The 57,300-nt window shown below is 43.8% G+C and carries 59 protein-coding genes, 2 rRNA genes, 1 pseudogene and 1 riboswitch; of the genes and pseudogenes, 33 read left to right on the top strand and 29 right to left on the bottom strand.

Annotated features, from left to right (window positions below; translation table 11 throughout):
• Together C232_RS0108015 and rrf are read left to right on the top strand one after the other, a co-directional pair.
• Nucleotides 1–262 (top strand): 23S ribosomal RNA (locus tag C232_RS0108015); the annotation flags it as partial.
• Between the two features lie 78 nt (nt 263–340).
• A 5S ribosomal RNA gene (gene rrf, locus C232_RS0108020) occupies nt 341–456 on the top strand.
• A 172-nt stretch (nt 457–628) separates the two neighbouring features.
• On the opposite strand, the gene C232_RS0108030 is transcribed toward rrf, so the two are convergent.
• Genes C232_RS0108030 through C232_RS20245 form a run of 3 tightly spaced genes read right to left on the bottom strand, consistent with a single transcriptional unit; the run spans nt 629 to nt 2,500 of the window.
• Complete coding sequence (locus C232_RS0108030) at nt 629–1,258, bottom strand: TetR/AcrR family transcriptional regulator (RefSeq protein WP_018663131.1); 630 nt, start codon at nt 1,256–1,258, stop codon at nt 629–631.
• The gene (locus C232_RS18495; RefSeq protein WP_235801531.1) at nt 1,227–2,204 is read right to left on the bottom strand and encodes an MFS transporter; all 978 of its coding nucleotides are present in this window, start codon (nt 2,202–2,204) and stop codon (nt 1,227–1,229) included. The genes C232_RS0108030 and C232_RS18495 overlap by 32 nt, the downstream gene beginning before the upstream one ends.
• Nucleotides 2,205–2,236: 32 nt before the next feature.
• On the bottom strand, nt 2,237–2,500 hold the full coding sequence (locus C232_RS20245; RefSeq protein ID WP_235801532.1) for an MFS transporter: 264 nt from the start codon (nt 2,498–2,500) through the stop codon (nt 2,237–2,239).
• Nucleotides 2,501–2,653: 153 nt separating this feature from the next.
• On the opposite strand from C232_RS20245, the gene C232_RS0108040 reads away from it, so the two are divergent.
• The 14 genes from C232_RS0108040 (at nt 2,654) to C232_RS0108115 (ending at nt 18,213) form a co-directional block, all read left to right on the top strand.
• Nucleotides 2,654–3,310 carry an MOSC domain-containing protein gene (locus C232_RS0108040; protein ID WP_018663134.1) on the top strand — a complete coding sequence of 219 codons (657 nt, stop codon included), beginning with the start codon at nt 2,654–2,656 and terminating at the stop codon, nt 3,308–3,310.
• A gap of 258 nt (nt 3,311–3,568) precedes the next feature.
• Nucleotides 3,569–4,468 (top strand): ABC transporter ATP-binding protein, encoded by a 900-nt coding sequence (locus C232_RS0108050; protein ID WP_018663138.1) that lies wholly within the window; start codon nt 3,569–3,571, stop codon nt 4,466–4,468.
• Complete coding sequence (locus C232_RS0108055; RefSeq protein WP_018663141.1) at nt 4,465–5,268, top strand: ABC transporter permease subunit; 804 nt, start codon at nt 4,465–4,467, stop codon at nt 5,266–5,268. Before C232_RS0108050 ends, C232_RS0108055 begins: the two co-directional genes overlap by 4 nt.
• Nucleotides 5,269–5,886, top strand: a complete 618-nt coding sequence (locus tag C232_RS0108060; protein ID WP_018663143.1) for a TetR/AcrR family transcriptional regulator — start codon at nt 5,269–5,271, stop codon at nt 5,884–5,886.
• A gap of 161 nt (nt 5,887–6,047) precedes the next feature.
• Nucleotides 6,048–6,668, top strand: coding sequence for a hypothetical protein (locus C232_RS0108065; protein ID WP_018663145.1), 621 nt, complete (start codon nt 6,048–6,050; stop codon nt 6,666–6,668).
• A 185-nt stretch (nt 6,669–6,853) separates the two neighbouring features.
• Nucleotides 6,854–7,939 carry an NAD(P)H-dependent flavin oxidoreductase gene (locus tag C232_RS0108075; protein ID WP_018663149.1) on the top strand — a complete coding sequence of 362 codons (1,086 nt, stop codon included), beginning with the start codon at nt 6,854–6,856 and terminating at the stop codon, nt 7,937–7,939.
• Between the two features lie 41 nt (nt 7,940–7,980).
• Nucleotides 7,981–8,541, top strand: coding sequence for a GNAT family N-acetyltransferase (locus C232_RS0108080; RefSeq protein WP_018663151.1), 561 nt, complete (start codon nt 7,981–7,983; stop codon nt 8,539–8,541).
• Nucleotides 8,542–8,589: 48 nt separating this feature from the next.
• Nucleotides 8,590–9,966, top strand: a complete 1,377-nt coding sequence (locus tag C232_RS0108085; RefSeq protein ID WP_018663153.1) for a dipeptidase — start codon at nt 8,590–8,592, stop codon at nt 9,964–9,966.
• 189 nt (nt 9,967–10,155) lie between these two features.
• Nucleotides 10,156–11,148, top strand: a complete 993-nt coding sequence (locus C232_RS0108090; RefSeq protein WP_018663155.1) for a thiamine pyrophosphate-dependent dehydrogenase E1 component subunit alpha — start codon at nt 10,156–10,158, stop codon at nt 11,146–11,148.
• 45 nt (nt 11,149–11,193) lie between these two features.
• Entirely contained in the window at nt 11,194–12,222 is a 1,029-nt protein-coding gene (locus C232_RS0108095; RefSeq protein WP_018663157.1) for an alpha-ketoacid dehydrogenase subunit beta, read from the top strand.
• 33 nt (nt 12,223–12,255) lie between these two features.
• A complete protein-coding gene (locus C232_RS0108100) occupies nt 12,256–13,470 on the top strand; it encodes a dihydrolipoamide acetyltransferase family protein (protein ID WP_018663159.1) in 1,215 nt (404 codons plus the stop codon).
• Between the two features lie 16 nt (nt 13,471–13,486).
• Nucleotides 13,487–14,866 (top strand): dihydrolipoyl dehydrogenase, encoded by a 1,380-nt coding sequence (gene lpdA, locus C232_RS0108105; protein ID WP_018663161.1) that lies wholly within the window; start codon nt 13,487–13,489, stop codon nt 14,864–14,866.
• 245 nt (nt 14,867–15,111) lie between these two features.
• On the top strand, nt 15,112–16,971 hold the full coding sequence (locus C232_RS0108110) for a sigma-54-dependent Fis family transcriptional regulator (RefSeq protein WP_018663163.1): 1,860 nt from the start codon (nt 15,112–15,114) through the stop codon (nt 16,969–16,971).
• A gap of 195 nt (nt 16,972–17,166) precedes the next feature.
• Nucleotides 17,167–18,213, top strand: a complete 1,047-nt coding sequence (locus tag C232_RS0108115; RefSeq protein ID WP_018663165.1) for a mechanosensitive ion channel family protein — start codon at nt 17,167–17,169, stop codon at nt 18,211–18,213.
• Nucleotides 18,214–18,251: 38 nt separating this feature from the next.
• Here the strand turns inward: C232_RS0108115 and C232_RS0108120 are convergent, their stop codons facing one another.
• Nucleotides 18,252–18,767 (bottom strand): O-acetyl-ADP-ribose deacetylase, encoded by a 516-nt coding sequence (locus C232_RS0108120; RefSeq protein ID WP_018663166.1) that lies wholly within the window; start codon nt 18,765–18,767, stop codon nt 18,252–18,254.
• A gap of 224 nt (nt 18,768–18,991) precedes the next feature.
• Here C232_RS0108120 and C232_RS0108125 point away from each other — a divergent pair, with 224 nt between their 5' ends.
• A complete protein-coding gene (locus C232_RS0108125; protein WP_018663168.1) occupies nt 18,992–19,747 on the top strand; it encodes a 3-hydroxyacyl-CoA dehydrogenase in 756 nt (251 codons plus the stop codon).
• Nucleotides 19,748–20,271: 524 nt separating this feature from the next.
• Nucleotides 20,272–20,646 carry a replication termination protein gene (locus C232_RS0108130; protein WP_018663170.1) on the top strand — a complete coding sequence of 125 codons (375 nt, stop codon included), beginning with the start codon at nt 20,272–20,274 and terminating at the stop codon, nt 20,644–20,646.
• A gap of 45 nt (nt 20,647–20,691) precedes the next feature.
• Here C232_RS0108130 and C232_RS0108135 read toward each other — a convergent pair whose 3' ends face one another.
• Complete coding sequence (locus C232_RS0108135) at nt 20,692–21,480, bottom strand: Cof-type HAD-IIB family hydrolase (protein WP_018663172.1); 789 nt, start codon at nt 21,478–21,480, stop codon at nt 20,692–20,694.
• A gap of 159 nt (nt 21,481–21,639) precedes the next feature.
• On the opposite strand from C232_RS0108135, the gene C232_RS0108140 reads away from it, so the two are divergent.
• From C232_RS0108140 to C232_RS0108165, 5 genes are all read left to right on the top strand, one after another.
• Complete coding sequence (locus C232_RS0108140; protein WP_018663174.1) at nt 21,640–21,954, top strand: DUF3219 family protein; 315 nt, start codon at nt 21,640–21,642, stop codon at nt 21,952–21,954.
• Nucleotides 21,955–21,976: 22 nt separating this feature from the next.
• Nucleotides 21,977–22,537, top strand: a complete 561-nt coding sequence (locus C232_RS0108145; protein ID WP_018663176.1) for a DUF420 domain-containing protein — start codon at nt 21,977–21,979, stop codon at nt 22,535–22,537.
• Between the two features lie 209 nt (nt 22,538–22,746).
• The gene (locus tag C232_RS0108150) at nt 22,747–23,130 is read left to right on the top strand and encodes a hypothetical protein (RefSeq protein ID WP_018663179.1); all 384 of its coding nucleotides are present in this window, start codon (nt 22,747–22,749) and stop codon (nt 23,128–23,130) included.
• Entirely contained in the window at nt 23,117–23,605 is a 489-nt protein-coding gene (locus tag C232_RS0108155) for a hypothetical protein (protein ID WP_018663181.1), read from the top strand. Before C232_RS0108150 ends, C232_RS0108155 begins: the two co-directional genes overlap by 14 nt.
• A gap of 371 nt (nt 23,606–23,976) precedes the next feature.
• Nucleotides 23,977–24,960 carry an L-lactate dehydrogenase gene (locus C232_RS0108165; protein ID WP_018663185.1) on the top strand — a complete coding sequence of 328 codons (984 nt, stop codon included), beginning with the start codon at nt 23,977–23,979 and terminating at the stop codon, nt 24,958–24,960.
• A 342-nt stretch (nt 24,961–25,302) separates the two neighbouring features.
• Here C232_RS0108165 and C232_RS0108175 read toward each other — a convergent pair whose 3' ends face one another.
• A complete protein-coding gene (locus C232_RS0108175) occupies nt 25,303–25,521 on the bottom strand; it encodes a hypothetical protein (protein ID WP_018663189.1) in 219 nt (72 codons plus the stop codon).
• A 190-nt stretch (nt 25,522–25,711) separates the two neighbouring features.
• Between C232_RS0108175 and C232_RS0108180 the strand changes: the two genes are divergently transcribed.
• The 3 genes from C232_RS0108180 to C232_RS0108190 all read left to right on the top strand — a co-directional run bounded on the left by C232_RS0108180 (nt 25,712) and on the right by C232_RS0108190 (nt 28,152).
• Nucleotides 25,712–26,233: a P-loop NTPase family protein gene (locus tag C232_RS0108180; protein WP_018663191.1), complete on the top strand. Its 522-nt coding sequence runs from the start codon at nt 25,712–25,714 to the stop codon at nt 26,231–26,233.
• A 15-nt stretch (nt 26,234–26,248) separates the two neighbouring features.
• Complete coding sequence (locus tag C232_RS0108185; protein ID WP_018663193.1) at nt 26,249–26,812, top strand: 5' nucleotidase, NT5C type; 564 nt, start codon at nt 26,249–26,251, stop codon at nt 26,810–26,812.
• Nucleotides 26,813–27,405: 593 nt separating this feature from the next.
• Nucleotides 27,406–28,152, top strand: a complete 747-nt coding sequence (locus C232_RS0108190; protein ID WP_018663195.1) for an SDR family NAD(P)-dependent oxidoreductase — start codon at nt 27,406–27,408, stop codon at nt 28,150–28,152.
• Nucleotides 28,153–28,225: 73 nt separating this feature from the next.
• Here C232_RS0108190 and C232_RS0108195 read toward each other — a convergent pair whose 3' ends face one another.
• A complete protein-coding gene (locus C232_RS0108195; protein ID WP_018663197.1) occupies nt 28,226–28,654 on the bottom strand; it encodes a cell wall hydrolase in 429 nt (142 codons plus the stop codon).
• Nucleotides 28,655–28,987: 333 nt separating this feature from the next.
• Here C232_RS0108195 and ade point away from each other — a divergent pair, with 333 nt between their 5' ends.
• The gene (gene ade, locus C232_RS0108205) at nt 28,988–30,724 is read left to right on the top strand and encodes an adenine deaminase (RefSeq protein ID WP_018663201.1); all 1,737 of its coding nucleotides are present in this window, start codon (nt 28,988–28,990) and stop codon (nt 30,722–30,724) included.
• A gap of 66 nt (nt 30,725–30,790) precedes the next feature.
• Here the strand turns inward: ade and C232_RS0108210 are convergent, their stop codons facing one another.
• The 8 genes from C232_RS0108210 to C232_RS0108250 form a co-directional block, all read right to left on the bottom strand.
• Nucleotides 30,791–31,546, bottom strand: a complete 756-nt coding sequence (locus tag C232_RS0108210; RefSeq protein WP_018663203.1) for an exodeoxyribonuclease III — start codon at nt 31,544–31,546, stop codon at nt 30,791–30,793.
• A gap of 5 nt (nt 31,547–31,551) precedes the next feature.
• Entirely contained in the window at nt 31,552–32,073 is a 522-nt protein-coding gene (locus C232_RS0108215; protein ID WP_018663206.1) for a mismatch-specific DNA-glycosylase, read from the bottom strand.
• A gap of 22 nt (nt 32,074–32,095) precedes the next feature.
• Nucleotides 32,096–32,965, bottom strand: a complete 870-nt coding sequence (locus C232_RS0108220) for an NAD(P)-dependent oxidoreductase (RefSeq protein ID WP_018663208.1) — start codon at nt 32,963–32,965, stop codon at nt 32,096–32,098.
• A gap of 359 nt (nt 32,966–33,324) precedes the next feature.
• The gene (gene glgA, locus C232_RS0108230; RefSeq protein WP_018663211.1) at nt 33,325–34,755 is read right to left on the bottom strand and encodes a glycogen synthase GlgA; all 1,431 of its coding nucleotides are present in this window, start codon (nt 34,753–34,755) and stop codon (nt 33,325–33,327) included.
• Between the two features lie 16 nt (nt 34,756–34,771).
• Nucleotides 34,772–35,881, bottom strand: a complete 1,110-nt coding sequence (gene glgD / locus C232_RS0108235) for a glucose-1-phosphate adenylyltransferase subunit GlgD (protein ID WP_018663213.1) — start codon at nt 35,879–35,881, stop codon at nt 34,772–34,774.
• 17 nt (nt 35,882–35,898) lie between these two features.
• Nucleotides 35,899–37,056, bottom strand: a complete 1,158-nt coding sequence (locus C232_RS0108240) for a glucose-1-phosphate adenylyltransferase (protein ID WP_018663215.1) — start codon at nt 37,054–37,056, stop codon at nt 35,899–35,901.
• Nucleotides 37,056–38,996, bottom strand: a complete 1,941-nt coding sequence (glgB, locus tag C232_RS0108245; protein ID WP_026314532.1) for a 1,4-alpha-glucan branching protein GlgB — start codon at nt 38,994–38,996, stop codon at nt 37,056–37,058. Before glgB ends, C232_RS0108240 begins: the two co-directional genes overlap by 1 nt.
• Nucleotides 38,997–39,336: 340 nt before the next feature.
• Nucleotides 39,337–40,332 (bottom strand): glycoside hydrolase family 15 protein, encoded by a 996-nt coding sequence (locus C232_RS0108250; RefSeq protein ID WP_018663219.1) that lies wholly within the window; start codon nt 40,330–40,332, stop codon nt 39,337–39,339.
• Between the two features lie 667 nt (nt 40,333–40,999).
• On the opposite strand from C232_RS0108250, the gene C232_RS19360 reads away from it, so the two are divergent.
• Nucleotides 41,000–41,152 carry a YpzG family protein gene (locus tag C232_RS19360; RefSeq protein WP_081622742.1) on the top strand — a complete coding sequence of 51 codons (153 nt, stop codon included), beginning with the start codon at nt 41,000–41,002 and terminating at the stop codon, nt 41,150–41,152.
• A 260-nt stretch (nt 41,153–41,412) separates the two neighbouring features.
• Here C232_RS19360 and C232_RS0108260 read toward each other — a convergent pair whose 3' ends face one another.
• The 3 genes from C232_RS0108260 to C232_RS0108270 form a co-directional block, all read right to left on the bottom strand.
• Entirely contained in the window at nt 41,413–42,078 is a 666-nt protein-coding gene (locus tag C232_RS0108260; RefSeq protein WP_018663222.1) for a DsbA family oxidoreductase, read from the bottom strand.
• 48 nt (nt 42,079–42,126) lie between these two features.
• Nucleotides 42,127–42,633 (bottom strand): GNAT family N-acetyltransferase, encoded by a 507-nt coding sequence (locus C232_RS0108265; RefSeq protein ID WP_018663224.1) that lies wholly within the window; start codon nt 42,631–42,633, stop codon nt 42,127–42,129.
• A gap of 246 nt (nt 42,634–42,879) precedes the next feature.
• Nucleotides 42,880–43,503, bottom strand: coding sequence for an NUDIX hydrolase (locus C232_RS0108270; protein ID WP_018663226.1), 624 nt, complete (start codon nt 43,501–43,503; stop codon nt 42,880–42,882).
• 377 nt (nt 43,504–43,880) lie between these two features.
• Between C232_RS0108270 and C232_RS0108275 the strand changes: the two genes are divergently transcribed.
• Nucleotides 43,881–45,173, top strand: coding sequence for an Nramp family divalent metal transporter (locus tag C232_RS0108275; protein WP_018663229.1), 1,293 nt, complete (start codon nt 43,881–43,883; stop codon nt 45,171–45,173).
• 168 nt (nt 45,174–45,341) lie between these two features.
• Here C232_RS0108275 and C232_RS19365 read toward each other — a convergent pair whose 3' ends face one another.
• On the bottom strand, nt 45,342–45,440 hold the full coding sequence (locus tag C232_RS19365) for a YjcZ family sporulation protein (RefSeq protein ID WP_018663231.1): 99 nt from the start codon (nt 45,438–45,440) through the stop codon (nt 45,342–45,344).
• A 295-nt stretch (nt 45,441–45,735) separates the two neighbouring features.
• A riboswitch (purine riboswitch) is annotated at nt 45,736–45,837 on the top strand.
• A gap of 237 nt (nt 45,838–46,074) precedes the next feature.
• Between C232_RS19365 and C232_RS0108285 the strand changes: the two genes are divergently transcribed.
• A complete protein-coding gene (locus C232_RS0108285; RefSeq protein WP_018663233.1) occupies nt 46,075–47,370 on the top strand; it encodes an NCS2 family permease in 1,296 nt (431 codons plus the stop codon).
• A gap of 58 nt (nt 47,371–47,428) precedes the next feature.
• On the opposite strand, the gene C232_RS0108290 is transcribed toward C232_RS0108285, so the two are convergent.
• From C232_RS0108290 to C232_RS0108310, 5 genes are all read right to left on the bottom strand, one after another.
• Nucleotides 47,429–47,911 (bottom strand): NUDIX hydrolase, encoded by a 483-nt coding sequence (locus tag C232_RS0108290; RefSeq protein ID WP_018663235.1) that lies wholly within the window; start codon nt 47,909–47,911, stop codon nt 47,429–47,431.
• Between the two features lie 120 nt (nt 47,912–48,031).
• A complete protein-coding gene (locus C232_RS0108295) occupies nt 48,032–48,481 on the bottom strand; it encodes a Dps family protein (RefSeq protein WP_018663237.1) in 450 nt (149 codons plus the stop codon).
• A 105-nt stretch (nt 48,482–48,586) separates the two neighbouring features.
• Nucleotides 48,587–49,057 (bottom strand): VanZ family protein, encoded by a 471-nt coding sequence (locus C232_RS0108300; RefSeq protein WP_018663240.1) that lies wholly within the window; start codon nt 49,055–49,057, stop codon nt 48,587–48,589.
• A 213-nt stretch (nt 49,058–49,270) separates the two neighbouring features.
• Complete coding sequence (locus C232_RS0108305; protein ID WP_018663242.1) at nt 49,271–50,218, bottom strand: ABC transporter permease; 948 nt, start codon at nt 50,216–50,218, stop codon at nt 49,271–49,273.
• Nucleotides 50,215–51,153 (bottom strand): ABC transporter ATP-binding protein, encoded by a 939-nt coding sequence (locus tag C232_RS0108310; protein ID WP_018663244.1) that lies wholly within the window; start codon nt 51,151–51,153, stop codon nt 50,215–50,217. Before C232_RS0108310 ends, C232_RS0108305 begins: the two co-directional genes overlap by 4 nt.
• Before the next feature lie 204 nt (nt 51,154–51,357).
• Between C232_RS0108310 and C232_RS0108315 the strand changes: the two genes are divergently transcribed.
• Nucleotides 51,358–51,696 (top strand): hypothetical protein, encoded by a 339-nt coding sequence (locus C232_RS0108315; RefSeq protein ID WP_018663246.1) that lies wholly within the window; start codon nt 51,358–51,360, stop codon nt 51,694–51,696.
• Between the two features lie 164 nt (nt 51,697–51,860).
• Here the strand turns inward: C232_RS0108315 and murB are convergent, their stop codons facing one another.
• The 3 genes from murB to C232_RS0108330 form a co-directional block, all read right to left on the bottom strand.
• Entirely contained in the window at nt 51,861–52,790 is a 930-nt protein-coding gene (murB, locus tag C232_RS0108320) for a UDP-N-acetylmuramate dehydrogenase (RefSeq protein ID WP_018663248.1), read from the bottom strand.
• The gene (locus C232_RS0108325; RefSeq protein ID WP_018663249.1) at nt 52,783–53,322 is read right to left on the bottom strand and encodes a DUF1189 family protein; all 540 of its coding nucleotides are present in this window, start codon (nt 53,320–53,322) and stop codon (nt 52,783–52,785) included. The genes murB and C232_RS0108325 overlap by 8 nt, the downstream gene beginning before the upstream one ends.
• A gap of 76 nt (nt 53,323–53,398) precedes the next feature.
• Nucleotides 53,399–53,647, bottom strand: a complete 249-nt coding sequence (locus C232_RS0108330) for a YuzB family protein (protein ID WP_018663251.1) — start codon at nt 53,645–53,647, stop codon at nt 53,399–53,401.
• Nucleotides 53,648–53,909: 262 nt separating this feature from the next.
• Between C232_RS0108330 and gndA the strand changes: the two genes are divergently transcribed.
• Nucleotides 53,910–55,319, top strand: a complete 1,410-nt coding sequence (gndA, locus tag C232_RS0108340) for an NADP-dependent phosphogluconate dehydrogenase (RefSeq protein WP_018663255.1) — start codon at nt 53,910–53,912, stop codon at nt 55,317–55,319.
• 99 nt (nt 55,320–55,418) lie between these two features.
• On the opposite strand, the gene C232_RS0108345 is transcribed toward gndA, so the two are convergent.
• Nucleotides 55,419–56,138 carry a metallophosphoesterase family protein gene (locus C232_RS0108345; protein WP_018663257.1) on the bottom strand — a complete coding sequence of 240 codons (720 nt, stop codon included), beginning with the start codon at nt 56,136–56,138 and terminating at the stop codon, nt 55,419–55,421.
• Between the two features lie 307 nt (nt 56,139–56,445).
• Here C232_RS0108345 and C232_RS0108350 point away from each other — a divergent pair, with 307 nt between their 5' ends.
• Nucleotides 56,446–56,988 (top strand): hypothetical protein, encoded by a 543-nt coding sequence (locus C232_RS0108350; protein WP_018663259.1) that lies wholly within the window; start codon nt 56,446–56,448, stop codon nt 56,986–56,988.
• A gap of 122 nt (nt 56,989–57,110) precedes the next feature.
• Here the strand turns inward: C232_RS0108350 and C232_RS19370 are convergent.
• Nucleotides 57,111–57,300, bottom strand: a pseudogene (locus C232_RS19370) (group II intron reverse transcriptase/maturase); the annotation flags it as partial.

The following is a 57,300-nucleotide window of genomic DNA, read 5'->3' on the forward strand; positions in this document are numbered from 1 at the left end:
TGAGAGGAGCTGTCCTTAGTACGAGAGGACCGGGATGGACGCACCGCTGGTGTACCAGTTGTCTTGCCAAAGGCATCGCTGGGTAGCTATGTGCGGAAGGGATAAGTGCTGAAAGCATCTAAGCATGAAGCCCCCCTCAAGATGAGATTTCCCCTAGTTTAACTAGTAAGATCCCTGAAAGATGATCAGGTTGATAGGTTCGAGGTGGAAGCGCGGCAACGCGTGCAGCTGACGAATACTAATCGGTCGAGGACTTGACCTAATTTTTGGCTGATTCAAGGTTTACTTGTTTTTCTCCTATCCAGTTTTGAAGGAATACATCCTTTACAACTCAATACGGTCCGGCAATAATGGCGAGAAGGCCACACCCGTTTCCATCCCGAACACGGAAGTTAAGCTTCTCAGCGCCGATGGTAGTTGGGGGTTTCCCCCTGCGAGAGTAGGACGTTGCCGGGCAAATGAAAAAGCCAGCTGTTTGATGCAGCTGGCTTTTTCATTTGTTTTTAAAATTACAAAAGTCTATTCAAAAAGCTGTTGCATCCTGTGCTGGGTGATTAAATGGAAATGATGAGATTTGATTCATAAATTTTAAAAAAAGGCGGGTCATAGTTATGGGAGGGAACCCGCTTTAGTTTAAGCGCCATTCAACTTCTTCACGAGGGCGCAAAGCCTGTTTCAAGTACAAGTTCAATGCTTCAAGCTGCCCGGCAACCGCTGCACTTTTCATCCCTTCAATGTGGGCCATTAAGATCAGGCCGTCCCATACATTGACCATAAAACGAACAATTGTTTCAAGCGGCTGGATCGGATCAAATTCACCGTGCTCTACACCTTTTTTAAGAAGCATAAGAAAATCTTCCATTGCAATTTTACCCCGCTTTTGAAAAAATTGCTTCCGGTCGGCGTTACGCCAACTGATCACGGAATATTCGTACATTACCATCCCGAAATTTCCGGTCACATCCTCTAAAACTTCACGCTGGTATGCCTGGATTGCATCCCAAATTTTCTCATGGCCGTTTATTAAATCATGGATATAAGCAAAAAATGATTGATCACTTTTCTTGATGACTGCACGCATGATTTCTTCTGTGTTTGAAAAATACTGATACAAATTCCCTCTGCTGATGCCGGCTTCCTTAACAATATCCTGCATCGTGACCGGCTCATATCCTTTGCGTTCAAAAACACGCTTTGCCGCATCCAATATATGATTTCTTCTTTGATTAAGATGTTCTTTCGATACCCTCGGTGACATCCGGATTCTTCCTTTCTATTTTTCTTATTGCAATCAAGGTGATCAATGCCAGCAGGCAGGATGCGCCGCCGGAAATTTGAAACGTAATCCCGACTCCGAGCCATTCAGACAAACCGCCGCCGGCTAAAATTCCTGTAAGAACAGCAAGTGTTGAGGCGCTGTTTATGGCACCGAAGACTCTGCCGGTATGCGTTTCCGGCGTTTTTTTCTGGACCATTACATCAAACGGGATGATGGCCATCGTGAAAGAAAAGCCCATCAGGAAAAAGATGCATGGGAAAACGATTTTTATAATACCGGTTGGCCAGCCGGTGCCAATGCTCACGGCAATAAAACCTGCGCCCAGTATTGCAGGGCTGAATATTAGTGCCGTTAATTTTTCTCCTATTTTGATCTTTGTAAAAATAGCAGAAGCCGCCAGCATGCCGATCCCGCTTGCAGCAATGCACCAGCCTGCAAAGTTAATCGTTGCATGTTTGATTTCCTTTAATAATATCATGACCTGAGAATCGGAAATTTGCAATGCAAGCATCATTGAACATAAAACAATCAGGCCGATTTTCAGGACTGGAAAGCGCATAATATAGCGGAGTCCTTCTGTAATAGAAGGACTTTCTGAACTTCCGGTTTCTGCCCTTGCTTCTAATTTTGGAACTTTTATGCCCGTTAACAAAAGGGCGGAGTGCAGAAAGGAAAGGACATCAAGATAGAAGGCGCCTTTAATCCCGATAAAGCTTATAAGTGCACCGCCAGCTGCCGGTCCAATGATTTTTGCACTGTTATTGATCATCTCACTGGTGCTGACTGCGGCCTGGATTTGATTTTCGGTTATGATTTGGCGCAAAACCCCGCTTTTAGCAGGGTAAAAAATTGCCGAAAATGTGCCTAGAAGCAGCAGGAACAAGTAAACTTGCCATAGCGAAGCAGCAAAAGCAATCCCCAGCACACACCCGCTTCGGACCAAATCGGCAGCAATTATCAGTACTTTTCGACTGTATCGGCAGCAATTATCAGTACTTTTCGACTGTATCGGTCAGCGATGATTCCGGCTGGTGAGCCAAGTAGGATGGAAGGCAGTACCATGCAGAGGGTGATGCCGGACATGGCGAGCGGACCTGCATCCCATTTGAAGGCGGTAAGTGCAAAAAGTGCTAAAATATGGAGCCAGTCTCCGAAATTGGAAATCGTTTGTGCACTAAGTAAAAGCAGCAACGGGTGGTTTTTGGAAAGCAGCGTAAACATATATTGTTCTCCTCCTTTAAATGACGCATGTGTCGTTTTATTTATTATAACGACAAACGTGTCATTTTACAAATATTTTTTCAAGGATTTACTAGCCGAATCCATATTGTGGTAAAATTTAGACAAACCAGTTTGAATGAAGGAGTGGGCAGGATGGCAAGTGGTGTTGTTGTTTCGCTGAATATTGGAAAACCAAAGGAACTTCCTTATAAGCAGAAAGTGGTACAGAGCGGCATTTTTAAAACACCGCAGGAAGGGCCGGTTTTTTTAGCAAAAGAAAATTTTGATGGGGACGGGCAAGCGGATCTCGTCCATCACGGTGGGGAAGATAAAGCAGTTTGTGTCTATGTTTCCGATCATTTTCCGGAATGGGGAAAGAAATTTAACCGTACTTTTGAGCCTGGGGCTTTTGGTGAAAATATCACGCTTGCAGGACTTACGGAAGCAGATATCCATATCGGCGATGTTTTTCAGATGGGGGACGCGGTTGTACAGGTATCCCAGCCGCGCCAGCCTTGCTTCAAAATTGCCGCCAGATATGGATTGGACAGTTTTCCGGCTGACATCATGGAAACCGGCTGGTCCGGTTTTTATATGCGTGTCCTGAAAGAAGGCTATGTCCGGAAAAGAGACCGGCTTATCCTCCTGGAAAAAGGGGAAAAACAGCTGTCCATCCTTCATGTTAATAAAGTGAGATATCATGACAAAACGAATGTTGCCGCGATAGAAGAAATTTTAAGCGTCGAAGCACTGGCCGAAGCCTGGCGGAAACCGTTCCGGAAATTATTGCTGCAGGAAGGAAATGGATAAAAGAAAGGATTAGGATCTTGAAGGCAGAAAATAAATTGATACACACCGATCATGCCATTCGCTACACGTATATAAAAACAGGATCTGATCAAGTGCCTGTCATATCAGCGAACCAAACCTTAAAACATACAGGTGGGGTATCGGCTTTTAACAAAAATAATTCCTATCTTTATCTTTTTATATTGACCAGGTGGTCGGTACGTGTTATATTGACACTGATCGACCACCTGGTCAATTTACAAAGAAAGGGTGTTGAAAATGCCCGTGATTGAATTAGATCATGTCAGCAAATCCTTTGGTAAGTTTATAGCGGTGAAGGATTTGTCATTGCAGGTTGAAAAGGGAGCGTTTTTTGGTTTTATCGGACCGAATGGGGCGGGAAAATCCACTACGATTCATATGCTGCTCGATTTCATCAAGCGCGACGGCGGCAGCATCAGACTGCTTGGGATGGAGATGCCTTCCGCTAATGTGGAAGTAAAAAAAAGAATTGGTTATGTACCGGGTGATGTCCGCTTCTACCCGCAACTCCGTGTGGAAGACATCATCCAGTGCAGTCTTGATTTTCATGGCCTGAAAGAAAACCAAACAGAAACTGCTGGATTATGCGAGATATTTCAGGTAGACCGCAGGAAAAAGTTTGGAGATCTTTCACTCGGCAATAAGAAAAAAGTGGCGATTGTCTGTGCGCTGCTCCACAATCCGGAATTGCTGATCCTGGACGAACCGACAAACGGGCTTGATCCACTGATGCACGCAAGACTTTTCCGATTGCTGAAAGAAAAACAGGGCCAGGGTGCCACTGTCTTTTTATCGAGCCATAATCTGAAAGAAGTAGAGGATTACTGCTCAAAAGCGGCTTTTATTAAAGATGGACGCCTGATCGGTGTGGAGGATTTGACGAAAGTAAATAAAAAATTTAAAGTCATTATCTTAAAAGGGCCGTCACTGCCGGTTGATCGAATGGCTGCGATCGGGGCCAAATGTATATTTGAAAAAGAAGGTGAAGCCCGTTTTCTTTATGAAAAAGATCTGGCAAAGTTGTTTTCTGTTTTGTCGGAAATGACACATGAGTTTGAAGATGTGGCCATTACAAACCGGGACCTTGAAGAACAGTTTATGTCAATGTATGAAAATCAGGAGGGGAACAGGCTATGACCTTATTTAAATTGGAATGCAAAACCAATTTTAAAAGTTCGCTCATTTGGATGGTTGTTGTTGCGGTTTTAACATTCGGGCTGATGTCTTTGTTTCCGTCTATGAAAGATACGATGAAATCTTTTGATATGAGCATCATGCCAAAAAAGATGTTTGAGGCATTTAATATTTCCGATTTGGCGTCACTGTCGACGGTAGAAGGATTTTACGGGTATTATTTTCAATATATTATGATTGCAACCGGGATATTTGCGGCGATGTCAGGGGCAGGTGCGTTAGCGAAAGAAGAAGGGGACGGGACAATTGCTTATCTGTATGCGCAGCCGGTATCGCGTTCCTCTATTGTTGCTTCGAAAATGTTTGCCGGCGTTGTGCTTTACAGTTTATACTGGGTCATTACAGTTGCTGTGTCTTATTTCATCTGCCTGTTTTTTCAAGGCACAGGAAACCAGGCAGCCGGTTTACTAACGAATTTTGCGTGTTTTTTGGTGGCCGGATGGGTTATGGGGCTGACTTTTCTTAGTGCCGGTTTTCTGATTTCGTCACTGTTATCTTCAAGTAAGCCTGTCACATCTTTGTCACTGGGCATTGTATTTTTAAGCTATATTCTTGGGGTGGTTGGAAAACTGCAAACGGATTTCAAAACGCTTCTCTATTTTTCGCCATTAGAAGCAGCCCTTCCAAGCAATGTATTCAAAAACGGCATCGAAGGGAATTATATGGTGACAGATATCACAGTGATCGTGGTCTGCGTCCTATCGACGTTTTGGATTTATAATCGGAAGGATTTGAAAGCATAGATGCCTGAATCGAAGGAGCAAGCGATTTTAGAGGCGGCCATCCATGAATTTGCGGCAAAAGGATATGAACAAGCATCTACGAATCAAATTGCAAAGCAGGCAGAAACATCCAAAGGGCTGGTATTCCACTATTTTGAGTCAAAAGAAAAGCTGTATGACGCATGTATTCGGTATGCCATCCATTTTACAATGAAGGAACTTGATTATGAAAACTGGCCGCGCACAAACCGGATGATTGACGACTTGAAGGATTATTGCAAGCGGGAACTGTTGTTTTTGAAAAAATATCCGGATATTTATCCATTGCTGGCAAGGGCAATCGCCAATCCGCCTGATAAGCTCGCGGGCAAGATGGGTGAATTGTTCGGGCGCATGACCGCATTGAGCCAGCAGTATTTTGCAGATATGATTGACAGACTGAATTTAAAAGAAGATGTAGACCGCAGTGTCCTTCAGGCAGTTGTCCAGTCGCATTTGGAATATTATAATAACCGCGTCATGGGTTATTTAAAACTTCATCCGGATGCCATGTTCGAGGAAATGATGCCGTTTTTCGAGCAGTTGATTGAAATGCTCAAACTTAGCTTGCAAGGATTGTTGAAAGATGATGGGAAATAAGTTAGCATCCTCATGCCAAAGATGCTGACATGTGTTGTCAAACATACCATTGAATGATTACCAAAACGGGATTATATGAAGCCCATTCTTTTTTTCTTTACCATTCTGAGCCGGCTGGGACATACTGTAGGATAGAATATGTAAATAAAGGATGAGACATGATGCTGGATACCCAATTAAAAAAATATATGAAGGAATTTAGTAAAAAGCAAGGAAGCAAAACTGTAATTTTATTATGTAAACAAGAACTCGACTATACCAACCGCCATCCAGCTTTTTTCAAGGATGAAAGAGAAAGTCTAAAACTGATTGAAGCGGACAACAGTACCCGCTTTGCCAATGCTTATATTGAGCGGGCCGATAAACAAACCGATGAGACGCTGGCAGTGGAATCCCCGGAATTTTTACAGCAGCCGCTTACCTATTTGAAAAAACATAAGCGGGAATATCTTTATACAGCTTCCGATTGGTATGACGTAATTGGTATTGATGGAATTTCCCTGGAACTGGATGATGTGTTTGGTCATTATAACTGTATGCTTGGGCTGAAGCTGCAGAAAAAATACGGTCCTGAAATTCAGGCTGCCCTTGATAGCCTGCTGGCAGGGGAGGGGTCCGGGCAGTTGATGTTCGAAGGCAATGAAGGCATTTGGGACGTAAACTTTGCCTTGAATCAGGTTCCCGGCTACCACGAAGATATGGTTTTATTGGAAGCTTTTATTTTGGTTTATGAAATTTTGTTTGCTTTGATGGAAAAACTCGAGCAGAGCATGCAACAATAATTTTTTTGACGCTTACACCGCGCCATCCTTAATTGGAGGCTTCAGGGGGTCTGATGCTTGCGGAGAGGAAAAACAAAAAAAGAGCAGGAGCTTGTGGACAACGGCTTCTGTTTTTGTATTGAAGAAAGTAATACAAATCTATATACTGTGAATAAAGAATATTTTTAAAAAAAGGGGGGCTTATCATGTGGAACCAAACAAAGGCGGCAAGGCGGTTATCGGTCCAATATCCGGTTATCCAGGCCGGCATGGCGGGCGGGGTTACAACGCCTGAACTTGTATCAGCCGTATCCAATGCAGGCGGCTTGGGCATGATTGGAGCAGGCTACATGGGGAAAAATGAATTAGAAACAGCAATCCGGGCGGTACAGGCGCAAACTGAAAAGCCTTTTGGCGTTAACTTATTTGTGCCTGAAACCCCGCAGGCAACGGACGCAGAACTGGAAAAAGCAAATGAGCTGCTAAACCCGGTTCGTGAAAAACTGGGCCTGAAAAAGAAAAATATAAAGCCTGCAGCTTCTGATCCCGTTTTTTATGAACAAATTGCACTGATTGAACGATACAAAGTGCCGGTGTGCAGTTTTACTTTCGGAATTCCGCCGCAATCTGTCATTGAACAGTTGAAAAGTCGGGGGATTTTGCTGATTGGAACCGCCACAACGGTAAAGGAAGCGCTTTTAAATGAAGAAGCGGGAATGGATTTGGTTGTGGCGCAAGGGAGTGAAGCAGGCGGGCACCGCGGCAGTTTTGCCGGAGACTTTGAGCACGCGATGATTGGACTGATGGCACTTGTGCCGCAAATGGCGGATGCTGTTCAAATTCCTGTCATTGCAGCAGGCGGTATCATGGACGGCCGCGGGATTCTTGCTTCGCTTGTTTTAGGTGCCGGAGCAGTTCAAATGGGGTCAGCCTTTTTAACAACCGTGGAAAGTGGTGCCAATCGTTTGCATAAGCAGGCGGTATTGTCAGCTGCTGAGGATCAGGTGGTGGTTACATCATCATTCAGCGGGAAACCGGCACGCGGGATTGAAAATGACTTTATCATAGAGATGAGAAAGCATGAACAAGCACTTCCAGCGTATCCGATTCAAAACAAGCTCACACAGGAAATCCGCAAAGCGGCAGGGCAGCAAGAAAATCCGGGTTATCTTGCCATGTGGAGCGGCCAGAATCCGCGGCTGAGCCGGGACCTTTCTGCAGGTGAACTCATCCGGGAGCTGGCCGGGCAGGTAGAGCAGTTGATGGGTAGTCATTCAGATATGGTTTTATAGGGCAACTTATAAAAATTGAATGAGTGTATGGGAGGATTGTGATGTTTACTTATCAAATTGACAGTGATGTATGTTTAAAATGTCCGGCATTAAAGGATGCAGAAGAATTGTTTAGGCTGACAGACCAATCACGGCGGTACCTGCGTGAATGGCTGCCATGGGTTGACGGGACGGCTGGAGCTGGTGATTCGGCAAAATTTATCCAATCCTGTTTGGCGGACTATGCTGAAAATAAAGGAATGACAGCCTTTCTTATTTTTAAAGGCAAGATTGCCGGTTCGATCAGTTACAACCGCATTGACTGGGCTAATAAAACTGCCCATATCGGCTATTGGCTCGGCGAAAAATTCCAGGGCCGCGGGATCATGACAAAGGCAGCGGCAGCTTTTACTGCATTTGCCTTTCAAGATTTACAATTAAACCGTGTCGAAATCCGTGCGGCAACCGGAAACGTTAAAAGCAGGGCTATACCGGAAAGATTGGGCTTTACCAATGAAGGAACTATCAGGCAGGCGGAATGGCTGTACGACCATTTTGTTGACCATGTCGTTTACGGTATGCTGGCTTCGGAGTGGAAAACAGGTATGAAAATGGATAATTAGTAAAATTTGCCTTACAATAAAAGAGATATAGTTGAAGGAGGCAATGTGATGGCACAATCTTATGAGCAGTATCTGCAGGATCACCGCGAACAGCATTTACAGGAATTGTTTGATTTTCTAAAGATTCCAAGTATCAGTTCATTATCCGTACATAAGGAAGATGTAAAAAAAGCCGCGGCATGGCTTCAAACCGCTCTCGGAAAAGCCGGGCTTGAGCATACAGAGGTAATGGGAACGAAAGGCAATCCGGTTGTATACGGAGACTGGCTGCATGCAGACGGGAAACCGACCGTCCTGATTTACGGGCATTATGATGTACAGCCGGTCGATCCGCTGCCATTATGGGAAAGTGAACCTTTCAAACCGGAAATCCGTGACGGAAAAATTTTTGCGCGCGGCGTCAGTGATGATAAAGGCCAGGTTTTTATGCATGTTAAAGCAATTGAGGCGCTTATGCAAACAGCAGGAACAATCCCGGTTAATGTGAAAGTATTATTCGAAGGCGAAGAAGAAGTCGGCAGCCCAAGCCTGCCATCTTTCGTAGAAGAACATAAGAAAATGCTTTCGGCAGATCTGATTGTGATATCTGACTCCGGCATGCCTGAAAAAGGGAAACCGGCGATCAGCTACGGGCTCCGCGGATTATGCGGTTTGCAAATTAATGTGAAAGGTGCTGCCGGTGATTTGCACTCGGGTGAGTATGGCGGCGGCGTAAGAAATGCTGCACAAGCGCTTGTTGAATTGCTGGCATCGTTCCATGACCATGACGGCCGGATTACGGTTGATGGCTTTTACGACAAAGTGGTGCCAGCCACCAATGAAGAAAAACAGGCTTTTGCCGCACTTCGTGAAAATGAAGATAAAATCCGCAAGCAGCTCGGCGTTCCCGAACTTTTCGGTGAAAAAGGGTATTCCTATGCGGAACGGACATCTATCCGGCCGACACTTGAGATCAATGGCTTAAACAGCGGTTTTACAGGTGAAGGTTTAAAAACGGTGCTCCCTTCCGAAGCGTTCGCCAAAATTACTTGCCGTCTTGTCCCGGATCAGGATCCATATGAAATTCTGGAATTGCTTAAAAAACATATAAAAGAACATGCCCCTAAAGGTGTGGCGATTACGCTTACTGAATTTGACAAAGGGTATCCGTATGTTACCCCGCTTGATAATCCTGTTATCCAGGCGGCAGGCAGGGCATTCGAAAAAGTTTACAAGGTGCCGGTTACCTATAAACGGGAAGGCGGCTCGATTCCAATTGTCGCATCCTTTGAACAAATTTTAAAACTGCCGGTTGTCTTAATGGGCTTTGCGCTGCCGACAGAGAACGCCCACGCGCCAAATGAGCATTTTGAACTTGAAAACTTTGAAAAGGGCCTTGAAACGATTTGTGCATACTGGCATGAGCTGGAGAATTTAAAAAAATGATCATCGCATGCTTTTGAGAAAAAAGGGAGACAAAACGAGACAAAGCGAGACAAAATGAGATTGCGGTCTCAATTTGTCTCGTTTTCTTTTTCACGGAATTAAAAAACGCCGGAATGACAACGCTGTCAAATTGGCATGGTACTTGCATTATGAATGTTGGAAGAAATGAAAACAAGGAGGATGGAATGAATGGAAACTTTGAGTAGCAATGCATTGCAGCTGAGCAAAGAAAAAGCGCAGTGGATGATACAAAAAATGTTCGAAATCCGGAAATTTGAAGACAAAGTTCATGAAATATTTGCACGCGGGATTTTACCGGGATTTGTCCATTTATACGCAGGGGAAGAAGCAGTTGCAGTTGGTGTTTGCGCCCATCTCGGGGATGCCGACATGATTACAAGTACACACCGCGGCCATGGGCATTGTATTGCGAAAGGCTGTGATATAAAAGGGATGATGGCCGAAATCTATGGAAAAGCAACCGGCCTGTGCAAAGGTAAGGGCGGATCCATGCATATCGCCGATCTGGATAAAGGCATGCTTGGGGCAAACGGCATTGTCGGCGGGGGATTTCCGCTTGCTTGCGGGGCAGCGCTGACGGCAAAGTATAAGAAGACCCGAAATGTAAGCGTTTGCTTCTTCGGGGACGGCGCCAATAACCACGGTACTTTCCATGAAGGCATTAATCTTGCGGCTGTCTGGAAACTGCCTGTCGTATTTGTCGCCGAAAATAACGGGTACGGGGAAGCAACACCTTTCTCTTATGCTTCCAGCTGTAAAACAATCGCGGACAGGGCCATTGCCTACAATATCCCGGGTGTGAGGGTTGACGGAAAAGATACTCTTGCGGTTTATCAAGCAGCGCAAGAAGCAATTGAAAGAGCGCGGAATGGCGAAGGCCCGACATTGATCGAATGCGTGACTTACCGCAACTACGGGCATTTTGAGGGCGATGCGCAAAAATATAAAGAAGAAAAAGAAAAAGCAGAACAGCTGAACGAAAAAGATGCGATTGAGCAATTCAGGCAATATTTGGTTGAACAAGGCTTGATGAGTAAAAGCGAAATTGACAGCCTTGAACAACAGGTGGACAACGAAATCGCGGAAAGTGTGAAATTTAGTGAAGAAAGCCCTTATCCTGATTCAGCTGAATTATTAAAAGATGTGTATGTCACATATTAACGGATCCTGTTCAACCAAAATTCAAATTAAAGGAGGAGTCATATAATGGGAAGGCAGATCAGCATGTCCCAAGCAATTAATGAAGCAATGAAACTGGCGATGAGAAAAGACGAGAATGTCATATTAATGGGGGAGGATGTTGCCGGCGGTGCAGAGGTTGACCATCTTCAGGACGAGGAAGCATGGGGCGGCGTACTCGGCGTCACAAAAGGGCTTGTAAAAGAATTCAGACGTGAACGGATCCTCGATACGCCGATCACAGAAGCCGGCTATATGGGGGCAGCGATGGCAGCCGCCTCGACCGGGCTGCGGCCAATTGCAGAATTGATGTTCAACGATTTTATCGGCAGCTGCTTGGACGAAGTCTTGAATCAGGGTGCAAAATTCCGCTATATGTTCGGCGGGAAGGCACAGGTGCCGGTTACTGTCAGAACGACGTATGGTGCCGGATTCAGAGCTGCAGCCCAGCACTCGCAAAGCTTATATGCACTTTTTACGGCAATCCCGGGATTAAAAGTTGTCATACCATCCACGCCGTACGACGCAAAAGGGCTACTGCTTTCAGCCATTGAAGACAACGACCCTGTGTTCTTTTTTGAGGATAAAACGCTGTACAATATGAAAGGCGAAGTACCAGAAGACTATTATACAATTCCGCTCGGCAAAGCAGATGTAAAACGGGAAGGCAGCGATTTGACGATTGTCGCAATCGGCAAACAAGTGCAAACGGCCTTGCAGGCAGCGGAAACCCTCAGCAAAAAAGGCATTCAAGTTGAGGTTGTCGACCCGCGCAGCTTGTCACCGCTTGATGAGGGCGCGATCCTTGATTCCGTCGCGAAAACAAACAGGCTCATTATCATTGACGAAGCCAACCCGCGGTGCAATGTTGCAACAGATATTGCGGCACTTGTTGCAGATCAGGGCTTTGACCTTTTGGATGCACCGATTAAACGGATTACGGCACCGCATACGCCTGTCCCGTTTTCTCCGCCACTGGAAGATATTTACTTGCCAAACCCTGAAAAAGTAATCCAAGTCGTGTCCGAACTATTAGGCGAGCCGATCGCATTGTAAATCAAATAAATAGAAACGGAAGGAGTGGATATGATGCCGGTTGAAGTCGTTATGCCAAAACTTGGAATGGCCATGAAAGAAGGAACCGTTTCACAATGGAATAAGACAGAAGGGGATCCTGTTAAAAAAGGGGATCCAATTGCCAATATTAATTCGGAAAAAATTGAGATGGAAATCGAATCACCAGCTGACGGGAGAGTACTGAAAATCAGCGTGTCTGAAGGTGAAGGTGTGCCGCCGGGAACCGTGATCTGTTACATCGGGGACGAAAATGAAAAAGTGCCAGCCAATCAAACCCCTGTAAAGGAACCAGAAAAAACGGAACAAAAGGATGAAACAAGTGCTGCGCAGCCAGCCGAAATTACAAAAACACCTTTGAGGCAGGAAAAAGAACGAATCAAAATTTCGCCTGTCGCCCGTAAAATGGCGGCAGCAGCCAATTTAAACATTGCTGATCTAAAAGGAACCGGCCCTGGAGGCAGAATTACAAAAGAAGATGTACAGCGGGAACTGAAAGCCAATAAAGAAAGAACAGCTGCAAAACAGCCAGCTTTGGAACAGCCGAAACGCATACCTGTAGCGGGAATGAGAAAAGTGATCGCGGACCGCATGCAAAACAGTTTGCAAAGCACGGCACAACTGACGATTACAATGAAAGCGGATGTTACGGAGCTTGTCGCCTTGCAAAAACAGGCGAAAGAAACGGTCGTAAAACGTTATGGCAATAAACTGACGATAACGGACTTTATCGCGCGGGCGGTTGTGCTTGCTTTAAAACAGCATCCGAATATGAACAGCGCCTATATTGAGGATGAAATCCGCACGTATCCACAAGTCCATCTCGGGATAGCAGTGGCTTTGGAAAAAGGGCTTGTCGTACCTGTGATCCGTAATGCAGACAGCAAACAGCTGATTGAATTGTCCAAGGAAATCAAAGCGAAAGCGAAAGCAGCACGCGAAAACAATCTTTCGGGCGATGAAATGCAAGGCTCGACCTTCACGATATCAAGCCTCGGGGCAAGCGGCGTTGAATTCTTTACGCCGATTTTAAACCCGCCGGAAGCAGGAATTTTAGGTGTCGGCGTGGTGACAGATGAGGCGGTATTTGTTGGAGAAACAATTGAAAAAAGAAGCCGGCTGCCGCTCAGCCTGACGTTCGATCACCGCGTCCTGGACGGCGCACCTGCAGCAGCCTTTCTGCAAACGGTGAAGCAGTATCTGGAAGAGCCCATTACCATGCTTTTATAGAAAGGAGGGAATGAGATTGTCAACAATTGGAATCATTGGCGGCGGCCCGGCCGGGTATGTGGCAGCCATCACAGCAGCACAGCAAGGCGGGCATGTGATCTTAATTGAACAAGGGCCGCTTGGCGGAACATGTTTAAATGTCGGCTGTATGCCAACAAAAACCCTGCTCGAAAGCGCCGGCCGGTTTCATGCCATAAAGCATGCGAAAAATTTCGGTATCCGTCTAAACGGCGGGGAACCTTGCATCGACTGGCCAGCAGTGCTTGAAAGAAAAAATGCCATTGTAGCCACTTTGGTGCAAGGCATCCAATACTTAATGAAGAAAAATAAAATAACGGTGGTAAAAGGAAAAGCCTCGTTTCAATCGGCACGGTCGGTTTTGGTTGAAACGCAGGACGGCGTTCAGGAGGTAGCGGCAGACCATTTTATTATTGCGGCGGGTTCAGAGCCGTCCGCTTTGCCGTTTGCCCCGTTTGACGGCAAATGGATCATTGACAGCACGCAGGCGATGTCGCTTCCTGAAATCCCGGAATCACTTTTGATTGTCGGCGGCGGTGTTATCGGCTGTGAATTTGCAAGTATCTACAGCCGGATCGGGACGAAAGTAGTAATTGCCGAAATGGCCGGCCAAATCCTCCCGGGTGAGGACCCGGATATTGCCGCGGTTTTACAACAGCAATTGGAGCAGGATGGCGTTACCATCTATACGTCTGCTGCTGTAAAAGCGCTTGAAGCGGAAACAAAAACGGCAGTTTTGGAACAAAACAGTACAAAAATCGAAGTGCAGGCCGATTTCGCGCTGGTTTCGATTGGCAGAAAACCGAAAATAACAGGGCTGGGGCTTGAAAATGCCGGAGTGGATTATTCAAGATCCGGCATCCTTGTGAATGAAAGAATGCAAACGAGCCATCCAAGCATATACGCATGCGGAGATGTGATTGGCGGCATTCAGCTTGCACATGTTGCTTTTCATGAAGGGAAAGTTGCAGCACGCAATGCGGCCGGGATCACTACCGACGTCAATTACCATGCTGTTCCCCGCTGTATCTACAGTTTTCCTGAAATTGCAGGTGTCGGGTTGACTGAAAAACAGGCAAGAGAAAAATATGGAGAGATTCAAACCGGCGAGTTCCCATTTTCGGCGAATGGTAAAGCCATGATTACGGGGGAACCAACCGGAAAAGTCAAAGTCATCATTGAACCGCAATACCAGGAAATTGTTGGGCTGTCGATTGTCGGCCCGCATGCAACGGAGCTGATCGGGCAAGGGGCATTGATGCTTCATACGGAAATGACCGCAGATATATTCGAACATTATATCGCTGCACACCCAACCGTATCAGAAGCGATTCATGAAGCGCTATTGAGTGCATCCGGCCACGCCGTACACGCTTAAATAATTGGAACACAAGGCCGCCGCTTTAATCCATCAGGTGAAGCGGAGGCCTGTTAATTATAAGCGGATGAACTTAACACCATACATAAGATTTTTAAATTTAACAATTGGATATATATTGAAAACGCTTAACCAGGTGATTATAATATAAATATAGGAAAAACGGTCCCATAGCTTCCATTCAACATGAATTTCATAATCGATGGTCAAATGTTTTTACCGTTAGATTCGAGGTGAATGGGAAGATGGCAATCTGTTATTTAAATACTTGGAAGCGTTTTGTAAAGGAAGGAACATTGGACTCGTCCAGATTAAATAAAAGAATTGCAGAATCCTGGTATCGCTGCAAACAGCATAATGTAAACCCCTATTTAAGAAAAGGCCCATACATTTTACCGCGGGAAACACTAAAAAAGCGGCAGGAACAAAATACCTTATTCATGCACGCGACAGCTCTGCATTTAAAAAATCTGGAGGAAATGATCCATGATTTAGGGATGATGGCGCTTCTAGTTGACGCAAACGGTTATGTATTGTCCGTTTCAGGCAAACAGAAGATCCTCGATGAGGCAAAAGCCATCAATTTTACTGAAGGGGTTTGCTGGACAGAAAAAATGGTTGGGACCAATGCGATCGGGACTGCCTTACAAACGGGAGAGCCTGTCATGGTGAACGGCACGGAACATTTCACGGTTGCTTCCCATCAATGGAGCTGTGCAGCTTCCCCGATTTTCGATGCTCAGAAGAACTTGCTGGGTGTGATTGATTTAACCTGCCCGCTTGAAACAGCCCACCCTTTTATGCTTGGCATGGTTTCTTCACTGGCCCATACGATTGAACAGGAAATCATTGATCAGTCCAACCGCAATAAAATCTCACTCATTCGCCAGGCAATTGAACTGGCCGACCAGTATAGCGGGCAGCCCTTTATCGTAGTCGACCAAAACGATACAGTGGTAGCGGCGAGTAAACCTATCCGCGAAAGGTTTCCGTCTTATTTTGGCAAGCCGGCTGAAGAAATTTTGTACCCGCAGTTTTTCATCGCCAAACAGTCGCAAGTGTTTTCAGCCGGCCATGAAAAAATTGGCACTTGCATGTTGCTCTTGCCACAGCCTTTAAAACAGCCGTTGAAAAGCCCTGTCCCTGTGCAGAAGGAGCCTTTTCTTTTCAGGGGTGAAGCGGGGACCAGCCGTGTTTTTCAGGAAACCTTGGAAAGAGTTAAACTTGTAGCTGCCACCAATACAACATGTTTCATTTCCGGCGAAACCGGGACCGGAAAAGAACTCATTGCAAAAGCCATCCACGAAAACAGCTGCCGGAAAGACGGGCCGTTTATTGCCGTCAACTGCGGGGCGATTCCAAAAGATTTATTGGAAAGCGAGTTATTTGGATACGCAGAAGGCGCGTTTACAGGGGCAAAACGGCAGGGCTATAAAGGGAAATTTGAGCAGGCGGATGGCGGGACGCTGTTTCTGGATGAAATTGGGGAATTGTCTTTTTCTGCGCAAACCGCTTTATTACGCGTGCTGCAGGAAAGAAAAGTGACTCCGGTCGGCGCCTCCAGGGAGATCCCTGTTGATATCCGCTTTATCACAGCTACCCATCGCGATTTATTGCAGCTGATTGAAGAAGGAAGTTTCAGGCAGGATTTATATTACAGGCTTTTTGTATATCCGATTCATGTGCCTTCTTTACGGGAAAGGAAAGAGGATATTCCGGCGCTTGTCGCGTATATTTGCAGGCATTATAACTGGCAGCTTGATCTTGATCAAACAGCCATGCAGATCCTTGCGGGCTACAGCTGGCCGGGCAATATCCGGGAATTGCTGAATGTGCTTGAAAATTTGCATATTACGATCCAGGCAAGAACAACGGACATTGAAGACTTTTTAGGTACGCTCCTATCCCGCGGGATCCATGCAGCAGGTGAAACACCGGCTGAACAGCCTCCGGAAGCGCTGGTGCTGAATATGCGGGAAAAAATTCAGCGTGACATGATGATCGAAGCGTTAAAACACGCAAAAGGGAATGCGGCAGCTGCAGCTAAATTGCTTGATATCCCGCGCAGCACTTTTTATAAAAAACTAAAAAAATACGGCCTGTAAAATTTGCGAGAGCGGTGTGCATAAGTGTCTCCTTTATCTTAAACCATTCGGGATGTAAAGAAGCATGGCCAAAAATGTAAGGATATGGAACCCGTTATTTTAATGCCTGTAAAAAGTTTACGAACCGAAAATAGGTTTACTGCGCTGCTTCAGGGTATAGAACCATTAGAACTTTTACTGAAGCAGGTGATAAATATGTTAGAAACACTTTGGCAGGATATCACAACCGTACATATCCTTCACTTTTTACTGAAAGCGGGATTGCTGCTGATCTTGGGGTGGCTCGTTAAATGGTCTGTAAAGCTGCTTGCAAAACGGAAACGCCGGCTGAAAAAAACGTTTCTGCCCGTGGTAGTCTCAATTACCAACTGGGCTTGTTTTTACGGCGTCATTTTATTTTTCTTGTTCGATTTCTCAAATAACAAATGGCTCTTTTATCCGCTATATACAAAAGGCGGGCTTGATGTGACGGCTTTTTTGCTGATCATCGTTATAATGATTGTCACATTGGCGCACAGGCTTGTAAAGCTGCTGACAAAATACGTGCTTTCAACCGTCTATGCCCACTATCACGTAGACCGCGGTTTAGGTTATACATTTAATCGTATTATCTATTATACTGTCATGATTGTGGCTGTCTGCATTAGCTTCACAAGTGTCGGGATAGACCTATCTGCACTTGGCACGATCCTGGGCGTGGTCGGGATCGGGCTGGGCTTTGGGATGCGAAATATCGCCGCTAATTTTGTATCCGGTATGATCATTCTGTTCGAGCGCCCGATTGAAGTCGGGGAAGTCGTACAGATTAACGATGAAACTGGCAGGGTTCAAAAAATCAACCTGCGTTCTACAACGGTAACAATTGATAAAAAAGGAAAGCTGACTGTTCCCAACCAATATTTCATTGAACAAGTGATTATGAACCGGACAATGGCACAACCTGCAGCACAAATTACAGTGCGTGTCAGTGCTGAAATGGACACCAAAAAAGTGGAAAAGGTATTAAACGAAGCGTTTGAAATCGTAAAGAATCAGTTAGAAGGCCTGCTGCCGGGCACTTCTGCGGCAGTCCGCCTGATTGATATCCAGCATCAGGGCTTTGGCTTCCTGATTGAGATACCGCTCGAAAACGGCAGCGATAAAGCGCAGTGGGAAAACGATATGCGCCACGCCGTCATCAAATTGTTCCGCAAAAATAATATTGAGCTGGCCGATGCACCGGTATATTTGCAACAGCCTTGAACAGTATCACTAAAGAACACGGGCCAGAAAAGGCAGAATTAGGAGCGAAAAGCTAATTCTGCTTTTTCATAGGCCTGTTTTGTCTTTTCATCGAAGCAAACCATTAAAACTTCCTGGACATGTTCCGATGTTTCAAGGAAAGAATGGATGATCCGTACTGCAATCGGAGCAGCCTGATCAAGCGGGAAATGGTAAACACCTGTACTGATCGATGGTAAGGCGACAACGCGGCAGGCACGGGATTCAGCGAGAGCCAAACTGTTCAGGTAGCTGTTTTGCAAAAGCCTGGCTTCATGATGATTCCCGCCCTGCCAAATCGGACCGGGCGTATGAATGACATATTTTGCCGGCAGCCTGTACCCCAATGTGATTTTGGCCTCGCCGGTCGCACAGCCGTTCAATGTTCTGCACGCTTCCAATAGTTCAGGTCCTGCGGCACGATGGATGGCGCCATCGACCCCGCCGCCACCAAGCAAGGTTGTATTTGCAGCATTTACAATTGCATCTGCAGCAATCGTTGTAATATCGCCAAGTATGATTTTAAAAGTTTTCATCAGCCAGCCCTCCTGTACTTTCTCTTGTAGATCATTTTACCACAATTTTCCCTTATTCTTTTAAAAGCCGCTTTTAAAGAAAAACCGGTTGTACTTAAAAAATCATGTTGACAGTTTCTCTATGAAGCAGATAGAATTTTAACCAACAGGATGGCTTAGATGTAAAAACCAGCCATACAATAATGTTTTCATCAATGAGTATGTTAAAAAAAGGGGATGGACTGATGAAAATTCAAAATCGTACTGCGGTTGTAACCGGAGGCGCTTCGGGACTGGGGGAAGCAACCGTAAAAAGGATTGCTGCAAACGGCGGCCAGGCTGTTATTGTGGATCTGCAGGAAGAAAAGGGGAAGAAGCTGGCAGCAGAACTTGGCGAACAGGTTCGGTTTATTCCGGCAAATGTCACAGATGAAGAAAGTGTAAGGGCTGCTTTGAAACAAATTGAAAACGTTAACATTCTGGTGAACTGCGCCGGGATTGGGGAAGCGAAAAAGACATTTGGAAGGAATGGTGTCCATGATTTGGCTTCTTTCAAAAAAGTCATTGAAGTGAACTTAATCGGGGCGTTTAATATGATCAGGCTTGCCGCTGAAAAAATGGCCAAAAATGAACCGAATGAGGCAGGTGAAAGAGGTGTGGTGATTAACACGGCTTCTGTCGCCGCATTTGAAGGGCAGATTGGCCAGGCTGCTTACAGTGCATCTAAAGGCGGCATTGTCGGGATGACACTTCCGATTGCAAGAGATTTGGCAGGTTTTGGCATCCGAGTCGTCACGATTGCACCGGGCTTGTTTGAAACCCCGCTTTTTGCTGCACTGCCGGAAAATGCAAAAACATCACTTGGAAAAATGACGCCGTTTCCCCCAAGGCTGGGGCTGCCCGATGAGTATGCCCAATTGGTTCAAAGCATTGTCGAAAATCCGATGCTGAACGGGGAAACGATCCGGCTTGATGGCGCAATCCGCATGCAGCCAAAATAAATGCGTCGGAGATCAAATGCATAGGAAAGCTGTTTAAAAAGAAAAATTACCGCAACTCTCTGCAAAGGTTTTTATGGTTAAAAAAGTGAATGGCTTCCAGATGTCCTAAGAAATATCGAGCTGGAGGGTGTGTATTGAAAAATCCCCAAGAATGAGCAAACAATTTTGCCGGCATCGTCCGGCTTTTTTTGTTTTTAGAAGAGAGAGAGGATGAAAGAAAAAATAAAAAATAATCATATTATGTCAACTTATTAAAAAATAAACCGTCAGTAATTTCGAACTTTTTTAATTGTACTATGTGCTAAAAACACAACCAAAAAAATAAGAACGTAGTGCCTTAACAAAAAACAAGGACAACTGAGGATATTTGATCTATTTGTAATAACAACACACTGTGCTAATAACACATTAATAAAAACCAATAAAAACTCAATTAAATAAACAAATGTTTGCCCCATAGAGCGTACTTAATTGTTGTGTGCACTTCACACACTGCACTATAATAAAGAAAAAAGGTGATTGCAGTGGAAGCGAAGAGAACCAGGGAGAGTACAGGTTTTTTAATTAAACAGCGGGCATTTTTAAAATTATATATCATCACAAATATTGAAAACGGGCGCTGGTACGGCCTCCAATTGCTGGATGAATTAAAGAAGGAGTTTAAGCCGCTTGGATTCGAGCCGCAGCATTCTGAAATTTACCGGGCATTGCATGAACTGGAAGACGATGAGGAAATATTAACGAAAATCAAAGTGAAACAGGACGGGGCCAAACGAAAAGAAATCGTCGTCTATAAAATAAAGGATAGTGAAAAAGCAAAGGCGTATAAAAAACTTGTTAAAGCCGATTTGGAACGGTGCGAACAGCTCCTGAAAAAAGCGATCCGCGATAATTTTTAAAAAAAGGCCGGGACCCTTTAAGCTTAAAGGGTCCCGGCCTTTTTGCTATTCAACAATACCAAGCGTTTTTAAACCGTTGTAAATGCCGGATTCAGTCACTTTTGTCGTTCGATGCTTTGCAAAAGAGAACAGCTTCGGATTGCTGTTGCCCATTGCAAAGCTCTCGCCAACCGCTTTCAGCATTTCTTTATCATTTATTCCGTCACCAAATGCGATCGCTTCTTCTTTCGGTATGCCCAGCTTTTTCAATATTTTTGATACCGCAATCCCTTTATTAACCGTATCACGGATAACATCATAGCTGTGCCGCAAACCATCCACATTCACCTGGGATAAATGCAAGCCTGGATATGTTTCATATAGTGAATCCTCGCCGCCATGGACGTTTACGAGCGTGATGCCTAATATCTTTCCGGTTACTTCACTGGTATACAACTTGTTCTTGTGAAAATGAAGTTTTTTTAGAAACTGGTTTAAAGCCGGTGAATCAAATGTAGTAAGATAATTATGCCGACTTGTAAACAGGATCGCTTCATGGCCGTGTTGTTTTGCGATTTTCGTAAAATTTTCAACCAACGTACGGTCCATCGGCATTTTAAACAGGTCTTCATCGCCGCTGACAGCATAAGCGCCGTTATAACCGATCATCGAAGTAACATGAAGTTCATCGGCAATAGGGGAGATTTCATGAAGTGGTCTTCCGGTAGCCAGGAAGACATGGATGCCCTTTTCCTGCGCCTGTACAACGGCTTGCTTCGTAGACTCTTCAATTTGATCATCCGGTGTGATAATCGTTCCGTCAATATCCAAAAATAATGCTTTATATTCTGGCAATGGTCTCTCTCCAATATGTATATTTTTTCATTATATACTTTAACATAAAAAAACAGGTTTGAAAATTGGAGAAAATAAAGACTTTGTGTTTGTTTGCGCCTGTTCTTTCATGCTATGATAAAGTTGATACTGTATTCAGTTGAAAGAAGGGATATCGAATTGGCAATGAAAGTCATCTTAAATGATACGCTCATCCAGACATTTGAATATGAACAGGAACAAATTCAAAACCAAAATGGACAGGTTCTTTGGAAGATCCGTTTTGCCTTTAAGGTCAAAAGCGAGGAGTACCATGATATTGCCACGCTTTTGTATAAGAAGATCTTTGATGTCACAGTTCCTGAAAATGGGCTGGCATTCAGGGGGGCAATCCAAAATTATTCGACATCACTTACCAATTTGTATCAGAAAGGCCAGGTTGCAGACTACCGGCTCGAACTGATGGAAATCGAACCAACGAAAAAAGAAAACTAACAGATAATGGAGTGCTTGTGATATGGAAAAAGGAAACTATCAACCGTACCAGCAAAAAAGCAATAAAAATTTTACCGCGTTGATCATTACCGTTTCGCTGGTGGCCAATATTGTGATTTTGCTGCTGTTTTTTACCAATATCGGCTATAAAGGAAAAGTAGATTTTGATATTAATCTTTTGCCAAGAATCAATGCAGTATTTAATAGTTTTACCTTTATTTTTCTGGTCTGCGCGCTGATCGCCATTAAAAGGAAAAATATAAATGTGCACAGAGGTTTTGTGCTGGCTGCTTTTGCGTCTACCTTTCTATTTTTAATTACGTATTTAACTTTCCACTACATATCTCCGGAAGCGGCAAGATACGGCGGGCACGGCGCCATCCGGACCCTTTACTTTTTTATTCTGATCACTCACAGTTTCCTTGCGGCGGTCATCGTCCCGCTCGCTTTATTTGCACTCGTGTGGGGATGGACGATGCAGGTGGAAAAGCATAAAAAAATTGTTCGCTGGGCAATGCCGATCTGGCTGTATGTCAGCATTACAGGTGTAATCGTCTATTTGATGATGGCGCCGTATTATTGATTGCTTTTAACTTTGTATAACAGGCTTAAAGGGAGAATGGGCGAAAAGTCATCAGCCAGCTATATTTTGGTTGTTGACTTTTTAATATTTTGTTGATTTGTGTCATGCATTTTTTGGTATTTTAACATAAATTTAATCGAAAAATAGGGAAACTGCATGTATAATAGAGTCTTGAGCGATTAATTTTACAGAAGGAGGAATTTATTTTGATGGGATGGACAATCGCCGTTTTATTTGCAGTATCTGCTGTTTTGTTCATCATTTCAATGGCAAAAGCCCGCAACCAGGCAATATCCGAGCAGAAGGAAATTGAGATGCTCCACTTGTCATTGATGGATGAAATCAATCGAGTGAAAGAGGATATCCGGAATGTCAAGCTTGATTTGGAAATTGCAGAAAAAGAAGCAGGCGTTCAGCTTTCTGCACAAGATAAACTGTACAGGCGTGAAATACTTGATTTATATAAACGTGATTATTCCATTGATAGTATTGCCGCGAAGAAGCAGGCATCTGTAAGCGAAATTCAGGAATTGCTGGCACCGTTTATAGCAGCGAAAAATGAAAGGAGCAAGGTTGCCCATGGGAATAAATAAGTTGAGCAGCTTTGCGGCCGGCATTTTGGTTGCGTCAGCTATTACCGGTGCGGTTTATTTATCAAGTTCAAGTGAAACCCCAAGCAAAGCAACCGAAAAATCAGCCCAAACAACTGCAAAAACGCAGCTTACCAAAAAAGAGATGAAAGATCGGCTCGCAAACGCCGGTTACGTTGTTCAAACAAAAGCAGAATATGACAAAAACCTCACAAATGCCAGGGCGAAAACACAAAAAGGAGACGCCTCCAATTCAAAAGAAAAAACGGTGAACCGGGTTGTGTTTAAAGTATCAGACGGGATGACAAGTATCGATGTCGGACGTCTGCTGGAGAAAGCCAAAATTGTTGACGATGCTTTTAAATTTTCAAAAGATGTTGAGCAAAAAGGAATTGAAAATAATTTACGCCCCGGTACTTATGTAGTTGACAGCAATATGTCCTATGAAAAAGTGATTTCAACAATTTTTAAAGATTAATCCTCTATTCCGCTTTGCAATCATAAGGCACTGTATCATGCGGTGCCTTATTTGTATATATCTTGCCTCGTAAACCCTGGAATCATGCCGTCCAGTTCGGAACATTGGCGGTTGTGCTGGTAAGAAATAACGAAGCGGTCTGGACCATTGGATTAGGAAAAGATTTCCATGTAGATCCAAATGCTGCGGTAAAGCCGAAGGGACAGATCTATTTGTACAAGGCTTCTATGAACCAAAATCACCCGCTTACACTTCAGTATGCCGGGCAGGATCAGAATATATTAGAATAGTATTTTTTTACACAATCTGACTATTTTTAGAAATCATATAGTTTAAAATATGGTAAAATAAAAAGACAAGGAGGAATGAATATGAAAAAGAATAAATTAGTTGTCATCGGTGTCGGCCATGTTGGTTCATGTGTACTGGCAGATGCTATGAAATTAGGATTGTTTTCGGAAATTGCAGTTATCGATAAAGATGAAGACGTTGCTTTTGGCGAAGCGCTCGACCAGCAACACGCAACAGCACTTACATATATGACGAATGTGACTGTCAAAGCAGGAGACTATTCAGAATGTGCGGATGCAGATGTAATCATCTGCGCGGCCGGCCCAAGCGTTATTAAATCGGAAGAAGAAGAAATGCCTGACCGGGCACTTTTGGCGACTACAAACGCATCCGTCACACGTGAAGTGATGGCAGGGATCACCAAGTATACAAAAGAAGCCGTTGTCATTTTTATTACCAATCCACTCGATACGGTTGTTTATATTGCGGAAAACGAATTCGGCTATCCAAAAGGCCGTGTATTCGGAACGGGAACAATGCTGGACTCCGCCCGCCTGCGCCAAATTGTTGCTGCAAACTATGATATTGATCCAAAAAGCGTTACCGGTTATATGATGGGCGAACACGGATTTACTGCATTTCCGGTCTTCAGCCGTTTGAATGTCCAGGAATTTGGCGAAAAAGAACTCGACAAAGTTTTTGAAGGCAAAGAGCCGCTCGATAGGGAAGTCTTCAGAGAAAAAGTTGTAAAAACGGCTTTTGATGTATTTAACGGAAAAGGCTGGACGAATGCCGGCGTTGCCCAGGCTGCTGTTACTCTGGCCAAGGCTGTTATGCTTGATGAGAGGACTGTTTATCCGGTCTGCACAACGTTGCGCGGCCAGTACGGTTATAATGGCGATGTCGCCCTCAGCTTGCCTAGCGTCATCGGCCGGAACGGTGTGGAAAAGCAGCTGGAAATCGAATTAGACGAACAGGAAACCAACTGGCTCCACGAATCGGTAAAGTATATTCAGGAAACCATGAAGCAGGCGAAAACCGGCAAGGAATTTGTTAAGGCTTGACAAGACTCAAAAGAAAACCGCTGCTTTTTCATGTGCAGCGGATTTCTTTAATGTAAGGTATCCTGTTTGGGTGGACGCACAGCTGAGAAAGTTTGAAAAAGATTTGATTTGACGAAAAGAACTTGAAGAAGTGGGGGAAAAGAATGGATATCCGGATACTGAATAAAGAAGATGCCCAAATGTACCAGGCGTTACGTTTGCAAGCATTAAAAATCAACCCGGAAGCTGACGAGGATTTGATGGTTTTGTTTTTGTAAACAATGGGTTTTATTAGATTCACTTTCTCCAATAACCGGGATCATTTTATCTTATAGAAGCTTTCTAAAGGACACTTGCCATAGATTACCGCCGTTTCTTTTTGTTATCCGGTACCAGAGCTTTTTTCTTCAAAACAGTTTCGAATTTGATATCTACATGAAAAAGGTTTTGATCCAGCTTCTTCACATTGACAATTTTTCCTTTCCGGCCCTTAATTTTAATGTCGTTGTCCACAGCAGGGAGTTGATCAACTAACTGGCTCAGCACGAGCAGATTATTTTCAAAAAACCTCACAGTAAGCATTCTTCATCACTCCTTATCGGTAGAGATATACAAGCAGCAAAAACGTTTTTTCTTTATAAATATTTCAATTCTTTATTTCTAGACCAGGTTTTTTAAAATGGAATAGTACATTCATATTGTTAAATACCGCCCCATTTGTTAGAATTTTAAAATAGCCAATTGATTAGGGCGTGATAAAGGTGGGGGCGGGATGAACAGAATTATGGTTGTCGGCGTTTCAGCAGGTGTCGGCAAGTCAACATTTGCACGAGAGCTGGGGAAAACTTTAAGTATACCTGTATACCATTTAGATGCGCTATATTGGAAACCAGGTTGGAAAGAAGCTTCAATTGAGGAATTTTCGAAAGCACAGCAGGAAATTTTCAACCGGCGGCAATGGATTATGGAAGGCAACTACAGCAAAACTTTCGATATTCGTACCGAACATGCCGATACAATCATTTATTTAGAACTGCCGCTTCGTGTTTGTTTGTATCGTGTTGTCAAAAGATGGCTCATGAACATCGGAAAAACGCGACCCGATTTGGGGGAAGGATGCAAAGAAAAATTGGATTGGGATTTCATTAAATTTATCTGTACGACTTACTATTCACGAAAAAGAAAAATGCATGAACGGTTCCAGGCTTTTCGAGCGACAGATTCCAACATAGAAATAATTAATTTAAAGAATAAGCAGGAGATTCAGTTATATTTAGAAAATATAAAAAGATAAAAGAAGGCTTAAAAATTGATACATATTGGATTAGATTTTGACGATACGCTAGTTGATATGAGACAATCGATTGTGAAAATTCTAAATAGAAAACATAAACGAAACCTTGTTTATGAGGACATTGAGGAATATGCGGTTTCGAATTTATATGGTTATTCATTTGAAGAATATGTTGATTTCTTTACCCGGAATCAAACAGAGTTACATCAAGAAAAACCTTACCCGTTTTTATTGACGGTTCTTCGTGAATTAAGTAAAAAAGCGAAATTAACGATTATTACGGGAAGACCAAAAGCATGGATGGAATCGGCAGAAAACTGGGCTTTGGCAAACAAACTGCCAATAGAAAATATAGTTTGTGCTTCACAACATCCAAATGGGAAATTAGAATGTGCCTTAAAGCATAATATCTCTTTATTTATTGAAGATAATCCTTCTCATGCTTTAGCCATTGCGAATAATGGAATTGATGTTTTATTACTTGATAAACCTTATAATCGTAATTGCTTTCATGAGCGTATTACAAGAGTTGAAAATTGGAAAGAAATTGGTACGATCTTATTAAGCCATATAAAATGAACTCAAGTTTTCGACAATTCCTGGTCTAAATTGTTAAAAAATCAGGGAAGGGGAGGCAAAAATCTTCCTGGCCATAAAATTTCATTCTAGTTTACATAATATAAATTATAGGAAGTTGAGGACAAAATTGAAATATTGTCTCATATTAAAAGAATACTTCTAACAGTGAGATAAAATGAAAATTTATCTCTCTGCTGGCAATTTGGCATTTGTACTGTCACTTCCGTAATTTCAAATTCAGCTGCCGGTGTCTTTTTTCATTTGCCTGGGATTTTTCCAATACAGTTTAACTCTCGCATAATTTTATGCTTGGGCTGTCTGGATAACATTCTTTTAGCGTGTTTTGTTGCTTCTAATGGCACATCTTATGTGTAATTCTTTCTTAGCGATGCTTGTATCCCATTTGTCACGCTGCAGATGTTTTATACCGTGTAAATTGAGCTAAGGCAATTTTTTGAATCATTTTCCATTCCATTGTAGCCCCTTTCCTTCAGTGCTAAACTAATAAGTAGAAGTTAAGTAAGCGCTTACCACTCTTTTGCAATGAGGAAAATAGATTGAATCATATGAAAATGAGCGAGGAGGAATTGAACATGTCAGCCAGAGTTGCAGTGATTACTGGTGGTGCAAGCGGGATTGGCCGGGAAACTTGTTTGAAATTCGCACGTGAAGGCGATCAGGTGGTTGTAGCTGATATAAATGAAGCAAAAGGCCTGGAAACGATTGATTTGATTAAATCTGAAGGCGGAGATGCGGCATTTGTCAAAACAGATGTCTCAAAATTTGAAGAAATAGATGCACTTGTTAATCAAACGGTCGATATTTATGGATCCATTGATGTGATGTTTAATAATGCCGCCATTGGCACACTTGGCCATGTGTTAAGTTTAAATATAGAAGATTATTTGCGGGTCATCGGTGTAAACCAGCATGGCGTTGCTTATGGCATTATCGCAGCTGGCAGGAAGATGCGCGATCTTAATGTGGAAGGCGTCATTATCAATACTTCCTCCGTTTTTGCTTACTTGGCAAATTTTGGCACCTTTCCTTACCTGGCATCGAAAGGCGCTGTTCGTATGATGACGCAAACTGCCGCTTTGGAACTGGCGCAAAACGGGATCCGCGTGGTTGGCATTGCCCCGGGCGGTGTTGATACGCCAATTATCCAGGGCTATAAAGATGCCGGAATGACGCAAAAATTAACGGAGCAGCAAATGAGAAAAGAACTGATCCGTCCTGAAAAAATTGCCGATGCTGTTTATTTGCTTTCCCTTAAAGAAGCAGATGTCATTAACGGCAGTATTGTAATGCTCGACGATGGATACGCTTCTTTCAAATAAAATGCTTTGTCAAATCTGCCCTCCGGAAAGTGCTGTCTTTCCGGAGGGCGAATTATTTTTAATTTCATCTTTCCTAAAATGTCGTATAAACATTTTGACACGTTTCAGCAGTTGGCTCATAAAAACAATGCAGTTTATAGCGGGAAACGAACGGCTGGTTATACCAAGTGGGCGGGCAATCCCCCACCGGCCGGAAATACCATAAGCTGTATTTGGCGGGCCAGTACCTTTCCCCATTGATTACCCGCCTGGCGAGCCGCCGTTCGCTTTCCCTTGCCCTTTGGTAAAAGTATCCGTGAATCACCGCTTCGAATGCATGCGGCTGGTAGATCATCTGCGGGATGGTGCGGAGCCCGACAAAATCCGAACAGTTTGCCCTTAACCGGTTAATCCCGACATTTCCTACCAGCAGCATGCCCATTTGGCCCTCACCCTCCCCTTCTGCGCGAAGCAGCCTGGCCAGTAAATCGATGTCTGAACTTGTTGCTTTTACAACTGCCATCCTTTTCCTCCCCAACTGTCTTCATTTTAAATCTTTTTCAGAAATATGAACGAAGCCGGTTTTGCCTGTAAACCCCGGCGATTCCATTTCTATCTTATGCCCCCGGATCATAAAATATGAATCTAAACGTGAAAAAAAGCATGTATCACCCATTTTAAAAAAATATAGCTGCTTTTCTGACAAACTCATTGAATATATGCAATCAGATTACTATAATAAAAAATTAAATACCTGGCCGGACCGGCGCAAATTTTATGAGATAAGGCGTTTATCCATGCAAAAGCATGAAAATCCGGCCCGGGTTTCAGTTTTTCACATTCAAGGGGGATAACAATGGAAATCAGTACACTGAAAAAGAGAATACAAGTTGCAAGTGGAGCAGTACCTGCAGATCTCGTCATAAAAAACGGTAAAATCATCGATGTGTTTAATCAAGAAATCATGACAGCGGATCTGGCGATTGCAGATGGTGTTATTGCCGGAATCGGAGAATATGAAGGAAATGAGGTGATCGATGCAGAATCCTGCTTTATCTCACCCGGCCTGATTGATGCCCATGTCCATATTGAATCGTCTATGGTAGCCCCGTCAGAATTTGCAAAAATTGTGCTGCCTCATGGTGTCACAACCGTCATTGCTGATCCCCATGAAATTGCAAATGTATTGGGAGAAGAAGGCATCGCATTTATGTTGGATGACTCTGAAGGATTGGATCTTGATGTATATTTGATGCTGCCATCATGCGTCCCTGCTGCACCTTTTGAACATGCAGGTGCTGTGCTTTTGAATGAGCAGCTGCTTCCCTTCTACCGCCATCCCAGAGTGCTTGGCCTGGCAGAAATCATGGATTACCCCGGCGTGAAAAACACTGACAGCCAAATGATGGATAAACTTGCGTCGGCGGCACCGTTTAAAATTGACGGGCACGGTGCAGGCCTGGATCAAACCGGAGTAAATGTTTTTGCAGCAGCGGGAATTCAAACCGATCATGAGTGTATTACACAGGAACAGGCAAAAGAACGGCTTGCCCGCGGAATGTATGTAATGATCCGGGAAGGCTCGGCTGCAAAAAATTTAAAAGCGCTCATTCCCGCCGTCCATGAAAAAAACAGCCACCGTTGTTTATTTTGCACAGATGATAAACATATTAATGACCTTATCGCTGAAGGCAGCATCGACCATAATATCCGTTTGGCGATACTGGAAGGCTTAAATCCTTTGACAGCTGTGCAGATGGCAACTTTGAACGCAGCACAATGCTTCGGGCTGGTACATAAAGGGGCACTCGCACCCGGCTATGATGCAGATTTTATATTGGTTGAGGATCTGCAGCAATTTACCATTAAAGATGTATTTAAAGCCGGAAAACGGATCGGAAAAAATGGCTCGCCTGCAGGATTGGAAAATCAGAAGGCACGCGGCCGTCAGCAGGCTTTCTCCTCAACTGTAAACATTCCGGCAATGTCGGCCGCCGATTTATCCATCCCGGTTTTTGATGGTCAAAAAGCCTGTGTCATTGAAATTATCCCGAATCAGATCGAAACGCGCAAAAAAGTGATGGAAGTACCGACAGCCGGCGGGCAATTTATGCCTTCTTCGGCACATGACCTTGCAAAAATGGCAGTCATTGAAAGGCATCACGGCACGGGCAACATCGGCCTGGCCATTGTGAAAGGGCTTGGCCTGAAAAATGGTGCGCTTGCTGCAACCATTGCCCATGATTCCCATAATTTAATTGTTGCAGGAGATCATGACGAAGATATGCTTGCTGCGATTGAAACATTAAAAACAATCGGCGGCGGCCTGGCCGTTACGCATGAAGGCAAATTGCTCGCTGCTTTGCCGCTTCCGATCGCAGGATTAATGACCGGGAAATCAGGTTTTGCTGTCGCAGAAGATCTTTCGAAGATTTACGATGCCCTGCAGAAAATCAGTGTTCACCAAGATTTTAATTTGTTTTTAACCTTATCTTTTCTTAGTCTGCCGGTTATTCCGGAACTGAAGCTTACTGATTCAGGTTTATTCGATGCCGCAAGCTTCAGCCATATTCCGGTCGTATTTGGAAATTAAAAGAAAATGCCCGGCCTAAAAGACTAGCAGAAAAAAAACTGCTGTACAATGCCGGGCAAACCATTTTTAAAATGTTGTTTCCAAAAAAATCGGGCAGTGATCGCTCCCCATCACTTCCGAGTAGATACCCGCTCCTTGCAGGGTGTCCCGCAATCTTTCAGAGGCAAGAAAATAATCAATCCGCCATCCGATATTCCTTTCCCTTACTTTGTTCATGTAGGACCACCAGGTATAGGCCCCTTCCAAGTCAGGATAGAAATAACGAAATGTATCGATGAAGCCGCTGCCCAGCAGATCTGTCATTTTCCCCCGTTCTTCCTGTGTAAAACCTGAGTTTCCGGCATTTGACTTTGAATTGCGCAAATCAATGTCCTGATGGGCGACATTTAAATCGCCGCACATGATGACCGGCTTCCGGCTATCAAGTTCGGCCAGATAGCTGCGGATTTCATCTTCCCAGGCGACCCTGAAATCCAAACGCGCCAAATTTCGCTGCGAGTTTGGGGTATATACGTTTACGAGATAAAAAGAATCATATTCAAGCGTCAAAATACGGCCCTCTGCTTCAGTTTCCTGACTGCCCACGCCGTATTTCACAGCCAGCGGTTCTGCTTTTGTAAAAACGGCCGTGCCGGAATACCCCTTTTTTACGGCATAGTTCCAATATTGATGGTATCCCGGCAAATCCAAATGAATTTGGCCGTCCTGAAGCTTTGTTTCCTGCACACAGAAAATATCCGCATCAACCTGGTCAAAAAAGTCAAGGAATCCTTTTTTGACGCAGGCCCGCAAGCCGTTTACATTCCAAGAGACAAATTTCATATTGATTACTGCTCCTTCAACCTATTTCTTTTTAATAAGGCAAGCGGCTGATAAATTTTTACAACCTCATGCATTTTCATTCTGACAAGCCCGCTTGAAGACGGTGCCACATAATCAACCGTCCCGGGCACAACGGGCGAGGTTTGAATCCCCCAGCCCGCCTGCCGGTTTTGGCTGAATTGCTGGTAGACGCCTTTACCAACATAACAGACTATTTTTGGCTGATAAACACTGATTTTCTTTTTTAAAAGCAGCCGCCCTTCCTTATATTCCTGTTTGGTGATTTCGTCTGCAGCTTTTGTTGGGCGTGAGACAATATTGGTCAGCCCGTACCCTAAATGAAGCAGTTCCGCATCTTCTTCCGGCTGATATATCCGGGGCGTCAAACCCGAAAGAAAAAGGATTTTCCAAAAGCGGTTATTCGGATTGGCATAATGGTGGCCGGTTTCGGCAGACTTCAAACTCGGATTAAATCCGACAAAAAGAATATCCAACTGCTTGGCAATATGATCAGGAACAGCATTCAAATCTATCAGCCTCTTTTTCCAATTAAAAATTCCTTTGCTTTAATTCCGCGTATACAGCCGCAACGTCTTCCTGCCCGATGCCATCCGCTTTCGCTTGTCTGTATGTTTCCTCCGCAGCTTCAGCAAGCGGCAGCTTCATACCAGCCTTTTCAATTTCCGAACGGACAAGGCCCAAATCTTTAGACATTAACTCCAGCATAAATGCTGCAGAGAAAGTTTCTTTTTGGAAAGAATTTTTCTTCATTTGGAAAATTGGCGTATTGCATGCTGACGCTGAAATCATTTCAATTACATTTTCTTTTTTCAGCCCCAGTTTCTCAGCTAATATCAATGATTCCGAAGCGCCTTGGATCGTTAACCCGAGCAATAAATTGATGGATAATTTTGCCGCGCTTCCTTTGCCGTTTTCACCAAAATGGATGGCTGTTTTTCCAAGTACATCAAAAATCGGCCGGCAGTAATCGACATCCGTCTGTTTGCCCCCAAGCAATACGACAAGGTTCCCTTCTTTAGCAGGCGCAACAGAACCGGAAACAGGCGCGTCAATAAAGTGCCCGCCACGGTTTTCCACCCATTGTGCAAACCGGGCGGAGTCATCCGGGCTGACCGTGCTCATATCGATCACGATTTTCCCCTCTGATAAACCCGCCAAAATGCCATGATTCGCCTGCAGCACTGCTTCCACAGCGGCAGCATTGGACAGCATCGTAATCACCACATCCGCCTGCTCTGTGACTTCCCTGGGAGAAGCGCAAACCGTGGCGCCGGCTTCGGCAACTTCTTTTGTCTTTGAGATTGTGCGGTTATATACATAAACGTCAAAGTTCGCATCCAATAAATTACGGGCCATCGGATTTCCCATATGGCCAAGCCCGATCCATCCAATTTTCATCAAAAAAAACCTCCAAATCTATACACTTTTTACAACGAAGCTGCATGGTTCGACTTCTTTTCTTTTCTTATTCTAATATTTGTGGTAGAAACGGGCAAGAAAATAGCAAAGTTTGTTGAAATTTTTAGGGTTTTTCATCTTAAAAAAAGCGGTATGATAAAGGTACAATCACCTCTGAAGGAAAAATGACAGTGTCGAATCCTATTATTAAAGGAGGGATCACATGAAAATAAAAGTCGGAAGTTGGAATATGTTAACTTTTCAGGACAAAATTTTTATTTTAAAAGCGATCAGCAGGAAAAGAAAAATTATGGCCCATTAAAAGACGCCTTGCAATGCAAGGCGTCTTTTCCTTCGTTTTATTTTGCGAGAATTTCGCGGTACAGATCCATGTATGTATGGGCTGAAGACGCCCAGCTGAAGTCGAGGCTCATGGCACGCTCTGTAAGCTTTTTCCATGTATTTGGCTGGTAACGGTAAAACCAAACGGCACGTTCAATGGTAAAAAGCATATCATGCGCATTGTAATTGGTAAAAGAAAAGCCGTAACCTTCATCAGTAAATTCGTTATACGGCCGGATCGTATCTTTCAATCCGCCGGTTTCGCGGACAAGCGGCAGTGTGCCGTATCGTAAGGCAAGCAATTGGCCGATACCGCATGGTTCAAACTGGGACGGCATCAGAAACAAATCGCTGCCTGCGTAAATCTTACGGGAAAAAGATTCATCAAAATACAGATGTGCTGAGACTTTATCCGGATGTTGGGCCGCAAGATTGCGGAATGCTTCTTCGTATTGCCTCTCCCCTGTTCCAAGCAGCACAAACTGGATATTTAAGCTTAACATTTCCTGCATCACCCGCAGCACTAGATCGATTCCTTTTTGTTCAACCAGCCTTGTCACCATTGCGGCAACTGGAATTTTTTCATCTGCCGGCAGGTGCAGGGCTTCCTGCAGCGCCCGTTTATTTGCCAATTTTCCTTCATAGTCTTTATAGGGTGCAAACAGCGCTTGATCTGTTTCAGGATTGTAAAGTTCTGTATCAATCCCGTTGACGATGCCTTTTAATTGCCCGCTTTTCATCCGCAAAAATCCGTCCAATTGTTCACCATAATACGGCATTTGAATTTCAGCTGCGTAGCTCGGGCTGACTGTCGTAATATAGTCGGCATAGGCAAGCCCGGCTTTTAAGTAGCTGACATTTCCATAAAACTCGAGTCCGTCGGTATGAAAATACAACTCGCTCAAATCAAGCAGGTCGGAAAGTACGCTTTTTGGAAATACGCCCTGATAACGCAGATTATGGATCGTAAATAAAGTTTTCATGTCTTTATAGAACGGATGGCTGCCATAATGTGCTTTCAGAAGCACTGGTACAGGCCCTGTCTGCCAGTCATGGCAATGGATAATATCAGGTTTTGCTTCTAAGTACGGCAGCGCTTCAAGGACCGCCCTTGAAAAAAACGCAAACCGTTCGCCATCATCAAAATACCCGTAGCTGCCATGCCGTTTAAAATAATATTCATTATCCAAAAAATAGTAGCGGATGCCATCTTCTTCCAAGGTCTCAATCCCGCAATATTGGTTTCGCCATCCGACCGGGACTTGAAAACTGGTTACAAACGTAAGCCGCTCCGTCACTTCCGGTTTTAAGTCCTCATATTTGGGGAGGATGACAGCAGTATTAACCTTCTGTTTTTCCAAAGCCCTGGGCAATGCATGAATCACATCGCCCAGTCCCCCCGTTTTAATGAATGGTGCGCATTCTGATGCTGCAAATAATACGTTCATGTTGGTTCCTCCGTTGTTATATCGTTTCTTTTTTGCATAAAATTTTAGGGTGCGCCTGTGTGCCAACAACTACTTTATGCTGGGATACGGTCGCTTGTTTATCGGCAATGACATTTTCCAGCACCGCATCCTCATCCACTTCCGTTTTCTGCATCAGGATACTGTTTTTGACAATTGCCCCTTTTTTAATTTTTACACCACGGAAAATCACACTGTTTTCCACCGTTCCTTCAATGTCACAGCCATTTGCAATAAAAGAATTGGTGACATTGGAGGCTTGTCCGTATTTTGTTGGCGGTTCATGTTTAATTTTCGTAAAAATTTCCCAGTCATCATAAAAAAATGCACGGATATGATTCGGTTCCAAAAGCGCCATGTTAGCGCTGTGAAAACTGTCCATGGAATGGATAAAAATCATATTGCCTTGATGGTGAAAGCCTTTTACATTAAATTTATGGATATTTGCTTTAATGGCGTCTTTTAAAAAATCCACTTCATCATTTTCATGGCAGGTTTTAATAAGATCCATTAGCAAAGATTTGGGAAGGACATAAGTTTCGAGGCAAACACGGTCACCCTTTTTCGGCGCGGTGTACATCTCGAGGTCAATAACATTATCGTTCCTGTCTACAACACATTGGTGGTAATTCGGTTTTTGAATTTGTTCGCCATCGTATTCTTTGTAAACCACTGTAATGTCTGCCTGTGACCGTTCGTGAAAATCAATCAGTTTGGAAATATCCAATTTGCTGACTTGATGGCCCGGAGAAATCATGACAAGATCGCAAGACGCACGCTCAAAAAACTCTATATGGTTATAAAAGCCCTCCAGATCCCCTCTCAGTTGTTTATCATCCCAGACAGGCGGCAGAATAAACAGGCCGCCGTTGTAGCGGTCCAAATCCCATTCTTTCCCGGAACCGATATGATCCATGACCGACCTGCCATTGTCTTTTGTAAATACTGCAACTTGGTTAATTTCTGCATGAATGAAATTAGAAAATGCAAAATCAATCAGACGGTACCGCCCTGCAAATGGAACAGAAGCCAGACAGCGATGCTGCGTCAATTCTTTTAAAATTGGTTTTTCATTAATTAAGTTAATGACCCCTAGTACATTCGTCATATTCAACGCCCCCTCCTTTATAAGACTTCTTTGATATCGGTTAAAATTGGCTGGTGGCAGCTGTATAGCTGGATGTCGTTTGATTTAACCGCAGGGCCGATTTTCTCGCCGTTTTCAATCACCGTATTGCTGGCAATAATGGCCCGCTCTATTGTGACATTATTGCCAATGGTCACGTTTGGCATAATCACCGAATCCTTTATATAGCTGTTCTTGCCGACATAGACGTTATAAGATATGACAGATTGGCTAACATTTCCGTAGATCCAGCTGCCTTCATTGACCAGTGAATTTTTTACATTTGCTTCCGGTGCAATATATTGGGGCGGATGGTTCGCATTTCCAGTAAAAATCTTCCAATTGGGATCATCCAATTCAAAGGCCGGTTCGTCTTTTAACAGGTCCATATGGGCTTCCCAAAAACTTTGAACTGTCCCGACATCTTTCCAATACCCCTGAAATTCGTAAGCGTACATTTTATTTTTATCTTTCAGCATTTTCGGAATAATATCCTTGCCGAAATCATTGGAAGAAGAAGCGTTTTTCTCATCCTGGATTAAATACTGCCTCAACAGCTTCCAATTAAATAGATAGACACCCATGGAAGCCAGATTGCTCTTTGGAAACTGCGGTTTTTCTTCAAACTCGACGATTTTCCCTTCTGAGTTGGTCACCATGATGCCGAAGCGGCTTGCTTCCTGCCATGGCACTTCAATGACAGCGATACTCGCCTGTGCCCCTTTTTCAATATGGTATTTTAATAATTTTTTATAATCCATTTTATAAATATGGTCTCCCGAAAGGATCACAACATATTCCGGATTATAATAATCTATATAATTGATATTCTGATAGACTGCGTTTGCCGTCCCTTTATACCATTTGCCGCCGTCCTTTCCTACATAAGGGGGAAGAACGGTTGTGCCGCCGAAATTCCTGTCCAAATCCCAGGCCCTGCCATTGCCGACATAAGAATTTAATACAAGCGGTTCATACTGCGTGAGCACGCCGACCGTATCTATGCCCGAATGCATGCAGTTGCTCAGTGAGAAATCTATTATTCTATACTTTCCTCCGAAAGGGACTGCAGGTTTTGCCAATTGCGTTGTTAAATCGCCCAGCCTCGTTCCCTGCCCTCCTGCCAGTAACATTGCCATCCATTTTTTTCCTTCCATTATTTTCTGCCACCCCTTCGCCGTTTTGTTGTTTGTTTTTCGAAAATCAGTGCACTTAATGGGGGAATGTTGATTGCCATACTGTATGGCTGGTTGTGAAAAGGTTCTTTGTCCACTTGGATTGCATTTTTATTTAATTGCCCGCTGCCGCCGAATTTTTCATCGTCACTGTTGAAAATTTCTATATATTTCCCGAAGGAAGGAACGCCAATTCTGAAATTTTCATACTTTTTCTTTGAAAAATTGCAAAGAACAATACAATAATCTCCCCGCCGTTTCCCTTTTCTAATAAAAATTATGATACTTTGCCGGCGATTATTCGCGTCAATCCATTCAAAGCCTTCCTGTTCGTGGTCAAGCCGCCACAAACTTCTCGTTTCATTGTAAAACGCATTCAAAGCTTTTGTGTATTGGAAAAATTTCCGGTGCGTGTCAAATTCGAAAAGGTTCCAATCCAGTTCCGTCAAATCTTTCCACTCATCAAATTGTCCAAATTCACTTCCCATGAATATTAGTTTTTTACCTGGATGTGTAATAAAGTAAGCGTATAGCAGCCTTAAATTTGCAAATTTTTGTGGAAAATCCCCCGGCATTTTATTCAACAACGACCTTTTGCCGTACACCACTTCATCATGTGAAAAAGGCAGCACGTAATTTTCAGAAAAAGCGTAATGGAAGGAAAATGTCAGCAAGTTATGCACTTCAGGCCTTTTGTCCTCATCCGTCTGCATATAACGGAGCACGTCATGTACCCAGCCCATATTCCATTTAAAATTAAATCCGAGTCCGCGGTCATAAGTTGGGGCTGTGACGAGCGGCCAGGCTGTTGCTTCTTCCGCAATCATGAGCGCGTTCGGAAATTTACGGAAGACGGCTTCGTTCAGTTTCTTAATAAAATCGACTGCTTCCGGATTTTCATCACCGCCATATTGATTGGTGATTTTTTTTCCATCACCGCGGTCATGATTCAAATAAATGAGTGATGACACCGCATCCACCCGAAAACCGTCGATATGGTAAACATCCATCCAAAAGATGGCATTTGAAATTAAGAAACTGAAAATCTCCGGCTTTTTAAAATCAAAATTATATGTACCCCAAATCGGCCTTTCCGCCTGATCCGGATCAACCGGTTCATACAGTGGCGTGCCGTCAAACCTGCCTAAACCATGTGCATCCTTGCAAAAATGGACCGGTACCCAATCCAATATAATGCCGATCCCGTTTTGATGGCATTGATCGACAAAATACATGAAGTCTTCAGGTTTTCCGTAGCGGCTTGTAATGGAATAGAAACCTGTGATCTGATAGCCCCATGAGCGGTCAAAAGGATGTTCCATCATCGGCATCAGTTCAATATGTGTATAGCCGTGTTCTGTGAGATAGCTGATACATTCATCAGCCATTTCCCGGTAAGTGAAAAAATCACCGTTTGGTTTCTTTTTCCATGAGCCAAAATGCATTTCGTAAATCAACATTGGTTTATGGTACGGATCATACTTGGGTTTATGCTTCATCCATCTGTGGTCATGCCAGGTGTAATTGTCAAGTTCGTAAACAATGGACGCTGTTTTCGGGCGAAGTTCAGAATAAAAAGCGTAAGGGTCGGCTTTTAAAACTTTTTGGCCATCTGGTGTTTCGATCTCATACTTGTAAAGTTCTCCTGATTTGAGCCCGGGCACAAACAGTACCCAAATGCCTGAATCTGCCGTTTGCAGCATCGGGTGGCTGCTCCCTTCCCAATCATTAAAGCTTCCAACAACAGAAACACTTTTTGCATGTGGAGCCCATACCGCAAATTTAACGCCCTTTTGCCCATCTATTTCAACAGCATGTGCACCCAGTGTTTTATAGCTTTCATAGAGCGTCCCTTCATGAAACAGATAAGTATCGAATTCTGTAGGAGAAATTTGTTGATGATTTTGTACCGTTTTTTCCAATTTTTCCAATGTCACACCTCCATCACCTGAATCTTAATTTACATATTCGTTAATATATTTGTGAATCCTGCAAAAAATCCGGTCTAGTTTTGTCGAATCCTTGTTTTCACAAAAACTTCTCATTGTATCCGTTCCCATATCAAACAGTTAGCAAACATCTATAAATAATAGCAACCGTTTTCAATCAAAAAAATAAGCTGTTTTAATAAATGCCGTCCGACATATTCCTGATAAGGATGGCTTATCCTTTGCAATGAATATGCAGCGGTATTTATCAAACAGCCTTTGTACGGTTTTTGGGCAATTCATATTCCCTAACCCTGAAGCTTATTTATCTGTTTTACTGGACATTCATTGTTTTTAAAAACTGATAAGCCAAAGAAACCGACCAGGCAAGCGGATTGTTGGCATTCGGTTCATACCTTCCGCCAATATACAGCTCAGGCACTTCCCAGTTTTCCGAAATCACGCTTTTCGTTTTGCCGACATATTCATTTGCCTTATCATACATACCCAGTTCGTAATAGCATAAACCTAACCATGGAAAACCGAAACACCATTCGGCTTCGCTGCCTTCGTTGTAATACAGGTCGTTAACATAGCGAATACAGCCGTATTTTCTTTCAAGCGTGGAAGTAATATCATGGATAATCCGAAGGGCCATCTCGCGGTCTACCAGCCTGTAAGGGTAGATTAATGACAAGAGGGCAAGATCAGTCGGTTTGCTGACACTTTCTCTTGGTAAAAGGTTTTCGAGCGTTTCTTCCCCTTTTTCAATTAGTTCATCTTTGACATGGACAAGCATTTTGACAGCTTTTAAACCAGCAACACAAGCGCCAACACTGGAGGCATGGATTTCCATATTCTCTTCCCACATGCCATTGTCTTCAGCCTGCCAGTACTGCAGGCATTCTAAATAGTCAACAAGTTTCTGGATGAGATCCAGGTCTTTTTCGTTGCGGATAATTTTTTGTCCATGGTGGATGCCTTCACCAACCCCCCATAAAAAGGCGCCAATCGCATCATTTTGGGCATGGCCCCACTCCTGGGGGATTTCTTCCAGGTCAGTTGAATACCTGGCGTGAATATATTCGTACAAATATTTCGGCCTTTTTTTCGTATGGATATTGATTTTCCATTCGTAACGTAAGAATAAGTCGAGCAAAGCATGATAAGCCTTTTCATAATAGGGCGAAGGTGTTGATAAAAACGGCAGAACGGTATAAACGACATCTCTAATCCAAACATAATGGTAATCCTGGGAGAGGCTGGCTGTATAAGCACCATTCGGCAAACGCATACGTTCAATGACTTCAACGGCTTTCTCAATATTCAAAGTTTGTCACCTCCATGTTTTGATCCATACCATTAGTGTCAACAAAAAGGTTACCATTTAAAACCATCTAATGATTTATTCAAACATTGCCTTGGCTTTAAAGCGCTTTCAAAATAGTGGAGTAAGAAACACAGGGGACCACCTGCGGCAACGAAAAAAGTTTTTCTGTTTGCTGGAGAATTTGTTTAGGCCCGATTTCGTATGAAGGAAAACACTGTCATGGAAACACTGTAGAATAGGCAGAAGAACTGAATTGAAGCAAACGCGGCACCACCCCTTTTTTCACAAGCTATTTTTCTTATATATTATGTTCGATACCTGGATATGATTATTTGAATGCCCATTTTTGCGATTAAAAAAATTGTATTTTTGTATTTTTTGGAGGGTTTGCCGTAATTTTTGTCTTAACTATTTTTTTATGTGTTTTTAGCACAATGTGTATCATGATAATTTATGAGCTGATCCCTTGCTATTGGAAAAATCAGTCTATTGTTGGGCCCGCATATTGTTGCTGCTTGATAATTTCCGCGTTTTTATGCTGGTCGAGCTGATATATAATTGGTTGTTAGCACAATGTGTAATGATTTTTTTCTTTTTGGGCATTCTATAAAAGATATTCGCAGCTGAATATCGAAAAAGTATCCATATCCTTCCATGAGGTGATTGAATGAGTTACAAGGAACAGCTTGATCCGCACTCAGAACTGTTTCACCATAATTGGACACGGCGTAAACATTCGAAGTCGCAGGTGAATGGCCAGACGGAAGTCACACAAAATACAATCATTCTCAGGAGCAATGCAAAGGCACATCGCTGGTAGGATACAAAATAGAAGCCGGGCACATAAAATGCTCCGGCTTCTGTTTTTGGCAAATATCTGTTTGCCTTTCTGGTTCATTTGTGTTATATTTAAACAGCGATGAGCTGAATTGCGTAAGCCGGCAGACACGCGTTATGCATGCACAATGTGGAGTGCAGTCTTTAGCCGCCGCAATTAATAAAAAACCCGAAAAAAGCGCCACGGATTTGGCGCTTTTTTCATTTTTTACGCAGGATGGCACAACGCCATCCTGCGTATATTTATGCCTGTTTTTCCATCGCCGGCCGGAAATTTTCTTCACGCCATGCCTGATGCAAGGACTGGAGAAATATTTCAACAGGGCGGGCGCCTGAAACAGCATATTTGCGGTTGATGACAACAAGCGGCATACCGGCTGCCCCCAGTTTCTCTGCTTCCGCTTCATCCTTTTTCACGTCTGCTTCGTGTGTCTTGCTTTTAAGCATCTGTTTAACCCTTTCCCTGTCCAGGCCTGCCCCGGTTGCAATATCCAAAAGCACTTCTTCGTTTGCGAGGTGCTTCCCTCCGATCAAGTAAGCATGAAACAAGCCATGTACAATTTCCTTTTGTTTCCCGAACTGCTTGGAAAAATGCATTAACCGGTGGGCGTCAAATGTATTTGCCGGGACTGTTTTATCCGGAAGGTAACCCTTGCCTGCGGATATCACTTGTTTCGCCGCGCTTTTATTTAACATTTCCGCTTCCTTCCCTGCAAGGCCGGGCCGCTTTGCCTGTACTGCGCCGGCATCACTTCCGGTTTTCACCGCTGTATCCGGTTCTATTTCATAACTCCGGTACTCAATTTGAATATTATCATCATGACCAAATTGTTTAATTGCCTGTCTGAGCCGGCGTTCACCGAGATAGCAATCAGAGCAGGAAAAATCTGACCATATTTCAATTTTCATCACATACTAACTCCCTTGAATTTTCTTCTGTTTTCCACGCTTAAAGTTTTATTGTGACAGCTTCTTTCCGAGAATGACCAAATCATGTTTCGAACCGGCCAATTCGGCTACTTGCGGCAGAAGTCCCCACTGGTCAAAGCCAAAATGGGAAAACAGCCTGATACTTGCCAGGTTTTCGCTAAAAATAAATCCCAAAAGCGTTTCAACATGCAGAGACGGGCAGGCATCAATCATTTTCTGCAGCAGATATTTGCCGAGTCCTTTTCCTGTGTGTTTCTCATGAATATATATGCTCACTTCCGCTGTTGATTGGTAAGCAGGCCGGCCGTAAAAATTACTCAGGCTGATCCAGGCTGCAATCTCCCCCCCGGATTCGAGCACCCATAACGGGCGCGATTCCGGGCGGTGCTGCTTAAACCAAGGTATCCTTTCTGCTGTTGTCACCAGGTCTGTATCAGCTGTAATTATCCCGTTTCCTATATAAGCATTATAAATGTTCAGGATCGCGTCCAAATCTTGAATCGTTGCATCCCTTACCAAACTGTTCTGCACCATTTGCCCCTCAATTCCTCTCATTATCTCCCGATGAAAATTCACCTTAAAGCTTAAGATGGAAACTTACTTTAAGGCCAACTATAAAATTCATTCTATAATAAAAAGAAGAAATTGAACAGGCATATTTGATTGTAACAACGGTTATTTTATTTATTTTATGTGTTGTTAGCACAATGTGCAATATTAATAATGTTTTTCAATTTTTTACATTTAAAAATCCACTTGAGCGTAACGGGAAACCGGCCACTACAGACCGGTTTTCAAAATGTCGATAAAGTTCTTTAAAATCCCTGCAGTTAGACCCCATATCACGTAATCCCCATAATAGTAAAAGTACTCGGTCATTTGCTGCGTATTCCACTTATATGCCTTTCCGCCCCTGATTAAATGGAATGGAAAAGCCTGCTCCGGTTCGACGTGAAATTGCAACCGGTAGCACTCCGGCTCTATTTTCATCAGATAAGCTAGCGGAATTGTAAAAATTTCCTCCACTTCATCCGGATTAGGATGGAATTCACTATGTTCCAAAAAACCGAAATAGGGATAAACGACACGGTTGCCGAAAGAAGATACAACATAGTCAAGCGGCAGCAGCCGGGTGACAGCTTTCTGATCAATTTGCAGTTCTTCTGCCGTTTCGCGGATGGCAGCCGCACCCGGTGTTTCATCTGTTCGTTCAATTTTCCCGCCCGGAAAACAAATCTCCCCCGGCTGCTTCCGCAAATGCTCGGACCTTACTTCAAATAATACCTCAAGTTCCCCATTTACACGGACAAGCGGCAACAGCACCGCAAACTTTTGTAATCCTTCCAGCCCCTGAATCGAAGGCTGCCTGGATTGAAATAAATTCACGATCTCTTCCTGATTCAATATTTCTGTCTCCCTTCTTATCCGCGGCCGGCAAAATCGCCGCCAAACAAAATCCTCCCGCTTACACCCGGATTTGTTTTGCTTAATTTATATATACCACAAACCCCGCAAGAATAAAGAGAAGCATTCACGCAATTTTATTGATTTGTAATCATGATAGCGGATTGCTTCTTTCTAAACCTGTTTTCCATTTGCAGCGGGGCGAAAAAAATGATTTGTATAATAAACCATACGTTTTCCACAAAATACATAGGGAAAAATGCAGGTAAATGGGTTTACATTTTTATGGTTATTGAATACAATAGTATCGGATAGAATTTTCCCTCGGGAAACTTTTTTGAACGAGGTTTAAATTTCGAGTAGGGGGAAACAAATAAATGAGTGACAAAACCATCAACCAAAAAGTGTTGACGCGTGTTGACCACAACAGCTTAAGTGCACAAGCCGTATTAAGAGGCGATGTCAAAGGGTTCAAACGAATCCTGCCATTTCTGGGTCCTGCTTTTATTGCCGGTGTTGCTTATATTGATCCCGGCAACTTCGCGACGAATATTACAGCGGGTTCAAAATACGGTTATACCTTGCTATGGGTCATTTTGTTCTCAAATCTAATGGCCGTGCTGATCCAGTCTTTATCCGCAAAATTGGGGATTGCAACGGGCAGAAACCTGCCGGAAGTGGCCCATGACCGCTTCCCTAAAGGCGTTTCGTATTTCCTGTGGATCCAAAGCGAGCTGGTGATCATTGCAACGGATTTAGCTGAATTTATCGGAGCGGCTTTAGGGCTTTATCTGATCTTTGGGATTCCGATGCTGCCGGCAGCCCTTATCACGGCAGCCGGGTCATTTGCGATATTAGAGCTTCAGCGCCGCGGCTACCGTTCGCTTGAAGCTGCGATTGCGGCAATGGTCATGATTGTGGTTTTGGCTTTTGCCTTCCAAACCTTTCTTGCAAAACCTGAATTGAGCGCGGTATTTGGCGGACTGGTCACGCCTAAATTCGAAGGTACCGGCAGTATCCTACTGGCAGCCGGTATTCTCGGCGCCACAGTGATGCCTCATGCCATTTACTTGCACTCATCCTTAACGCAGAGCCGGATCGTCGGCCGCAATGAGCGTGAAAAAAGAAAGATCTTTCAATTTGAGTTTGTTGATATTTGTATTGCGATGCTGATTGCAGGGGCCATTAATATTTCCATGCTGGTGATTGCGTCCGCGGTATTTTTTAAACATCATATTGTCGTGGATGATTTAAGTGTGGCCTTCAGCCAATTCGAGACATACATCGGTCCGGCCGCGGCAATCTCCTTTGGCCTTGGCCTTTTAATCGCGGGATTATCGAGTTCTTCTGTCGGAACTTTATCAGGCGATGTCGTGATGCAGGGCTTTATCAACAAGCGGATCAACCTTTATTTGCGCAGAGCGATTACCACGGTCCCGCCGCTATTGATTATTATGTCCGGCATTAATCCGACCAGCGCGCTTGTAATCAGCCAGGTCATCCTGTCTTTTGGCATTATTTTCGCATTGGTCCCGCTAATCATGTTTACAAGCAATAAAAAAATAATGGGCAGTTTGGTCAACCATAAAGTGACCAGCTTCATTGCCTGGATTGTAGCCGGCCTGGTCATTTGTTTGAACGTGTTTTTGCTTTTCCAAACCCTCATGTAAAAATACAGCAATCCCGGCTGCTGCAAGAATAGACCTGCCCGGCCTGCCGTGCTTTTTATATCGTAAGCCTGTAAAAGCAATAACGGCCGCCATGTCTTCTTGCTTGCCCGAAAAACACTAACAAAAAAGAAGCGCCTGTTTCAGCGCTTCTTTTTTGCGGTTTACGGATTAATATCCGCCTCCGTAACCATAGGAAGTACCCACGATAATCAATAAAATAAACAGAACAACGATCAGTGGGAACCAGTTATATCCTTGTTCAGACATGTCTTCACCTCCCCGCTAACTGGTACTTTAAAATATGAAAAAACAGAAATAATGGAAAGGGACAAATCCCCGCTCATGAAAAAATAATAGATTTGACTATATTACCGGTTCAATTGCCATTTATGGTTAGCGCATTTACCAGGCTAATCATGGAATGGCCGTGCTTCGTTCGTATTGTATAGTTGCAGCGTGATTTACCGTACGGCCCGTTTTTTATTTTGACCCCATCGTTTCTGATTTTTTGGTGTTATCGTGTTCCTTGCTATTTTTATATGAATCTTGTATAATTTTAACCATTCGTTTTAATTGTGTACCTTGTATAAGTTTAGAAAAAAGGCCTAAACGTCTCTACCAAGCTGCCGTAAAAAGCTTGACTACAATGGTGAAAACATGTTTAGCAAACCGTCATCTTTGTTAGTACCTAAAGCCGGAAGATTGCTGCAGCACGTATATTCCCGACCTTTTTCGTTCATTCGGGCATCTATACATCCATGCGGCATGTCCGGCTTTTTATGTGTAACAAGGCGTGTTTAGGAAAAACTTATAGAAGCTGTCTTTTATCACGATTTTGGAAACAGAGCGGTGCTTAATTGGGCATGCTTTATTTATCAACAGAATAGTGAGGGAAAATCTCATGCAGCATTTTTTTCAATTTCAAACGCGCGGGACATCCTATCGGCAGGAGTCGATTGCTGGCGTTACCACTTTTTTATCAATGGCCTATATTTTAATCGTTAACCCGGTTGTGTTAAGCCAATCGGGTATGGATAAAGGCGCCGTCTTTACGGCGACAGCCCTGGCATCCATGATCGGGACATTGCTGATCGGCTTACTGGCCAATTATCCGATTGGTATCGCTCCCAGCATGGGGCTGAACGCTTTTTTTACCTTTTCCGTCTGCCTCGGGATGCATGTGCCCTGGCCGACAGCTTTAGCGGGCGTATTTGTTTCGGGGATTTTATTCGTCATCCTGAGCCTGCTTAAGATCCGTGAAAAAATCATCAATATGATACCGGAAGATTTAAAGCACGCGATCGTGGCCGGGATCGGGTTTTTTATCGCTTTTATCGGGTTAAAAAATACGGGTATCGTTGTTGCAAACCCGGATACTATCGTTTCGCTCGGCGATATGACATCGCCCGGTGTAATGCTTGCGATTTTTAGTTTTATTGTCATGCTGTTACTGCTCGTACGCGGCGTACAGGCAGGCATTTTTTTCGGCATTGTCATCGCCACAATTGCCGGGATGCTGACCGGGCTCGTTCCTGTGCCGCACACGATTGTCGGTTCGATTCCAAGTTTGACGCCTACTTTCGGAAAAGTCTTTTTCCACCTGGATGATTTATGGAACCCCGATATGATTGCCGTTATTTTTACGTTTCTATTCGTGGCTTTCTTTGACACAGCCGGCACACTAATTGCTGTAGCGGGGCAGGCAGGCTTAATGAAACATAACGAAATCCCGAATGCCGGGCGCGCACTTCTGGCCGATTCGCTCGCCGGGGTATTTGGCAGCATTTTAGGTACCTCGACGCCGGCGACAATGGTTGAATCAAGTTCCGGAATTGCTGCCGGGGGGCGCACCGGTTTTACTTCAATTGTTATTTCCGGCGGTTTTGCCATTGCCTTGTTCTTCTCGCCGTTATTGTCCGTGATTTCCACCGAAGTTACATCCCCTGCACTGATCATCGTTGGGGCTTTAATGGCCATGCAGATAAGGGTAATTAACTGGAGCCGGCTGGAGATCGCCATTCCCGCCTTCATAACGATCATTATGATGCCGCTGACTTACAGCGTGGCAACCGGGATAGCACTTGGATTTATTTTATATCCGATTGCTATGCTTGTACTCGGAAAAGCGAAACAGGTTCATCCTTTGATGTACGTATTATTTGTTGCTTTTGTCGCCTATTTCGTATATTTGGCATAGAAAAGTTTATTTGAAACCCCCTAAGTTGGGCTCCATCACCAGCTTAGGGGGTTTCATTTCAGCGCTGGACATTTTCGTTTTGCGTACGCTGCTCCCTGATGCGGTATTCTTCTATCATTCTCCGGTGGCTGCCGACAAGCTGTTCAGGCAATTTATCCAAAGGAAAGAAAGCGATATTCAACCCTTCATCTAAGTTCACACGTGCTTCCCCAAAAAAAGAACGGCACACATAAGCAGCAGTCACCGAATAAAATTCGTCGCCGTTTTGCAGACGGACAAAATAATTTTTTCCGGAATATAAATTTAAAAGCTCCAAGTCTTTTAGCTGCAAACCTGTTTCTTCATACACCTCACGCCTCGCCGTTTCTTCAGCAGATTCACCCAGTTCCATTAATCCTCCGGGAAGCCCCCAGACACCGCGTGGTTCGATTCTTTGCTGCAGAAGCAACTTTTCTTCTTTATTCAGTACGAGTACGACACTGCCAGGCAATATCAGCGGGCGCTTACCTGTTAATTTCCTGATTTCTTCAATATAGCCCATGATTATTACACCCTCATCCAAAAAGATTCTACTGTAAGCTTAACATGAGCGCTCGCCAAAAAACATCAGTCAAGCACCTTTTCATATTAAAACAGCGCCGAAAAGTGCAAAATCCCCTTTTCAGCGCTGATCGAGCAATGCTTCAAGCATCCATTTATGTTTATCAAACCGCTTCAAACAGCCCGTCAAATAGTCGGCAGTGGCTGCATCCTGCCCCTCTTCTGCAAGCGGAATTCCGATTTTGCGGATTTCCTCTGACATTTGCGTGAAGTCGGCAACCAAAGTTTTGAGGATCTCCCGCTCTTCATTGTCAGCAGTGGCTTCTGCCAATGTTTGAACATCAAGAAATTTTGACATCGTTGCAAGCGGCCTGCCCCCGATTGCCAAAATTCTTTCCGCAATCACATCGATATGCGCCGAAAATTCAGCATAGAGATCTTCAAAAAATTGATGCAGTGTAAAAAAACGCTGCCCCTGAATGTACCAGTGGAACCGGTGAAGTTTGATATACATAACCGTAAAATTTGACAGTTCCCGGTTTAAAAACGCAACCAGTCTTTCATCTGACAATGTTCAACATCCTTCCGCCATCTTTTTGATTACTTATCCTGAGGAATTAAAGGACTTCCTGCAGCTGTCCCTTAGGATTTGTGCCCCATCCATTTTCTATTCATATTACCGCCAGATTTCAATTTTAATTTTTGACCAGGTTTTCCGTACCCGGGCAAACAGCCAATAGCCGCATATTCCCCCGAGCGTATTAAGCAATATATCGTCGACATCAAAACCGCCGACCTGGAAATTCCATTGCAATATTTCTGCTCCTCCTGATGCACATAAAGAAATCAGGATAACGAGCCATCCCCTTCTAAGTTTCGCAAAAAGGCAGGGCAAAAAGAAGCCAAGCGGCATGAAGAATAAAACATTCCCAAAAAGATTTGAAAACCATATATCGAATTGAAAATAACGGTAATACACAATATACATGCGGATTGTTCTGAACGGGATAAAATTATGGTCCGCCATCCTGGCGGCGTGGCGGAAGGAAACAAAAAACAACAGCTCGGCCATATAAAGAAGATAGACAATAAAAAGCAGCCATGCAGCCGCTTTTATGATTATACGAAAAGATGCGGATTTTTTCATGGAGCCCTCCAAAACGTTTTGCAGGCAATATTTTTCATTAATATTTATTCGGCTTTTTCTGGAATTATACGTCCCAAAATGGCGGCTTTTTCTGCTTATACCTGAAAATCATCTCCGGCTTGTATACCGAATAAGGAGCCTGCATGAACAGGCTCCTTCATAAAACTTGCGGCTTTTTAGTTAAATGACAGGCTGCCTGATGTTTCCCAGCCGTTAATAAGAGATGTCCCGCTTTTGGAAATACCAGAACGACAGTACCATAAAGACAAGATAGTAAACAGCCAATATGCTTAACGAAAATCCAAGGGTTACCCCATCAGTAAGTTCATGCTGGTAGGCATAAATGGATAAATCCATATGCGGAAAGATTAAGTATTTCATCCAATCGTATTTCTCGATCAGAAACAGCAGTATACCACCCAAGGTATTGGTGATAAACAGCATAAAAATTCCGATCCCGACCGCCAGTGCCTGATTTTTAAATAAAGTGGACAGCATAAACGCAATCGCAGTCACCATCACAAGGCTTGGCAGAAACAGTGCAGCTTTCTTGAGAAACTGTGGCCCGATTTCTTTTATTGAATAGCTGCCGCCGGTTAAATTCTGCTCTATGAATTTCGTATTGAAGCCGCTGCTGCCCTGAAATATCATGCCAATCAGATAGCCGGCAATAAATAACACGATTAACAGCAAAATGGAATAAAGCGTAACCGCAATATATTTGGACAAAAGGATTTTCCATCTTTGATGCGGCCGGATCATTAATTGTTTAATCGTACCCGTCGCAAACTCCGCTGATACATTTGCGCTGCAGATAATGATACTGAACAAAGTAACAAATGAGCCGAGCGAAATGATGACGCTGTTCATAAAATGCCAATTGGAATGCGCTTTTGGATTAATGTTGTATTTCAGGTAGTCCTGATTCATGCGGATATTTTGCGCAAGTCCTGCATTCTTTTCCGGATCTTTTTTCAAAAGCTGCTGGTTCTGTGCCAATTCTTTTTGCACCGATGACCGCCAATTTGGATCGTCCTTGCCGTACATTTTATTGTAAAAAATCGCCGCAATCAGTACAAAGGCAACAATCAGAATCATATAAATCCATGAACTTTTCCGTGCGAAAATTTTCATCCATTCATTCTGTATAAGCCCCATCATGATTCTTCCACCCCCGCTTCGTGGTTCGTCAATTCAAGAAAACGATCCTCCAGCGTTTTCTTCTCAAAGGTAATTTCATATACTTTGCAGCCTGCCTTTACGAGCGCTTCATTGAACCCGGCAACAGACTCATAGGCAGTGGTGACTGATATATGGGCCGCATCAATGATTGAAACTGGCTGCCCTGAAAATTCTTCAATTACCTCTTTTGCTTTTTGACTGTCATTTGTTGTGAAGTAGACAACCCGCTGCAGATCTTTTTGAATTGCGGTTGTTTCTTCCATTGTTTCAATATGGATCAACTTTCCTTTTTCAATAATGGCATAGCGGTCGCACATCAACTCCATTTCGGAGAGAAGATGGGAAGATACCAATACGGAAACACCGCTTCTAGCGAGATCGTGCAAATAATCCCTGAATTCCCTGATTCCCTGCGGATCAAGGCCGTTCGTCGGTTCATCGAGGATCAGTAAAGACGGGCTGTGCAAAATGGCCTGCGCTACGCCAAGCCGCTGTCTCATGCCCAAAGAATAGGTTTTGACTTTTTGTTGTAATGCAGCTTCCAGCTTGACCAGCTTCGCGACTTCGGCAATCCTGCTTTCCGGGATTTCTTTTCTTGACATTCTTTTATAGTGCAGCAGATTTTTATAACCGGACATATATGTATAAAATTCCGGATTTTCCACAATCGCGCCGATTTCGTTCATGGCCCCGATGAAATCCTCATCAACGCTCTTGCCGCTGATATAAACTTCGCCTGACGTGCGTTTGATCAAAGAGACAATCATTCTGATGATTGTTGTTTTGCCGGCCCCGTTTGGCCCCAGCAGCCCGAATACCTCTCCCTTTCTGACATCAAAACTGACCCCGTCGACAATCTTTTTTGATTTGATTGTCTTTGTTAATCCTTTTACCGAGAGTGTGATTTCACTCATACAATCCCTTCTTTCCTGCTAAACTATTGTTATATACGGCCATACCGGGAAAAAGTTTCATAACTTGCAAAGAACTTGCTTTTCCATAATGCTGCGGTAAAGTTTAATTGTGGAATAAAAAAGGGTATAAACATATTTTAGTTAGCAGATTCATATCATAACAAAAAAGTCTTTCAATTGCCAGTCGGATTAGAGGGATATTCCGTGACAAAGATAACGTGGAAACTAGTTGCATTGGTATGTGTGATTTTGGTTTTAGCCGGCCTTATATTTTATCAACGCCCGGCCAGCTCCTTTAAAAGCGTAAGGATTGTTGAAAAGTATTATTCTCCGAACCGGAAATCTGTGCCGGTTGCCACCGGCGTGAAAACAAAGAAAAAAATCAAGCTGGCGCCGACGACAACCAAGCCGTATTGTGCAATCCGGTTCAATAACGGCAAAACATTGACAACAGATTGTGATACCTACTTGAATTATTCGATTGGAGATAAAGTGAAAATTAAATATAAAGGAAACCGTCTCATGGAAATCCAGCGGAAATAATCGGCTATTTTAAAGCAGCAGAGCCCGGCCCCGCGAGGCTGAATAACCCCGTCCCGCAAAACCAATTCCGAAGCCGGAGTTATTCGCTTGCCGGGGATAATCAGGACTCTTGTTTTTTTAAGTCGCAGAACACCGGAAGTCCGCCGGGCCAGAAATTAGGATAATCAGGACTCTTGTTTTTTTAAGTCCTCGCCAATAATTTTCACTTCCGTTTCAAGATCAACGCCGAATTTTTGTTTGACTGTTTTTTGGACATGTTTGATTAAGTTCATATAGTCGGTTGCAGTGCCGCCGCCGACATTGACCATGAAACCGGCGTGTTTGGTTGAGACCTGGACACCGCCGATCTGCGTCCCCTGGAGACCGCTGTCCTGGATCAGTTTGCCGGCAAAATAACCGGGCGGCCGTTTAAATACGCTGCCGCATGATGGATATTCAAGCGGCTGTTTCGATTCCCTCAGAAACGTCAGCTCATCCATTCTCGCTTTAATTTTTTGGACATCACCCGGTTCCAGGCTAAAAACCCCTTCCAATACAATCTCGCCATTTTCAGCAATCGAGCTTTTCCTGTAATGAAAATATAAATCCTCTTTTTCCAGATGTTTTAATTGCCCTGTTTTCGTCAGCACAACAGCGCGGGATAGCACATCCTTAATTTCACCGCCGTATGCGCCCGCATTCATGTAAAGCGCCCCGCCGACAGAACCCGGAATCCCGCAGGCAAATTCCAGACCCGTCAGTTTTGCTTTTAGAGCATAACGGGAAACGTCAATGATGGCCGCTCCGCTTTGGGCAGTAATCTCGCTTCCCTGAAGCGAAATTTTTGTGAGTTTTGTCAATATCAGAACAATACCGCGGATCCCGCCATCTTTAATAATCAGGTTTGAACCGTTTCCCAAAATCGTGTACGGAATATCATTAGCAACTGCATATTGAACCGTTTTTTGAACCTCTTCAAAACTTTCAGGGAAGACAAGGAAATCCGCTTTTCCTCCCGTTTTTGTGAACGTATATTTGCCAAGCGGCTCATCCTGGAATACATGGCCGGGATGAACCATTGAACATAATTCCTGCCATATTTTCTTATCAGCCATTGTTTTCTCCTTCTTTGTTGTCCATACATCCTAAATATGCCTGTTTCTGTTTGATTGTCGTTTTCGGGTACATCCGGATCATCCATATCATCTCTGCAAGCGGATATATTCCCAGCAGGAAGCCTGTTGCCAGCCCGTTTTTTGCTGCCCATCCATTTAAAATGGTATATAGCATAAGCGGTACAGTTAACATATAAGCCGACATCTTCCATAAATGCTGGTACGCAAGCTTTCTTTGCATGATTCTCCGCAGCACACAGCCGCAAGCGGAAAGCAGGGAAATTCCCGCTAACATTAGCAGTACAGCCAAAAGATAATACATCAGCAAAAAATAAAAAATGAACTGGATGATCGAAAGCGATTTGGAAAAGGAGCCGCCTGCTGCCATTTCAATACCACGGGGGACCGAAACCAAAAATACCAGAATAAATATGTAGAGAATCGTTACATCCATACGTACCCGGTTCAAACGGAAAGCAGCTTTCTTACCAGGCAGCAGGCAGCTGTTGATGAATACCCTCCACAAATTCATGCGACATCCCCCAATTCATCTCACACCCATTATAATATAGAATCAGGAATCAAACGAGAACCTTTTTTATATACGTTTATTCAGACAAATCAGCCAGTTCCGCGTCGATTCGTGCTTTTATTTTTTCCATGCAGGCTCCAGCCGTTTTGGCAAACACCCGTTTTCCGTTTACAATGGCAAACGGGCTGTATGCGCATAATCCGCAAGACATTAAGCACTCATTTGAAATAACCGCAACTTCGGGATATTGGGATTCCAATTCAGCCTCCATATCAATGGTATGAATCAGACTGCCTTCACAGATTTCCACCAGGACAATGCCCAATCGGGAATCCCTCCTTTCTATTGCAAAATCTATGTAAAGGATATCCTTCCCAGTCCATTATACTGTAAGAACCCGAAAAAAAGTAACCGTCTGTGTTACAGAAAAACCTGGCCGGCAACCGCCGCAGGATAAAATTTTTGCGAATGATACGTTTTTTGATTTATAATGATAAGCGTAATTTGGTACAATAATGTAAGACTTCCATTTGTATGTTACATACGATGAAAGACTCTACATAATAAGAAGCAATGAGGTGGCTATATTGAGCAAACAGCAAATCGGTGTTGTCGGTTTAGCAGTTATGGGCAAAAACCTTGCATGGAATATTGAAAGCAGAGGCTATACTGTTTCCGTCTTTAACCGTTCCCGATCAAAGACAGATCTTATGTTAAAAGAGTCGGAAGGGAAAAATATATTCGGCTATTACACGCTTGAAGAATTTGTTGACTCCCTTGAAAAGCCGCGCAAAATTCTGCTGATGGTCAAAGCCGGCCAGGCAACTGACGCGACAATCGAACAATTAAAACCGCTTTTGGATAAAGGCGATATTTTGATCGACGGCGGCAATACTTTCTTCAAAGATACACAGCGCCGCAACCGTGAACTAAGCGAACTGGGCATCCACTTTATCGGCACCGGCGTTTCCGGCGGTGAAGAAGGCGCATTGCACGGCCCATCGATTATGCCGGGCGGGCAAAAGGAAGCATTTGATTTGGTTGCGCCGATTTTAAAAGATATTGCGGCAAAAGTAAATGGGGAACCGTGCACCACATATATTGGACCGGACGGAGCCGGCCATTATGTGAAGATGGTTCATAACGGCATCGAGTACGGCGATATGCAGCTGATCTCGGAATCCTACAGCCTGCTGAAAAACATTTTGGGATTGAATACCGATGAGCTTCATGAAGTCTTCTCAGAATGGAATAAAGGCGAACTGGACAGCTATCTGATTGAAATCACCGCGGATATTTTTACGAAAAAAGATCCTGAAACAGGAAAACCGCTTGTAGACATGATTCTTGATACAGCCGGCCAAAAAGGCACCGGCAAATGGACAAGCCAAAGTGCACTCGATCTTGGTGTGCCGCTGCCATTAATTACAGAATCTGTTTTCGCACGATTTATTTCTGCCATGAAAGAAGAACGCGTGGCTGCCAGCAAGCTGTTAAGAGGCCCTGAAACTGCGTTTGATGGTGATAAACAAGCGTTCATCGAATCGGTCAGAAAAGCTTTATATATGAGCAAAATTTGTTCTTATGCCCAGGGCTTTGCGCAAATGCGCGTTGCATCCGAAGAATACAACTGGGATTTAAATTATGGCGAGATTGCGATGATTTTCCGCGGCGGCTGCATTATCCGCGCGCAATTCCTGCAAAAAATCAAAGATGCGTATGACCGCGATGCTAAAATTAAAAACTTATTGCTTGATCCGTATTTCAAGGAAATCGTGGAAAACTATCAGGGCGCACTGCGTGAAGTTGTGTCAACAGCTGTCCGCTGCGGCGTGCCGGTTCCTACTTTATCTGCCGCGCTTGCCTATTACGATTCCTACCGGTCTGAAGTGCTGCCGGCAAATCTTTTGCAGGCCCAGCGCGATTACTTTGGCGCCCATACTTACCAGCGCATTGATAAAGAAGGCATCTTCCATACGGAATGGCTGGAAATTTAATTTCAAAAGAATCCTGTCCAGATGGACGGGATTCTTTTGTGAATGATAAAAAAACACCTGGCATAAAATCCGATAGCCAGGTGTTTTTTACCGTTCTTTTTAATCGTTTTTGGCGCGCTTTAAAATATCAATCAGTTTATCACGGTTCGGATAATCCGATTTTTCAAACTGCCTGATGGTTTTTCCCACATCATATGCAACCCGGACAATTGCCGCTTGAAAGCCGTTCCCGCCTGTTTCAACAAGTGCATAAGACGCTTTTGCTATTCCGTCAAACGGCAGGCCGACACTCCCGAGATTGATGACGGTTTTGCCGTTTACCGTCCGGATATACGGCGTATGAATATGCCCGTATAAATAAATATCGGCTTCATCTTCCATTAATTTATTTTCCAGATCTCCATTCTTCACATCGGGCAGCACATTTTCAAACAGGCTCGTCGGTGTCGCATGAAAAGCGTGAAACTGCAGCCCTCCGGCGTTATATTTAATTTCCTGCGGCAAATCATGCAGCGCCTTAACCGTCTGCTGTTCCATATGGGAAACGATCCAGTCGCGTTCTTTGTTCATGATTTCATAAGCTGCATCAGGCACTTCTCCGCTGCCGACGCCCCTGTACACCCATTCATCCGCATTGCCTTTAATCACATCGGTACGTAATGACTGGACTAAATCATATGCGCGCTGCGGCTCCGGTCCACGAAAACAAATATCGCCAAGCACAAAAATTTTATCGGCTTTTTTGCTGGCAATATCCTCTAAAACGGCTTCAAGTGCGTTTGCATTGCCATGGATGTCTGAGATAAACGCTATTTTCAAATCAATCCCCCCCATTAAATATCACTTTGTTTTTTTATTATATCATAATCGCGGGGCCACATTCCTTCTTAGCCTCTCCTGCTGCTTCTATACTGCAGCAAGATGAAACGCTTGTTTGAAGATGTAACCGGGATGTTTATGAGCTGAAAACATCCCGGTTACGGGACTGAAACGAAATGAGGAAAGCTTCCAAATTTCTTGCGTACAGGCTTATACCTAATTTTTTTTACAAATGCAGGGCAAATGTCTATATCCCGGCGCCTGCATCCACATACGCTATGTTGAACATAAAAAAGGAGTGGGTTTGATGGAACACACATATGGAAATTACCCTTCAACTTCAGGATTAGGACATTATGGCAGTTATTCTGGCGGCGGCCAGCCTTATTATGATGATGACATGGATATGGCAGGGCAATACGGAACAATGGGAAAGGGTTCGATGGGCTCTATCGGGCAGATGGGATCAATGGATTCGGCAGGCCCAATGGGTTCAATGGGACAGATGGGTTCAATGGGACAGATGGGTTCGATGGGCCACATGGATTCGCCAGGCGCGAATCTGCCGTACGGCGGGTACACCATGCCGGGCCAGCATTTTGGGCATATGACACCGGGCCAGCCGATGGGTATGTGCCCTTCCATGCATCCAGGGACGCATGGAATGCCGGGTTACGGACCGCAAACAGGGATGCCGGGATATCCAATGCAGCCGGGCTATGGCCATGGCCAAATGGGTCAGATGGGTCAAATGGGCGGCGGCTACCCGGGACAGATGGGAACGGGCCAAGGCATGATGCAGCCAATGCCGGGGTACTATGGCATGCCGGGCAGGGATTGTTACTATTAACCCGGAATAGACCGCGTTTATTCTTTTTATGCCCTTTAATCGAGTAGGAGGCTAATCATTATTTGATTAGCCGACCTCTCACACCACCGTGCGTACGGTTCCGTACACGGCGGTTCTAAAGTTTACGACCTTACAGACAGATAATAATCCAGAAAACTTATATACCTTGCTCTTCGGAAGAGTTCGTTTGTTAAGGTTCTGGTTAAGATATGGCTGCCGGCAATTCTCCAGTAGCCTTTTCTTGTGTTTGCCCATTCCCAAGCTTTACTTTTATTGATCCCTAATTTCTTGAGCCAATAAAATCTTGTGCGT

The sequence above is a fragment of the Heyndrickxia acidiproducens DSM 23148 genome (assembly GCF_000374345.1).
GTDB classification, from domain to species: Bacteria; Bacillota; Bacilli; order Bacillales; family Bacillaceae_C; genus Weizmannia; species Weizmannia acidiproducens.

Coding starts and splice junctions, on each gene's coding strand:
- ade (WP_018663201.1), top strand. CDS start 28,988: ATGGAAATCAGTACACTGAAAAAGAGAATACAAGTTGCAAGTGGAGCA.
- C232_RS0108275 (WP_018663229.1), top strand. CDS start 43,881: ATGAGTGACAAAACCATCAACCAAAAAGTGTTGACGCGTGTTGACCAC.
- C232_RS19365 (WP_018663231.1), bottom strand. CDS start 45,440: ATGTCTGAACAAGGATATAACTGGTTCCCACTGATCGTTGTTCTGTTT.
- C232_RS0108265 (WP_018663224.1), bottom strand. CDS start 42,633: ATGGTGCAGAACAGTTTGGTAAGGGATGCAACGATTCAAGATTTGGAC.
- C232_RS0108290 (WP_018663235.1), bottom strand. CDS start 47,911: ATGGGCTATATTGAAGAAATCAGGAAATTAACAGGTAAGCGCCCGCTG.
- C232_RS0108115 (WP_018663165.1), top strand. CDS start 17,167: ATGTTAGAAACACTTTGGCAGGATATCACAACCGTACATATCCTTCAC.
- C232_RS0108075 (WP_018663149.1), top strand. CDS start 6,854: ATGTGGAACCAAACAAAGGCGGCAAGGCGGTTATCGGTCCAATATCCG.
- C232_RS0108110 (WP_018663163.1), top strand. CDS start 15,112: ATGGCAATCTGTTATTTAAATACTTGGAAGCGTTTTGTAAAGGAAGGA.
- C232_RS0108120 (WP_018663166.1), bottom strand. CDS start 18,767: ATGAAAACTTTTAAAATCATACTTGGCGATATTACAACGATTGCTGCA.
- C232_RS0108100 (WP_018663159.1), top strand. CDS start 12,256: ATGCCGGTTGAAGTCGTTATGCCAAAACTTGGAATGGCCATGAAAGAA.
- C232_RS0108220 (WP_018663208.1), bottom strand. CDS start 32,965: ATGAAAATTGGATGGATCGGGCTTGGCCATATGGGAAATCCGATGGCC.
- C232_RS0108080 (WP_018663151.1), top strand. CDS start 7,981: ATGTTTACTTATCAAATTGACAGTGATGTATGTTTAAAATGTCCGGCA.
- C232_RS0108060 (WP_018663143.1), top strand. CDS start 5,269: ATGCCTGAATCGAAGGAGCAAGCGATTTTAGAGGCGGCCATCCATGAA.
- C232_RS0108260 (WP_018663222.1), bottom strand. CDS start 42,078: ATGAAAATTGAAATATGGTCAGATTTTTCCTGCTCTGATTGCTATCTC.
- C232_RS0108210 (WP_018663203.1), bottom strand. CDS start 31,546: ATGAAATTTGTCTCTTGGAATGTAAACGGCTTGCGGGCCTGCGTCAAA.
- C232_RS0108150 (WP_018663179.1), top strand. CDS start 22,747: ATGGGATGGACAATCGCCGTTTTATTTGCAGTATCTGCTGTTTTGTTC.
- C232_RS0108285 (WP_018663233.1), top strand. CDS start 46,075: ATGCAGCATTTTTTTCAATTTCAAACGCGCGGGACATCCTATCGGCAG.
- C232_RS0108055 (WP_018663141.1), top strand. CDS start 4,465: ATGACCTTATTTAAATTGGAATGCAAAACCAATTTTAAAAGTTCGCTC.
- C232_RS0108240 (WP_018663215.1), bottom strand. CDS start 37,056: ATGGAAGGAAAAAAATGGATGGCAATGTTACTGGCAGGAGGGCAGGGA.
- C232_RS0108165 (WP_018663185.1), top strand. CDS start 23,977: ATGAAAAAGAATAAATTAGTTGTCATCGGTGTCGGCCATGTTGGTTCA.
- C232_RS0108325 (WP_018663249.1), bottom strand. CDS start 53,322: ATGAATTTGTGGAGGGTATTCATCAACAGCTGCCTGCTGCCTGGTAAG.
- C232_RS0108190 (WP_018663195.1), top strand. CDS start 27,406: ATGTCAGCCAGAGTTGCAGTGATTACTGGTGGTGCAAGCGGGATTGGC.
- C232_RS0108085 (WP_018663153.1), top strand. CDS start 8,590: ATGGCACAATCTTATGAGCAGTATCTGCAGGATCACCGCGAACAGCAT.
- C232_RS0108300 (WP_018663240.1), bottom strand. CDS start 49,057: ATGAAAAAATCCGCATCTTTTCGTATAATCATAAAAGCGGCTGCATGG.
- C232_RS0108090 (WP_018663155.1), top strand. CDS start 10,156: ATGGAAACTTTGAGTAGCAATGCATTGCAGCTGAGCAAAGAAAAAGCG.
- C232_RS0108305 (WP_018663242.1), bottom strand. CDS start 50,218: ATGATGGGGCTTATACAGAATGAATGGATGAAAATTTTCGCACGGAAA.
- glgA (WP_018663211.1), bottom strand. CDS start 34,755: ATGAACGTATTATTTGCAGCATCAGAATGCGCACCATTCATTAAAACG.
- C232_RS0108095 (WP_018663157.1), top strand. CDS start 11,194: ATGGGAAGGCAGATCAGCATGTCCCAAGCAATTAATGAAGCAATGAAA.
- glgD (WP_018663213.1), bottom strand. CDS start 35,881: ATGACGAATGTACTAGGGGTCATTAACTTAATTAATGAAAAACCAATT.
- C232_RS0108125 (WP_018663168.1), top strand. CDS start 18,992: ATGAAAATTCAAAATCGTACTGCGGTTGTAACCGGAGGCGCTTCGGGA.
- murB (WP_018663248.1), bottom strand. CDS start 52,790: ATGGCTGATAAGAAAATATGGCAGGAATTATGTTCAATGGTTCATCCC.
- C232_RS0108050 (WP_018663138.1), top strand. CDS start 3,569: ATGCCCGTGATTGAATTAGATCATGTCAGCAAATCCTTTGGTAAGTTT.
- C232_RS0108180 (WP_018663191.1), top strand. CDS start 25,712: ATGAACAGAATTATGGTTGTCGGCGTTTCAGCAGGTGTCGGCAAGTCA.
- C232_RS0108155 (WP_018663181.1), top strand. CDS start 23,117: ATGGGAATAAATAAGTTGAGCAGCTTTGCGGCCGGCATTTTGGTTGCG.
- C232_RS0108350 (WP_018663259.1), top strand. CDS start 56,446: ATGGAACACACATATGGAAATTACCCTTCAACTTCAGGATTAGGACAT.
- C232_RS0108145 (WP_018663176.1), top strand. CDS start 21,977: ATGGAAAAAGGAAACTATCAACCGTACCAGCAAAAAAGCAATAAAAAT.
- C232_RS20245 (WP_235801532.1), bottom strand. CDS start 2,500: ATGTTTACGCTGCTTTCCAAAAACCACCCGTTGCTGCTTTTACTTAGT.
- C232_RS0108175 (WP_018663189.1), bottom strand. CDS start 25,521: ATGCTTACTGTGAGGTTTTTTGAAAATAATCTGCTCGTGCTGAGCCAG.
- C232_RS0108195 (WP_018663197.1), bottom strand. CDS start 28,654: ATGGCAGTTGTAAAAGCAACAAGTTCAGACATCGATTTACTGGCCAGG.
- C232_RS0108065 (WP_018663145.1), top strand. CDS start 6,048: ATGCTGGATACCCAATTAAAAAAATATATGAAGGAATTTAGTAAAAAG.
- C232_RS0108310 (WP_018663244.1), bottom strand. CDS start 51,153: ATGAGTGAAATCACACTCTCGGTAAAAGGATTAACAAAGACAATCAAA.
- C232_RS19360 (WP_081622742.1), top strand. CDS start 41,000: ATGAGTTACAAGGAACAGCTTGATCCGCACTCAGAACTGTTTCACCAT.
- C232_RS0108040 (WP_018663134.1), top strand. CDS start 2,654: ATGGCAAGTGGTGTTGTTGTTTCGCTGAATATTGGAAAACCAAAGGAA.
- C232_RS0108030 (WP_018663131.1), bottom strand. CDS start 1,258: ATGTCACCGAGGGTATCGAAAGAACATCTTAATCAAAGAAGAAATCAT.